General features: G+C 68.2%; 43 protein-coding genes and 2 tRNA genes (2 of these 45 running past the window's edge). 28 read left to right on the top strand and 17 right to left on the bottom strand.

Annotated features, from left to right (window positions below):
- Together EU805_RS04815 and EU805_RS04810 are read left to right on the top strand one after the other, a co-directional pair.
- Positions 1 to 2,212, top strand: partial view of a PqiB family protein gene (locus EU805_RS04815; RefSeq protein ID WP_165351889.1) — the 3' portion only. It extends 578 nt beyond the left edge of the window; only the last 2,212 of its 2,790 coding nucleotides appear in the window; the start codon falls outside the window, past its left edge; it ends in the stop codon at positions 2,210 to 2,212.
- Between the two features lie 3 nt (positions 2,213 to 2,215).
- On the top strand, positions 2,216 to 2,782 hold the full coding sequence (locus EU805_RS04810; protein ID WP_129762830.1) for a membrane integrity-associated transporter subunit PqiC: 567 nt from the start codon (positions 2,216 to 2,218) through the stop codon (positions 2,780 to 2,782).
- Positions 2,783 to 2,833: 51 nt separating this feature from the next.
- Here EU805_RS04810 and EU805_RS04805 read toward each other — a convergent pair whose 3' ends face one another.
- Together EU805_RS04805 and EU805_RS04800 are read right to left on the bottom strand one after the other, a co-directional pair.
- Entirely contained in the window at positions 2,834 to 3,922 is a 1,089-nt protein-coding gene (locus EU805_RS04805) for a Gfo/Idh/MocA family protein (protein WP_129762829.1), read from the bottom strand.
- The gene (locus tag EU805_RS04800; RefSeq protein ID WP_129762828.1) at positions 3,923 to 4,615 is read right to left on the bottom strand and encodes a GntR family transcriptional regulator; all 693 of its coding nucleotides are present in this window, start codon (positions 4,613 to 4,615) and stop codon (positions 3,923 to 3,925) included.
- Positions 4,616 to 4,674: 59 nt separating this feature from the next.
- Here EU805_RS04800 and EU805_RS04795 point away from each other — a divergent pair, with 59 nt between their 5' ends.
- The 7 genes from EU805_RS04795 to EU805_RS04765 all read left to right on the top strand — a co-directional run bounded on the left by EU805_RS04795 (position 4,675) and on the right by EU805_RS04765 (position 14,996).
- Positions 4,675 to 5,835 carry an LLM class flavin-dependent oxidoreductase gene (locus EU805_RS04795; RefSeq protein ID WP_129762827.1) on the top strand — a complete coding sequence of 387 codons (1,161 nt, stop codon included), beginning with the start codon at positions 4,675 to 4,677 and terminating at the stop codon, positions 5,833 to 5,835.
- The gene (locus EU805_RS04790; protein ID WP_129762826.1) at positions 5,836 to 6,729 is read left to right on the top strand and encodes an aldo/keto reductase family oxidoreductase; all 894 of its coding nucleotides are present in this window, start codon (positions 5,836 to 5,838) and stop codon (positions 6,727 to 6,729) included.
- Positions 6,726 to 7,244, top strand: coding sequence for a flavin reductase family protein (locus EU805_RS04785; protein ID WP_207208078.1), 519 nt, complete (start codon positions 6,726 to 6,728; stop codon positions 7,242 to 7,244). The genes EU805_RS04790 and EU805_RS04785 overlap by 4 nt, the downstream gene beginning before the upstream one ends.
- 216 nt (positions 7,245 to 7,460) lie before the next feature.
- Positions 7,461 to 8,111: an ImuA family protein gene (locus EU805_RS04780; protein ID WP_242494058.1), complete on the top strand. Its 651-nt coding sequence runs from the start codon at positions 7,461 to 7,463 to the stop codon at positions 8,109 to 8,111.
- A gap of 10 nt (positions 8,112 to 8,121) precedes the next feature.
- Positions 8,122 to 9,939 carry a DNA polymerase Y family protein gene (locus tag EU805_RS04775; protein ID WP_370318165.1) on the top strand — a complete coding sequence of 606 codons (1,818 nt, stop codon included), beginning with the start codon at positions 8,122 to 8,124 and terminating at the stop codon, positions 9,937 to 9,939.
- A 273-nt stretch (positions 9,940 to 10,212) separates the two neighbouring features.
- Positions 10,213 to 13,653, top strand: a complete 3,441-nt coding sequence (locus EU805_RS04770) for an error-prone DNA polymerase (RefSeq protein ID WP_129762824.1) — start codon at positions 10,213 to 10,215, stop codon at positions 13,651 to 13,653.
- A gap of 98 nt (positions 13,654 to 13,751) precedes the next feature.
- Complete coding sequence (locus EU805_RS04765) at positions 13,752 to 14,996, top strand: multidrug effflux MFS transporter (RefSeq protein WP_129762823.1); 1,245 nt, start codon at positions 13,752 to 13,754, stop codon at positions 14,994 to 14,996.
- Between the two features lie 58 nt (positions 14,997 to 15,054).
- Here the strand turns inward: EU805_RS04765 and EU805_RS04760 are convergent, their stop codons facing one another.
- The 7 genes from EU805_RS04760 to EU805_RS04730 form a co-directional block, all read right to left on the bottom strand.
- Positions 15,055 to 16,311 carry a glycerate kinase gene (locus EU805_RS04760; protein ID WP_129762822.1) on the bottom strand — a complete coding sequence of 419 codons (1,257 nt, stop codon included), beginning with the start codon at positions 16,309 to 16,311 and terminating at the stop codon, positions 15,055 to 15,057.
- A gap of 186 nt (positions 16,312 to 16,497) precedes the next feature.
- A complete protein-coding gene (locus tag EU805_RS04755) occupies positions 16,498 to 17,280 on the bottom strand; it encodes a crotonase/enoyl-CoA hydratase family protein (RefSeq protein ID WP_129762821.1) in 783 nt (260 codons plus the stop codon).
- A complete protein-coding gene (locus EU805_RS04750) occupies positions 17,277 to 18,134 on the bottom strand; it encodes a hydroxymethylglutaryl-CoA lyase (RefSeq protein WP_129762820.1) in 858 nt (285 codons plus the stop codon). The genes EU805_RS04755 and EU805_RS04750 overlap by 4 nt, the downstream gene beginning before the upstream one ends.
- Positions 18,127 to 20,130 (bottom strand): acetyl/propionyl/methylcrotonyl-CoA carboxylase subunit alpha, encoded by a 2,004-nt coding sequence (locus EU805_RS04745; RefSeq protein WP_129762819.1) that lies wholly within the window; start codon positions 20,128 to 20,130, stop codon positions 18,127 to 18,129. Before EU805_RS04745 ends, EU805_RS04750 begins: the two co-directional genes overlap by 8 nt.
- A gap of 2 nt (positions 20,131 to 20,132) precedes the next feature.
- Positions 20,133 to 21,737 (bottom strand): carboxyl transferase domain-containing protein, encoded by a 1,605-nt coding sequence (locus EU805_RS04740; protein ID WP_129762818.1) that lies wholly within the window; start codon positions 21,735 to 21,737, stop codon positions 20,133 to 20,135.
- A complete protein-coding gene (locus EU805_RS04735) occupies positions 21,737 to 22,900 on the bottom strand; it encodes an isovaleryl-CoA dehydrogenase (protein WP_129762817.1) in 1,164 nt (387 codons plus the stop codon). Before EU805_RS04735 ends, EU805_RS04740 begins: the two co-directional genes overlap by 1 nt.
- A 219-nt stretch (positions 22,901 to 23,119) precedes the next feature.
- Positions 23,120 to 23,195, bottom strand: a tRNA-Thr gene (locus EU805_RS04730).
- An 81-nt stretch (positions 23,196 to 23,276) separates the two neighbouring features.
- On the opposite strand from EU805_RS04730, the gene EU805_RS04725 reads away from it, so the two are divergent.
- A complete protein-coding gene (locus EU805_RS04725; protein WP_129762816.1) occupies positions 23,277 to 23,741 on the top strand; it encodes a hypothetical protein in 465 nt (154 codons plus the stop codon).
- Here the strand turns inward: EU805_RS04725 and EU805_RS04720 are convergent.
- On the bottom strand, positions 23,738 to 25,375 hold the full coding sequence (locus EU805_RS04720) for an iron ABC transporter permease (protein WP_129762815.1): 1,638 nt from the start codon (positions 25,373 to 25,375) through the stop codon (positions 23,738 to 23,740). The two genes, EU805_RS04725 and EU805_RS04720, sit on opposite strands and share 4 nt — an antisense overlap.
- Before the next feature lie 82 nt (positions 25,376 to 25,457).
- On the opposite strand from EU805_RS04720, the gene EU805_RS04715 reads away from it, so the two are divergent.
- From EU805_RS04715 to EU805_RS04700, 4 genes are all read left to right on the top strand, one after another.
- Entirely contained in the window at positions 25,458 to 26,333 is an 876-nt protein-coding gene (locus EU805_RS04715; protein WP_129762814.1) for a hypothetical protein, read from the top strand.
- Between the two features lie 139 nt (positions 26,334 to 26,472).
- On the top strand, positions 26,473 to 28,707 hold the full coding sequence (gene katG, locus EU805_RS04710; RefSeq protein WP_129762813.1) for a catalase/peroxidase HPI: 2,235 nt from the start codon (positions 26,473 to 26,475) through the stop codon (positions 28,705 to 28,707).
- Between the two features lie 100 nt (positions 28,708 to 28,807).
- The gene (locus tag EU805_RS04705) at positions 28,808 to 30,235 is read left to right on the top strand and encodes a fused MFS/spermidine synthase (protein ID WP_129762812.1); all 1,428 of its coding nucleotides are present in this window, start codon (positions 28,808 to 28,810) and stop codon (positions 30,233 to 30,235) included.
- Positions 30,236 to 30,759: 524 nt separating this feature from the next.
- Complete coding sequence (locus tag EU805_RS04700; protein WP_129762811.1) at positions 30,760 to 32,709, top strand: bifunctional 2',3'-cyclic-nucleotide 2'-phosphodiesterase/3'-nucleotidase; 1,950 nt, start codon at positions 30,760 to 30,762, stop codon at positions 32,707 to 32,709.
- A 379-nt stretch (positions 32,710 to 33,088) separates the two neighbouring features.
- Here EU805_RS04700 and EU805_RS04695 read toward each other — a convergent pair whose 3' ends face one another.
- The 5 genes from EU805_RS04695 to pdxH form a co-directional block, all read right to left on the bottom strand.
- Positions 33,089 to 36,742 (bottom strand): vitamin B12-dependent ribonucleotide reductase, encoded by a 3,654-nt coding sequence (locus EU805_RS04695; RefSeq protein WP_129762810.1) that lies wholly within the window; start codon positions 36,740 to 36,742, stop codon positions 33,089 to 33,091.
- Between the two features lie 553 nt (positions 36,743 to 37,295).
- Positions 37,296 to 37,372, bottom strand: a tRNA-Pro gene (locus EU805_RS04690).
- A 48-nt stretch (positions 37,373 to 37,420) separates the two neighbouring features.
- The gene (locus EU805_RS04685) at positions 37,421 to 37,885 is read right to left on the bottom strand and encodes a DUF192 domain-containing protein (protein WP_129762809.1); all 465 of its coding nucleotides are present in this window, start codon (positions 37,883 to 37,885) and stop codon (positions 37,421 to 37,423) included.
- Positions 37,882 to 38,415, bottom strand: a complete 534-nt coding sequence (locus tag EU805_RS04680; protein ID WP_129762808.1) for a cold-shock protein — start codon at positions 38,413 to 38,415, stop codon at positions 37,882 to 37,884. Before EU805_RS04680 ends, EU805_RS04685 begins: the two co-directional genes overlap by 4 nt.
- A 46-nt stretch (positions 38,416 to 38,461) precedes the next feature.
- The gene (pdxH, locus tag EU805_RS04675; protein ID WP_129762807.1) at positions 38,462 to 39,067 is read right to left on the bottom strand and encodes a pyridoxamine 5'-phosphate oxidase; all 606 of its coding nucleotides are present in this window, start codon (positions 39,065 to 39,067) and stop codon (positions 38,462 to 38,464) included.
- Positions 39,068 to 39,201: 134 nt separating this feature from the next.
- On the opposite strand from pdxH, the gene fabI reads away from it, so the two are divergent.
- From fabI to trpE, 5 genes are all read left to right on the top strand, one after another.
- On the top strand, positions 39,202 to 40,008 hold the full coding sequence (gene fabI / locus EU805_RS04670; protein WP_129762806.1) for an enoyl-ACP reductase FabI: 807 nt from the start codon (positions 39,202 to 39,204) through the stop codon (positions 40,006 to 40,008).
- A 97-nt stretch (positions 40,009 to 40,105) separates the two neighbouring features.
- Entirely contained in the window at positions 40,106 to 40,627 is a 522-nt protein-coding gene (gene gpt, locus EU805_RS04665) for a xanthine phosphoribosyltransferase (protein WP_129762805.1), read from the top strand.
- A 152-nt stretch (positions 40,628 to 40,779) separates the two neighbouring features.
- On the top strand, positions 40,780 to 41,952 hold the full coding sequence (locus EU805_RS04660) for an aminotransferase (RefSeq protein ID WP_129762804.1): 1,173 nt from the start codon (positions 40,780 to 40,782) through the stop codon (positions 41,950 to 41,952).
- Between the two features lie 62 nt (positions 41,953 to 42,014).
- Positions 42,015 to 43,862, top strand: a complete 1,848-nt coding sequence (locus tag EU805_RS04655; RefSeq protein ID WP_129762803.1) for a peptidyl-prolyl cis-trans isomerase — start codon at positions 42,015 to 42,017, stop codon at positions 43,860 to 43,862.
- Entirely contained in the window at positions 43,862 to 45,373 is a 1,512-nt protein-coding gene (trpE, locus tag EU805_RS04650; protein ID WP_129762802.1) for an anthranilate synthase component I, read from the top strand. Before EU805_RS04655 ends, trpE begins: the two co-directional genes overlap by 1 nt.
- A gap of 121 nt (positions 45,374 to 45,494) precedes the next feature.
- Here trpE and EU805_RS04645 read toward each other — a convergent pair whose 3' ends face one another.
- Positions 45,495 to 47,597 carry a divergent polysaccharide deacetylase family protein gene (locus EU805_RS04645; RefSeq protein ID WP_165351888.1) on the bottom strand — a complete coding sequence of 701 codons (2,103 nt, stop codon included), beginning with the start codon at positions 47,595 to 47,597 and terminating at the stop codon, positions 45,495 to 45,497.
- Positions 47,598 to 47,742: 145 nt separating this feature from the next.
- On the opposite strand from EU805_RS04645, the gene EU805_RS04640 reads away from it, so the two are divergent.
- The 7 genes from EU805_RS04640 (at position 47,743) to lexA (ending at position 53,184) form a co-directional block, all read left to right on the top strand.
- Positions 47,743 to 48,336, top strand: a complete 594-nt coding sequence (locus tag EU805_RS04640) for an aminodeoxychorismate/anthranilate synthase component II (protein ID WP_129762800.1) — start codon at positions 47,743 to 47,745, stop codon at positions 48,334 to 48,336.
- Positions 48,333 to 49,346 carry an anthranilate phosphoribosyltransferase gene (trpD, locus tag EU805_RS04635; protein WP_129762799.1) on the top strand — a complete coding sequence of 338 codons (1,014 nt, stop codon included), beginning with the start codon at positions 48,333 to 48,335 and terminating at the stop codon, positions 49,344 to 49,346. The genes EU805_RS04640 and trpD overlap by 4 nt, the downstream gene beginning before the upstream one ends.
- Positions 49,330 to 49,998 carry a uracil-DNA glycosylase gene (locus EU805_RS04630; protein WP_129762798.1) on the top strand — a complete coding sequence of 223 codons (669 nt, stop codon included), beginning with the start codon at positions 49,330 to 49,332 and terminating at the stop codon, positions 49,996 to 49,998. The genes trpD and EU805_RS04630 overlap by 17 nt, the downstream gene beginning before the upstream one ends.
- Complete coding sequence (gene trpC / locus EU805_RS04625; RefSeq protein ID WP_129762797.1) at positions 49,979 to 50,791, top strand: indole-3-glycerol phosphate synthase TrpC; 813 nt, start codon at positions 49,979 to 49,981, stop codon at positions 50,789 to 50,791. Before EU805_RS04630 ends, trpC begins: the two co-directional genes overlap by 20 nt.
- Positions 50,792 to 50,793: 2 nt before the next feature.
- Entirely contained in the window at positions 50,794 to 51,267 is a 474-nt protein-coding gene (moaC, locus tag EU805_RS04620; protein WP_129762796.1) for a cyclic pyranopterin monophosphate synthase MoaC, read from the top strand.
- Positions 51,264 to 52,430 (top strand): gephyrin-like molybdotransferase Glp, encoded by a 1,167-nt coding sequence (gene glp, locus EU805_RS04615; RefSeq protein ID WP_129762795.1) that lies wholly within the window; start codon positions 51,264 to 51,266, stop codon positions 52,428 to 52,430. Before moaC ends, glp begins: the two co-directional genes overlap by 4 nt.
- A gap of 67 nt (positions 52,431 to 52,497) precedes the next feature.
- On the top strand, positions 52,498 to 53,184 hold the full coding sequence (lexA, locus tag EU805_RS04610) for a transcriptional repressor LexA (protein ID WP_129762794.1): 687 nt from the start codon (positions 52,498 to 52,500) through the stop codon (positions 53,182 to 53,184).
- Here lexA and EU805_RS04605 read toward each other — a convergent pair.
- On the bottom strand, positions 53,178 to 55,313 hold the full coding sequence (locus EU805_RS04605; RefSeq protein ID WP_370318164.1) for a ComEC/Rec2 family competence protein: 2,136 nt from the start codon (positions 55,311 to 55,313) through the stop codon (positions 53,178 to 53,180). The two genes, lexA and EU805_RS04605, sit on opposite strands and share 7 nt — an antisense overlap.
- An 81-nt stretch (positions 55,314 to 55,394) precedes the next feature.
- Between EU805_RS04605 and gltX the strand changes: the two genes are divergently transcribed.
- The gene (gene gltX, locus EU805_RS04600) at positions 55,395 to 56,810 is read left to right on the top strand and encodes a glutamate--tRNA ligase (RefSeq protein WP_207208077.1); all 1,416 of its coding nucleotides are present in this window, start codon (positions 55,395 to 55,397) and stop codon (positions 56,808 to 56,810) included.
- A 57-nt stretch (positions 56,811 to 56,867) separates the two neighbouring features.
- Positions 56,868 to 57,671 carry the 5' portion of a citrate synthase gene (locus EU805_RS04595; protein WP_129762792.1) on the top strand. Its footprint extends 486 nt past the window's final position, so 804 of the gene's 1,290 nt are visible here — the first part of the coding sequence; it begins with the start codon at positions 56,868 to 56,870; its stop codon lies off the right edge, out of view.

Raw genomic sequence — 57,671 nt, 5'->3', positions numbered from 1 at the left:
CCTGTCCGATCCGGTCCTGTCCGATGACGGGCAATCGGTGACCGTGGCCGCCTTCGTGCGCGAACCCTACGACGCGCTCATCACCTCCTCCACCCGGTTCTGGGACACCGCGGGCTTCAGCGTGAGCCTTGGCGCAAGCGGCGTGTCGTTGAACGTCTCGTCCCTGGCCTCTCTGATCGAGGGCGGTGTGGCCTTCGACACCGTCGTCTCGGGCGGGGAGCCGATCGAGGACGGGCAGATCTTCGATCTGTTCACCGACGAGGAAAGCGCCCGGTCGAGCCTCTTCAACGACGCGGGCGCGCCCAAGCTGCAGGTGGCGGTGCTGTTCGACGGGTCGGTCAGCGGCCTGACGGTGGGCTCGGACGTGCGCTACCAGGGCATCCGCATCGGCCAGGTCACCGACCTCGGTGCCACGGTCGTCTCGGGCGAGGCGCCCGAGGACACCCGGATCGACCTGCGCACCATCCTGTCGATCGAACCCGCCCGGCTTGGCCTGGGCGACGAGGCCACGCCGGAGAACGCGCTCGACCTGCTTGCCAGTTTCGTCGACCAGGGCCTGCGGGCGCGGCTGGCGACCGGAAACATCCTGTCCGGCGGGCTGATCGTCGAACTGGTGGAGGTCGCGGATGCGCTGCCCGTGGTGCTCGACACCGAGGCGGAGCCCTACCCGATCATCCCCAGCACCGCGTCACAGATCACCGACGTCGCCGACGAGGCGCAGGGCGTGCTCGCCCGGATCAACGATCTGCCGATCGAGGATCTGCTGGCCTCGGCGATCGACGTGATGGACAGCGCCAACGCGATCCTTCGGTCGGACGGTGTGCTGGACACCCCCGAACAGGTCGCGGGCCTGCTTGCGGACGTGCGCGATTTCGTCGACTCCGAGCCCGTGCAGCAGGTGCCCACGCAGATCGCCGATCTGCTGGCGCAGCTGCAGGACACCGCCGCGGGCCTTCTGGGCGTCGTCCAGAGCGTCGAGGATGCGGACATCGTGGGCCAGACCGGCACCATCCTGAGCAACGTCGAAGGCGGCACGCAGAACCTGTCGCAGATCACCACGGAACTCGAAGCGACGCTGGCCAAGGTCAACGAGCTGGAACTGCAGGCGCTGGTGGCGCAGGCCAATGCCGCGCTGGTCGCGGTGGAGGGGGTCGCCTCGAACGACGACCTTGCGGAAGTGCCGGTCTTCCTGAACCAGCTTCTGGCCGAGGCGCAGGCGCTCGTCGCCTCCGAAGGGGTGCAGGCGGTTCCGGGGCAGGTCAGCGCGCTGCTGGCGCAGGTCCAGGACACCGCGGGCGGCCTGCTGGGCATCGTGCAGAGCATCGAGGACAACAACGTCGTGGGCCAGGCCGGTGCGATCCTCACCAATGTCGAGGACGGCACGGCGAACCTGCCGCAGATCTCCGACCAGCTCGAGGCGACGCTGGCGAAGCTCAACGCGCTGGAGCTCGAGGCGCTGCTGACCCAGGCCGACCAGGCCCTCGCCAGCGTGGAGGCCGTGGCCTCCAACGACGACCTGGCGGAGGTGCCGGTCTTCGTGAACCAGCTGCTGGAAGAGGTCCGGTTGCTGGTCGAATCGGGTGACGTGCAGGCCCTGCCGGGCGAGTTGCGCAGCGTGACGGGGGAAGCGGGCCAGATCCTGTCGGATTTGACCGCGCAGAACATCAGCGGCCAGTTGACCAACGCCATCGCGGCGGCGGCCACCGCGGCGGAGAACATCGAGACCGCTTCGGCCCAGCTGCCCGCGATCACCGAGCAATTGAACCAGCTTTCGGCGGAGGCCGCGCGGATGGACCTCGACGCGCTTTCGGCGGCGGCGACGGGTGTGCTCGACGACATCTCGGCGATCACCGGGACGCCTTCGGCGCAGGCCCTGCCCGCGTCGTTGTCCTCGGCCCTGGACGAGCTGCAGCTGATCCTTGCGGACGTGCGCGAAGGCGGCGCGATCGAGAACGTGAACGCGGCCCTGCAATCGGCGTCGGACGCGGCGGACGCGATCGAGGTGGCCGCCGCCACCCTGCCCGCCTTCACGTCCGAGGCGCGCGGGCTGATCGGCACCGCCAATACCACCATCGGCAGCTACGGCACCGGATCGCGCGTCGATGCGGAACTGCAGCAGACCCTGCGCGACCTTCAGACCGCGGCGGATGCCATCACCACGCTGGCCCGCCAGATCCAGCGCAATCCCAACTCCTTGCTGACGGGGCGATAACCCATGACCAGAACGATCCTTCTCGCGGCCCTCGGCCTGACCGCGCTTGCCGCCTGCGGCAGCACGATCACCCGCCTGGACATGCCGACGCCGGAACCCGCGCTGAACCTGCGCGCGAACGTAGGCTCCGTCGTGGTGCGCGACGTGACGCTGCCCACCTACGCCGCGACCGAGGAGCTGGGGATCGAGACCGCGCCGGGGGTGATCAGCTCCGACGGGGATCTTCTGGCCGCGGACGAGCCGTCCCGGGCGGTCACCCTGTCGCTGTCGCGCCAGATGGACGGGATCCTCAGCGCCATCGTCAGCCCCGATCCCTGGCCCTTCCCGGGGCTTGCGGACGTGGTGGTCGACGTGCGCGTCTCGCAGATGCTGGGCAGCGCCGTGACCGGCAACTTCGTGATGTCGGGGCAGTATTTCATCGGCGGTGACGGGATCGACTATCCCAACAGCGCGGAGAGCTTCAGCTACACGATCCCGATGGCGACCCCCGACATCCCCGGCGCCGTGGCGGCCCAGGGGCTTGCCATCACGCGGCTGGCCGAGGAAATTTCCCGCAGCCTGGCAAGCTGAGCGCGGATCGCGCCTGCGGCGTGGCGCGCCGCAGGGCCCTGCACCCGCGCCTCAGAACGTGACCGACTGCCCCGTCAGGGCCGAGGTCTGCGCCGCCTGACCTATGCGCACCGCCCAGCTTCCGTCGGTGACCGAAACCTCGACCGGCCCTTCGCCGCGCACGGCGGCGGCGAAGCGCTGGTGCTGGTAGAAGGTCGATCCGTTGTGATCGCCCGCCTCCAGCAGGTGCGGGTCGACTGGGATCTCGGCCGTGTAGGGCCCCCGGGGGTTGCGCGGGCTGATGGTCAGCAGCGGCGTCGGCGCGGGGCCGAGGTCCTTGGGCCAGAACCGGCCGGGCCCTGGCACCTGCGCCTCGATCCGGCCATTGGGACCCGTGGCGGTGATCTCCTCCTGGAAGCGCGCGCCTTCGGCGAACATGCACAATTCCAGCATCGCCCGCTGACCGGAGGCGAAATCGACGATGACGTAGGCGTTGTCCCAGATGTCGGGGGCGGCGCCGTCGTAGCGTTCGTCGAGGTGGTTCACGTCCGCCGATCCCGAGGCCATCACCCGCACCGGATCGGACCCCAGTGCGAGGCGCATGAGATCGAAGAAATGGCAGCACTTCTCGACCAGCGTCCCGCCGGAGCGCGCGTTGAAGCGGTTCCAGTTGCCGATCTTGGGCAGGAAGGGGAAACGATGCTCCCGGATCGTGAGCATCCTGATCCCGCCCGTGGCCTCCTGCGCCTGTGCGAGGAAGGCTGCGATGGGCGGCATGTAGCGGTATTCCATCGCGACCCAGATCGGCGCGGGATGCCGCGCGGCCAGGGTCGCGAGCTCGTCCGCGTCGGCGGGATCGATGTAGAGCGGCTTTTCGCACAGCACCGCGACGGGCAGCGCCGTCACCTGCCGCAACTGGTCGGCGTGGCAATCGTTGGGGCTGACCAGCACGACCGCGTCGAGCGCTTCCTCGGCCAGAAGATCGTCGATCGAAGCAGCCACCCGCGCCCCGCCTGCCAGTTCGGCGGCGGACGCGGCCAGCGCCTCTACCGGATCGTAGACGGCCGCGACGCGGGCGTCGTCCAGCAGGGCGATGTTCTGGATGTGCTCGCGGCCCATCATGCCGCAGCCGATCAGGCCGTATTTCAGGGGACGAGGCATTCAGCCGGCTCCTACGCGGGATACATATTTGGCACGGGTGGTATCCACCCATGTGGACGAGATCTCGACGATCTGCCCGGTCGAATCGAAGGCGGTGCGCGCGACGTGACAGCACGGATCGCCCGGCGACAGGGTGGTCCCCTCGGGCATCCAGCCGGGGGCACGGCCGAGGTCGATGCGGTCCTCGACCCGGGCCACGATGATCCCGAAAAGCTCGCGGTAGACACGGTAGAGCGAGGGCCCCAGCGCACGGTCGGGGATCGCATGCGTCGGGCTCAGCCAGATCTCCTCCGCCGCGACGGGGGTGTCGTCGAGCGCGCGGGCACGGCGCAGGCGAAATCCTTCGCCGCCCCAACCCGCCGGTGCGAGAGGGGGTGCTGCGTGAAGCCCGGTCGACAGGATCCGCGCGGATGGCAGCCCCCCGCCGCGCGGCAGTTCCAGCCGGAAGAACCCGTAGATCGAGGTCACGTCGGTGCGGTGCCGCACGTAGTTTCCCGATCCCTGGCGCCGTTCCAGCAGACCCTTTTCGGTCAGGTCCGCCAAGGCCTTGCGCAGGGTGCCGACCGAGGCGCCCAGATCCGCCGCCATCTCGCGCTCTGGCGGCAGGCGGGTGCCGTCGGCCCAGAGACCGGCCGCGATCTCGCGCACCAGCCGCTCGCTGATCGACAGGTATCTGGGAAGGGTTTGCGCCACGGGTCGCCTCGAATTGATACAGGATTGCTACACCCCTGCCCCCGTGCTACGCAAGACCCATGACAGATACAATCGTGCCCATCACCAGCCCCGACCTCGACGCTTCCGAAGTGTCTTGGTTCTCCGCGCTCTGCTCCGACGATTACCGCCTGCTCGGCGTGCCGGAGGGCGATCTGCGCTCGTCCTGGGCGCATTGCCGCGACATCGGCCTGGAGGCGGAGCGCCAAGGCTTCAACAACATCCTGTGCCCCTCGTCCTTCCAGGTGGGCCAGGACACGCTGAGCTACGTGGCCGGCATGGCCCCGCTGACCTCCCGCATGAACTTCCTCGCCGCGATCCGCTGCGGCGAGATGCAGCCGATCATGCTGGCGCGCACCGTCGCCACGCTCGATCACATGCTCGAAGGGCGGCTGACGCTGAACGTGATCTCCTCCGATTTCCCCGGTGAGGTGGCCGAGAGCGCCTTCCGCTACCGGCGCAGCCACGAGGTCGTGCAGATCCTCAAGCAGGCCTGGACGCGGGACGAGATCAACTTCACCGGCGAAGTCTATGACTTCAAAGGCGTATCCACCGATCCCGCCAAGCCCTACCAGACCGGCGGGCCGCTGTTGTACTTCGGCGGCTACTCGCCCGCCGCGCTGGAACTCTGCGGCGCGCATTGCGACGTCTACCTGATGTGGCCCGAACCGATGGACCAGCTCGCGCAGCGGATGCGCGACGTCCATGCCCGCGCCGAAGAGCACGGCCGCACGCTCGAGTACGGGCTGCGGGTGCACATGATCGTCCGCGACACCGAGGCCGAGGCCAAGGAATATGCCGAGCATCTGGCCAGCCAGCTCGACGACGAATACGGCACGCTGATCCGCGACCGGGCGCATGATTCCACCTCTCTCGGCGTGGCCCACCAGGCCCGCGCCCGCGAGTTGGCCGACAAGTTCGGCTATGTGGAGCCGGGTTTGTGGACCGGCATCGGGCGCGCCCGTTCGGGCTGCGGTGCGGCGCTGGTCGGATCCACCGATCAGGTGCTGAGCAAGATCGAGGCCTATCGCAAGATGGGGATCCGTGCCTTCATCTTCTCGGGCTACCCGCATATCGAGGAGGCCCGGCATTTCGGATCGCGGGTCCTGCCGGAGTTGAAAACCTGCTCGCTGCCCCATGTCTACGGACGGGTGCCGTCCGAGCCACCCGCCACCCCCTTGGGCACAGGAGAGCGCCGCTAGATGGACCGCGTATCGATCACCGACGAGCTGGATTTCAGCCGCATCGTCTACGGCATGTGGCGCCTGGGCGATGACGCCGACACCTCGCCCGCCCATGTGCAGTCCAAGATCGAGGCCTGCCTCGATCAGGGCATCACCACCATGGACCAGGCCGACATCTACGGCGGCTACATGGCCGAGGAGATCCTGGGGCAGGCGCTGAAGCAATCCCCCGGGCTGCGCGACCGAATCGAGATCGTCACCAAGTGCGACATCGTCATCGACGCGGGCCGCCATGCGGGGGCACCGGTGAAACATTACGACACCAGCCGCGCGCATATCGAGGCCTCCGTCGACGCCTCGCTGTCGCTGATGGGGCTGGATCGGATCGATCTTCTGCTCATCCACCGTCCCGATCCGCTGATGGATCATTACGAGACGGGCCGCACGCTCGACGACCTCGTGGCCGCAGGCAAGGTGCGCGCGGTGGGCGTGTCGAACTTCCGCCCCTGGGACTGGAACCTGCTCCAATCGGCGATGGAGACCACGCTCGCCACCAACCAGATCGAACTGTCGCTCGCCGCGCGGGAGGCTTTCGTGAACGGCGACCTGGCCCATCTGCAGCGGCTGGACAAACCGGTCATGGCCTGGTCCCCGCTGGGGGGTGGTGCGCTGATGGACGGATCGAATGCCGCCCTCGCGGCAGAGCTGGACCGCATCGCGCAGGACACCGGCACCGACCGCGCCGCCGTGGCGACGGCCTTCCTGCTGGCGCATCCGGCCCGTATCCTGCCGGTGATGGGCACGAACAATCTGAGCCGCATCAAGGCCTTGGGCGACGCTCTTGAGGTTGATCTCAGCCGGACCGACTGGTTCACGCTCTACACCGCCGCGCGCGGGGAAGAGGTGGCATGAGCAGGGACAGCGGCACCATCGCGACCTTCGATCCGGCCAGCGATCCCGACAGCTTTCGCGGCGCGCTGGGGTCCTTCGTGACCGGCGTGACCGTGGTGACCACCGACAGTGCCGAAGGGCCCGTGGGGATCGTGGCCAACAGCTTCGCGTCCGTCAGCCTCGATCCGCCGCTGGTGCTGTGGTCGCCTGCCAAGTCCAGCCGGCGGTTCGAACATTTCGCGGGCGCGCGCCGCTTTGCGGTCCATGTCCTCGCCGCCGACCAGCGCGACGTCTGTGCCGCGATCATCGGCTCCAAGACCGCGATCTCGAAGGTGCCGATGCACCTGTCCCATTGCGGGATGCCGATCATCGAAGGCGCGCTCGCGACCTTCGAATGCACCCTGTCCGCAACCCACGATGCGGGCGATCACGTCATCGTCGTGGGCGAGGTCACGAAGGCCCACCATACCGGCGGCGCCCCCCTCGTCTTCCACGGCGGACGCTACGGCGCGTTCCAGCCCCAGGACGACGCGTAACCGCGGCAAGATCGGGCTTGGGGCTTCTTCTGGCCCGAAATATCCCGGGGGAGCCCGGCACGGGCGGGGGCAGAGCCCCGTTTTTTCGTGTCGAAATTTTCAATCCTTTGCCAGTACCTTACACCGGTTTATCCGGGCAGCAGGCGCGACTCAAATTGACCGAAACCGGGAATCGGATTAGAACATAACAGGAACAAACGGAATCGGATCTGCCCCGTGACACGCCTGTCTGACCCTCTTCCCGACGCGACCGACGCCCCCTCGGGGGCGGAGCCCACCTTGTCGGAACTCTTCGCCACCAGCACGCTGGACGGTGCCGTCACGGGCTTTGCCTGCGCCCAGCTGGCCCGGTTCGCGGAAGATCCCCGCCCCGTGGTCTGGATCCAGGACCGCCTGTCCCGGCGCGAGGCGGGGCGCCCTTGCATCGCGGGCCTGCCGCGCGGTCTGAAGCTGCTTTACGTGCGCGCCAACCGCCCCGTGGACGTGCTCTGGTCGATGGAGGAATCGCTCTACAGCGACGGCATCTGCGCCGTCATCGCGGAGGTCTGGGGCGATCCGGCCGTGCTCGACTTCACCGCCACCAAGCGCATCGCCCTGCGGGCGGAAGCCCGGGCCACCCCCGCCCTGCTGCTGCGCCGGGCCGCGACCGCGAACCTGAGTGCCGCACGCCTGCGCTGGCGTATCGGCGCGCTGCCGGCCCTGCCCGACCCCTACGACGCGCGCGCGCCTGGCGTTCCGCAATGGCAGGCGGAGCTCTTTCGCGCCCGCAGCCGCGCGCCCGGCACCTGGGTCGCCCAGCCGGCGGACGGCGCGCTGAGCCTGACGCACCCCGTCGCCGCACAGGCGCCACAGCGCGCCACCGCCTGAGATGGACGTGGTGGACGAATCCCGCGCCCTTCGATCTGCGCAGGCCTCCTCGGGGGATCAGGGTCCGTCGCCCCGGACAGGTCTGTCCCGGGCGCTGACGGCCCTGCAACAGGTCGAAAGCACCTGGGCCCACCGCGCGCCTTGCGAGACGCCCGGGTCCCGGCAGGACTCCACGCCGCTGTTCCCCGCCGCCCCGATCCAGCACGCGGACCACATCCAGGGCGCCACGGCGGATCCCGATCAGCGCAAGGACGGGCAGGATGTGCCGAGCCGCACCAAGACGGCGCGCGATCCGCTGTCGCGGCGCATCGTCAGCCTCGTCTTCGAGGATCTGCCCATGGCCCGCTGGCTGCGCTGGGCCGAAGGCCGCCAGGATGCCCCGCCCGAGGATCTGCCCGTGGTCCTGGCCACCGAAGGACCGCATGGCCCCGTCGTCCATGCCACCAATCGTGCCGGCGCCCTCCAGGGGATCATTCCCGGAGCACGGGTCGTCGATATCCGTGCGCTCTGCCCGCAGATCCGGGTCGAGCCGGCGGATCCCGAGGGCGACCGCGCCACCCTGCGCCGCCTGAGCTTCTGGGCACGCCGCTGGTGTCCCTGGACGGCGCCCGACGGCGAGGACGGCCTGGTGCTGGACACCACCGGATCCGCCCATCTCTGGGGCGGTGAGGCCGCCATGCTGCGCGAGATCGAAGGCCGGTTCAGCCTGCTGGGCCTGTCCACCCGGCTGGCGATGGCGCCGACCCATGGAGCCGCCTGGGCGCTGGCCCGCTACGGTCCCGTCCGCACCGTGGCGACACCGGACACGCTGGCACAGGCCACGGCCCCGCTGCCGACCCGCGCCTTGCGGCTCGATGCCGAAACGGTACTGCTGCTGCAGCGCCTGGGCCTCAAGACCGTGGGGGACCTCTGCGCCGTGCCCCGCGCCAGCCTGGCCCGGCGTTTCGCCACCACGGCCCTGCCGCAGAACCCGCTCGCCCGGCTCGACCAGTTGCAGGGCCGCCTGCCCGAACCCGTCAGCGCCGAGACCGAACCGCCGTCCTTCGCGGTCCAGGCCCGGCTGGCCGAACCGGTGCAGGACCCGGCGCCGCATTTGCCGGATCTCTGCACGGATCTCTGTGCGGCCCTCGAACAGGCGGGCTTCGGGGCACGGCGCCTGACCATCGCCGTCTACCGCACCGATGGGGAAGTCTCGCGCATAACCGCCGCCACCGCCCGCCCGACCCGCGATCCCGCGCACCTCATGCGGCTGTGGGGCGACCGGCTGGAGCGGATCGACCCCGGCTTCGGCTTCGATCTGATCACGCTGGAAGCGAACGAGGCCGAGGATCTGGCCCGGGTGCAGACCCGTCTCGACGGGCGCGCGGACGAGAGCGCCGCCCGTGCCAAGCTGATCGACCGGCTGGTGGCCCGGCTGGGCCACGCGGCCGTCCAGATCCCCGCCCCGCGGCCACGACACATGCCCGACCGGGCCGAACACTGGCTGCCCGCCATGTCCGGCCTCGCCCCGGACACCGGCACTCTGCCCGCGCCTGCCCGCCCCGTGACCCTTTTCGACAGCCCCGAGGAGATCCGTGTCCTCTACGCCGTTCCCGAAGGCCCGCCTGCACAATTCGTCTGGCGCCGCCAGACCCAGCGCATCACCCGTTTCGCGGGGCCCGAGCGGATCGCGCCGGAATGGTGGACGGACTGCCCCGGCACCCGCCTGCGCGACTACTACCGGATCGAGGCGCAATCCGGCCACCGCCTGTGGATCTACCGTGACGGCGTGCTTGGCGACGACCGCGGTGAGACCCCGCGCTGGTTCGTCCACGGGTGTTTTGCGTGACCTGCGTCGACAGGGGGCTCTGCCCCCGCCCTTCGGGCTCCCCCGGGATATTTTTGGCCAGAAGAAGTAAGGGTTCGTTAACCACTCGGTGCGACGCTTTGCAGGCGGTACAGGCGGGGACGCCGATGACCGCGCCAGGAGAAGGCGTCCCGTCCTTCCACCCGAAGGCGGGACGCTGGATCCGCGGGGGGCTTCTTCTGGCCAAAAATATCCCGGGGGGACGGACCGCAGGTCCGGGGGGGCTGGCCCCCCTTGCGTCGGGGATCACCCGCGATGCCCCAAAATGACCAGATCCCCCGTCGGAGCCTGCCGGAAGACGGCGATTTCACGCCCAATCCGCGCAGTCCCTTCGTCGAGCTGGGAGTCTTCACCTGCTTTTCGTTCCTCCGGGGCGCCTCCGACGCGGTCGATCTGGCGATGGAGGCCTGGGCGCTGGGCTACGATGCGCTGGGCTGCGCGGATCTGAATTCGCTCGCCGGCGTGGTGCGCCTCCATACCGAGGCGAATACGGCGAAGTTGAGACCCGTCATCGGCGCGCGGATCGCGCTTCGCACCGGCGAGACCTTTCTGGCCTACCCGCGCGACCGGGCGGCCTACGGCCGGCTGAGTGCGCTGATTTCCAAGGGGCGGATGCACGATGCGCAAGGCCGCTGGCAGGCCAAGGGGGTCTGCGATCTGACGCTGGGGGATCTGGCGGCGCATGCCGCGGGGGTGCAGCTGATCGTCGTGCCGCCCCCCGACCTCGACGGCTTCGCCCGCGATCTGCCGCGCCTCGTCCGCCGGCTGCCGACGCTGTCCCATATCGCTGCGAGCTATCTCTACCGCGGGGACGACCGGGCGCGAATCAACCGGCTGGATGCCCTGGCCGGGCAGCACGGGATGGGGCTTCTGGCCACGAACGAGGTGCTCTACCACGCGCCCGACCGTCGCCCCCTGCAGGACGTGATGACCTGCATCCGCCACAAGACCACGCTTGCGCGGGCGGGCTACCTGCTGGAGGCCAACGCCGAACGGCACCTCAAGTCACCCGCCGAGATGCAGCGTCTCTTTGCCGAATGGCCGCATGCCATCTCGGCCACGCGTACCGTGGCCGACGCCTGCCGGTTCACGCTGACGGAACTGGCCTACGAATACCCCTCCGAGGTGATCCCGCAGGAGATGTCCGCCCAGGCCTACCTCGAACAACTGACCTGGGACGGGGCTGCGGAGCGCTATCCGGACGGCGTGCCAAAGGCCACCCGCGCCACGCTCGCCAAGGAACTCGCGATGATCGAGAAGCTCGATATCGCGCAGTATTTCCTGACGATCCACGACATCATCCGCTTCGCCCGCGAAGAGGCGGACCCGCCGATCCTGTGCCAGGGACGCGGATCGGCGGCGAATTCGGCCGTGTGCTACGTGCTGGGGATCACCGCCGTGGACCCCGCGCAGCACGCGCTTTTGTTCGAGCGGTTCATCAGCGAGGAGCGCCGCGAGCCGCCCGACATCGACGTCGACTTCGAACACGAACGGCGCGAGGAGGTGATCCAGCATATCTACAACAAATACGGCCGCGACCGCGCGGGGCTTTGTGCCACCGTAATCCACTACCGCCCGCGCTCGGCCATTCGCGAGGTGGGCAAGGTGATGGGCCTCTCCGAGGACGTGACCGGGGCGCTCGCCAAGACCGTCTGGGGCAGTTTCGGGCGCGAGATGGCGCAGAAGAACGCCGACGAGGCGGGCGTCGATCTGACCGACCCGACCGTGCGGCGCGCGCTGATCGTGGCGGGGCAGATGATCGGGATGCCGCGCCACTTGGGCCAGCACGTGGGCGGCTTCATCCTGACCCAGAAGAAACTGACCGAGACGGTGCCCATCGGCAACGGCGCCATGCCCGACCGCACCTTCATCGAATGGGACAAGGACGACATCGACGCGCTGGGGATCCTCAAGGTCGATATCCTGGCGCTGGGGATGCTGACCTGCATCCGCAAGTGCTTTGACCTCGTGCGGGCGCATTACGGGCAGGACTGGTCGCTCGCCACGATCCCGCAGGAGGACCCGCGCGTCTATGACATGGTCTGCCGCGGCGACACGGTGGGCGTCTTCCAGATCGAGAGCCGTGCGCAGATGAACATGCTGCCACGCCTGCAGCCGCGCACGTTCTACGACCTGGTGATCGAGGTCGCCATCGTCCGCCCCGGCCCCATTCAGGGCGACATGGTCCACCCCTACCTGCGCCGCCGCTCGGGGCAGGAACCGGTCAGCTACCCCTCGCCCGGCGCGCCCCATGACCCGTCGGAGCTCAAGAACATCCTCGGGCGCACGCTGGGGGTTCCGATCTTCCAGGAACAGGCGATGAAGATCGCCATCGACGCCGCCGAGTTCAGCCCCGCCGAAGCCAACGAGTTGCGCAAGGCCATGGCCACCTTCCGCAGCCGCGGCCAGATCGAGCTGTTGCAGGAAAAGATGGTCGGCCGGATGGCCCGCCGCGGCTACGATCCGGAGTTCGCGCAGCGTTGTTTCGACCAGATCAAGGGCTTCGGCGAATACGGATTCCCCGAAAGCCACGCGGCCAGTTTCGCGCAGCTGGTCTATGTCTCCTGCTGGCTCAAGCATCATTTTCCGGCGGCCTTCACCGCGGCCTTGCTCAATTCCCAGCCCATGGGTTTCTACGCGCCGGCACAGCTCGTGCGCGACGCCCAGGCCCACGGGGTCGAGGTGCGGGGCGTGGACGTGAACTACTCCGACTGGGACAACACGCTGGAGCCCGTGGCGACGAGCCTCTACGGATCGGGGCTGTCGCCGGCGCGCGCGCGCGACCGCGCGCTGTCGGGTCCGCCAGCGCCCCCGGAGGCGCAGGGGGCGCGCGAAAACGCCTCCTCCGATGTGGTCTGGGACCAGGATGCCCCGCCCCCGCCCCGCTTCGCGATCCGGCTGGGCATGCGCCAGATCGGCGGGCTGCGCCGGGACGCCGCGGATCGGCTGGTGGCGGCCCGCGACACCCCTTACCGGGACGTCAAGGACCTGCACGTCCGTGCGCGCCTGACCGCGCCCATCGTGCGGCGGCTGGCCGAGGCGGATGCGGTCCGCTCGCTCTGGATCGACCGCAGGCAGGCCCTGTGGGAGGCCAAGGGCCTGCGCGACGCCCCCGACCTGCCGCTGTTCCGGGACGGCACCGACGAAGGCACCGAGGTGACCGTGCCGCTTCCCGTCATGCCGGTCTGCGAGCAGGTGGTGGCCGATTACCAGACCCTGCGGCTGTCGCTGAAGGCGCACCCGATCTCGTTCCTGCGCAAGTCCATGACGCGGCAGGGCTACCGCAGCACCGCCGATCTGGCGCGCATGCACCACCGCCAACGCATCAAGATCGCGGGCATCGTGCTGATCCGTCAGCGTCCCGGCAGCGCCAAGGGGGTCTGCTTCATCACGCTGGAAGACGAGTTCGGCGTGGCCAACCTGGTGGTCTGGCCCGCGGTGATGGAGACCTTCCGCAAGGCGGTCATGACCTCGCGCCTGCTGGCGGTCGAAGGTTATATCCAGCGCGACGCGGATGTCGTGCACGTGGTCGCGATGACGCTGACCGACCGGTCGGACGCGCTGCTGCGGCTGGCGCCCGATGCCATGCCCACCACGCTGGCGCGCGCCGATCACGTGCGAAAGCCCCTGCCCGCCTCGGGCCAGAGCCACCCGCGTGATGCGCGGATCGTGCCGAAAAGCCGGGATTTCCACTGATCCCGACCTACTCTGTTCCCGCAGGGCCGCTATGCGCAGCTGCCGGGTTGCACGCCGCGACCAAGAGGCAGAGCATGCGCGGACTGAAAGGATCCCTTATGACCGCCGTGACCGACCCTCGACTGACCCGGGGGACACAGATCCCCTATCTCGAATTCGTCGGTCTGATGGCCCTTCTGATGGCGCTGAACTCGGCGGCCATCGACGTCTACATTCCCGCCCTGCAACAGATCGGATCGGCCTTCGGCATCGCGGACGGCAACGCGCGCCAACTGGTCATCACGTCCTACGTGATGGGCTTCGGCGGGGCGCAGGTGCTCTACGGGCCGCTGTCGGACCGCTTCGGGCGGCGCCCGGTGCTCTTCGCGGGGCTGGGGATCTACCTGGCGGGCGCCCTGGCCGCGGTCGTCGTGCCCAGCTTCGAGGCGCTTCTGGTCACGCGCTTCGTGCAAGGCGTCGGCGCCGCCTCCACCCGGGTGATCGTGACGGCGGCGGTGCGCGACCGGTTCTCTGGCGCGCGGATGGCGAGCGTGATGTCGCTGGTGATGATGGTCTTCATGATCATGCCGGTGCTGGCCCCCAACCTGGGCAGCCTGATCATGCTCTTCGGCAACTGGCGCGAGGTCTCGGGCTTCATGGTCGTCTTCGGCGGCGTGGCGCTGGTCTGGTCCTACTTCCGCCTGGCCGAGACCCTGCACCCCGAGGACCGCCGCGAGCTGCGCCTCAAGCCCGTGGCCGAGGCGTTCCGCATCGTGCTGACGAACCGCACGTCGGTGGGATATCTCTTCGCGATGGGCACCTTCTTTGCCTTCATCTTCGCCTTCATCGCCCAGGCCGAGCAGATCTACACCCAGATCTACGGCATGGGTGCGGAATTCACGCTGTGGTTCTCGGTGGTGGCGGGGTTCATGGCGGTGGCCGCGTTCCTCAACAGCCGACTGGTGGCGCGCTTCGGCGCGCGGCGCTTGTCGCACGGCGGCCTGACGGTCTTCCTGACCGTGGCCACGGTCCACCTGGTGCTGGCGATCGCGATGGGCGGCCATACCCCGTTCTGGCTGTTCTTGGCCCTTTTCACCGTGATGATGTGCTGCGTGGGCATCGTGCCCGCGAACTTCAACGCGCTGGCGATGGAGCCGCTGGGCCGCGTCGCGGGCGTGGGCTCCGCCGTGCTGGGCGCCGCGCAGACGGTGCTGGGCGGCGTGCTGGGCGGCGTCGTGGGCTTCCTCTACGACGGGACGTTGATCCCGCTCCTGGGCGGTGGCGTGACGCTGGCGCTGATGTCGCTCACCGCCGCTTGGTGGGCCGAGGGCGGACGCCTGTTCGGTGAGATGACGCCGGATTGAACCGAAGAGCCCTGTCGACCCCCACCGGACGCCGTGCCGAGGCTGAAGCCCCCCGGTCTCAATCCGGCGGATAGATCAGGATCGCCCTGAAATCGTTGACGTTCGTCAGCGTCGGACCTGTGACGATCCCGTCGCCGAGGGCAGCGAAGAAACTGTGCGCGTCGTTGCGCGCCAGCGCCTCTTCCGCCGCCGCCCGCCCTCCCCGCGCAAGGGTGTCGGGACCGACGAGGGCGCCCGCGATCTCTGCCGCGCCATCGACGCCGTCGGTGTCGCCCGCCGCGAGGTGGATCCGGGGATGGCCGTCCAGCGCAAGCGCCGCGGCCAGTGCGAATTCCGCATTCGGCCCACCGGTCCCGTCGCCGCGCCGGGTGACCGTGACCTCTCCACCCGAAAGCAGGGCCACCGGGGCGTCGCCGGGCGCGAGCCCGGCTGCGATCTCGACCGCCTGCGCCGCCTGCGCCGCGGCCAGATCGCGCGCCTCGCCTTCCAGCGCGTCGCCGAGCAGGCGCACGTCCCAGCCGTCCAGCAAGGCCGCCGCCGCGTCGAGAGACTGGCGCGGTGCCGCGATCACCCGCGCCGTGGTATGCGCGAGCCGGTCGTCTCCTACGCGCAGCGGTGGCGGAGCGTGCCGCAAGGCTGTGCGAATGGGGTCGGGCAAATCGATCCCGTGGCGCTCGATCAGCGCGTCCACGTCCTCAACCGTCCTGGCTCCGACGGTCGGGCCCGAAGCGACCTCCGCCGGGTCGTCGCCCGGCACGTCCGAGATCACCAAAGACAGCACCCGCGCCGGGGCGCAGGCCGCGGCCAGCCGTCCGCCCTTCACCCGGCTGGCGCGCGTGCGGATCGCGTTCATCACGCGGATCGGCGCACCGGAGGCCAGCAGCGCCGCGTTGAGCGCCTGCTTGCCCGCCAGGTCCAGGCCCTCCTGCGGCGCGCACAAGAGCGATGAGCCCCCGCCCGAGATCAGCGCCAGCACCAGATCGTCCGGCCCGAGGTCCGAGACGCGGTCCAGAAGGCGCGCCGTCGCGGCCTCGCCCGCGGCATCGGGGACCGGGTGCGCGGCTTCCACGATCTCGATCCCGCGGGTGGGCCGCGCGTAGCCGTAGCGCGTCAGCACGAGACCCTCGGAAGGGCCCTGGGCGGCCTCCACCGCTTCGGCCATGCGGGCGCTGGCCTTGCCGGCACCGATGACGACCAGACGACCGCGCGGTGCGAGCGGCAGCGCCTCGGCCACAACGCGCATCGGGTCGGCGCGGGCGACGGCGGTGTCGAAGAGCCGGCGCAGTAAGGTGCGTGGATCGATGGCGTCATTCATGTGCCAAGACCTCCAAAATCTCGAGGATCCGAGGACCAATCCATGCTGTGCCTGACGTTGGATCGGTGCATGTCCTGGCCTTGTGTCGCGCGATTTGGGCGCAAGCTATCGCGGCTTTCATCGGTTTGGAATGGCATGCGCGGTCCATGCCTTTCGGGGATGCCGAGGGATATGACCGGCTTGCGGTCAGGCCCAGGGCGGCGATGTCTTGTCAAGGAAGGCCGCGATGCCCTGTCGCGCCTCCTCGCCTTCCCAGGTCTCGGCCAGGCGACGGATCGTGTCGTCGATGACGGCGTCGTCGATCCGCGGTCCGAGACGGCGCGCCAGCCGCTTCGCAGCCCCCACCGCGCCGGGGGCGACGGACAGGTAAGGCGCGACTTCGGCCTCGATTGCGGCGTCCAGATCCTCCGGCGGGACGGCCCGGGCGATCAGGCTAAGGTCCACCGCCTCCGCCGCGTCGAAAAGGCGCGCGGACATGAAGACCCGCCGGGCGCGCGCCTCGCCCATGCGGGCGATCACGTAAGGGCCGATGGTGGCGGGGATCAGGCCGAGACGGGTTTCGGTCAACCCGAAACGCGTGCCCGCCGCTGCGATGGCCACGTCGCAGACGCAGGCCAGCCCCACGCCGCCGCCGAAGGCCCCGCCGTGCAGCCGCCCGATCAGCGGAGTGGGCATCGTGTTCAGCGCCTGCAGCATCTCCGCCAGCTTGCGGGCTTCCCTCATCCGGGTCTGGCGGTCCGCCTCGATCTGGGCCTTCATCCAGCGCAGGTCGCCGCCCGCGCAGAAGGTCTTGCCCGCCCCTTGCAGGACGATGGCGCGCGTCGCGCGGTCCTGGCCCAGGGTCTGCGCCATGTCCGTAAGGTCCGCCAGCATCTGGCCAGAGAGCGCGTTGCGCGTCTCGGGCAGGCCCAGGGTGACGGTTGCGACGCCGCGGGGGTCGGTCTGGATGGCAAGCGTGTCGTAGCTCATCGCGGGCTCCGCAGGTTTTGGGCGAAGGCGCGGGCCCGGTCGAGGGCCTGCGGGTCAAGGCCGGTGTCGAAACCGCGATCGGCCAGCATCGCGGTGACGGCCTCTGTCGCCACGTTGCCTTTCGCGCCGGGGGCGTAGGGACAGCCGCCCAACCCGCCGATGGCGGCGTCGAAGGTGCGCAGGCCGCGGTCGAGGCTGGCGGCGATGTTGTCCAGTGCCCGGCCCCCGGTGTCGTGGAAATGGCCCGCCAACCGGGTCGCGGGGATGTGGTCCAAAAGCCTGTCCAGCAAGCGCTTGGTCGTCTCCGGCGTGGCGGCCCCGATGGTGTCGCCCAGGCTCACCTCGTAGGCGCCGAGGTCGATCAGCGCTTGCGCCACGCGCAGCACCTGCGCCGGGTCGGTCGGGCCGTCGTAAGGGCAGTCGGTCACGCAGGAGACGTAGCCGCGAAGGGGCAGGTCTGCGTCCCGTGCCGCCTGCGCGACCGGCGCGAACCGCGCGAGGCTCTCGTCGATCGAGCAGTTGATGTTGGCCCGGCTGAACCCTTCGGAGGCGGAGGCGAAGATCGCCACCTCGTCCGCCTTCGCGGCCAGCGCCCCATCGAACCCGCGCAGGTTCGGCGTCAGCGCGGCGTAGGACACGCCCGGCGCGCGGGTGATGCCGGCCAGCACCTCGGTCGCGTTGGCCATCTGGGGCACCCAGCGGGGGCTCACGAAGCTGGTCACCTCGATCTTCGTGAAACCGCAGGCCGAGAGGAGGTCCACCAGCGCGATCTTGTCGGCGGTGGCGATCTGCACGGTCTCGTTCTGCAGACCGTCCCGCGGACCCATCTCGAACAGGGTGACGCGGTCAGTCATCCCCGGGTTCCAGCGTAAGCAGAAGCGTCCCGTCGGCGACCTGGTCGCCCTCGCCCACCAGCAGCTCGGCCACCTGGCCGTCTCGTGGCGCGCGCAGGGTATGCTCCATCTTCATCGCCTCGAGCACAATCAGGGCCGTGCCCTTCGTGACCGTGTCGCCGGCCGCGACCGAGACGCCGAGCACCCGCCCCGGCATCGGCGCCGTCAGACCATCGCCACCGGCGCCCGCGTCTTCCGCTTCGGCCAGTGGATCGACGGTGGTGAAGCCATGGCTTCGCGATCCGGAGAAGACGGTGATCCGGGGCCCGGTCCGCAGGACCTTGGCCGTGACGCGGCGATCCTCGCGCTGGATGCGGACGAAAGCCCCCTCCGCCGGGTGGGCGGTCAGGGTCACGGCGTCCTCCGACGTCTCGACCGTGAAACGCCCGGCGCCGTGCAGCGTGACCCGGGCCTCGATCCGGGTGTCCCCGGCGTCGAGATGGACGAGGTGCTGCGCCGCGCCCCAAAGCCGGAAGCCCGTGAACGCGGTGAACAAATCCGTGGAGTCCGGCACATCCAGCAGGCCGAGCGCGCCCAGGGCGGCCAGAGCGACGGCCAGATCGTTTGGGGCCGATGTGTCCGAAAGTGCTGCGATATCGCGAGCGATGAGACCGGTGTCGACCTTGCCCTTGCCGAACCCATCGTGCCGCGCCAGCGCGCCGAGGAAGGCCAGGTTGGTGACCGATCCCGCGACGTGGCAGGCGCCCAGCGCCTGGGCGAGCATGTTCAGCGCAACTTCGCGCGTGGGGCCATGCACGACGACCTTGGCGATCATCGGGTCGTACCAGGGGCTGATTTCGTCCCCCTCGCGCACGCCGCTGTCGATCCGCACGGGCCCGCGCGCGAACCTTGTGCCGTCCGGGAAGGACAAGTGATCGAGCGTGCCGGTCGCGGGCAGGAAGCCTTTCGCGACATCCTCGGCGTAGAGTCGCGCCTCGAAGGCCCAGCCGTCGATGCGCAGATCGTCCTGCGCGATGGGCAGCCGCTCGCCTGCGGCGACGCGCAACTGCAACTCGACAAAATCGAGCCCTGTGATCGCTTCCGAGACCGGGTGTTCGACTTGCAGACGGGTGTTCATCTCCATGAACCAGAAGCCGTCCTCGCGCAGCGGGCCTGAGCCGTCGACGATGAACTCCACCGTGCCCGCCCCGGTGTAGCTGATCGCGCGGGCGGCCTCGACGGCGGCGCGGCCCATGGCGGCGCGGACGGCTTCGGGCATGTCGGGGGCCGGGGCTTCCTCGATCACCTTCTGGTGGCGGCGCTGCAGCGAGCAATCCCGCTCGAACAGGTGGACGACGTTGCCGTGGCCGTCGCCCATGATCTGGATTTCGATGTGGCGCGGCGTGGTGATGTATTTCTCGATCAGGCAGGCGGGATCGCCGAAGCTGGACTGCCCTTCGCGCTGGGCGGCCTTGAGCGCCTCGGCGAAGTCGGCGGGATCCTCGACCAGCCGCATGCCCTTGCCGCCGCCGCCCGCGCGGGCCTTGATGAGGACCGGGTAGCCGATCTTGTCCGCCTCGGCGGCCATGAGGTCCGGGTCCTGATCCGCGCCCTGGTAGCCCGGCACGACCGGCACGCCCGCTTCAATCATCAGGTCCTTGGCGGCGTCCTTCAGGCCCATCGCCCGGATCGCGGAGGCCGGTGGCCCGATGAAGGTAAGCCCCGCGGCCTCGACCGCCTCCACAAAGTCGGGGTTCTCGGACAGGAAGCCGTAGCCGGGGTGGATCGCCTGCGCACCGGTGGAGAGGGCGGCGTCTATGATCCGGTCGCCCAGCAGGTAGCTTTCGGCGACCGGCGCGGGACCGATCCGCACGGCCTCGTCCGCCATCTCGACGTGCAGCGCGCCCGCATCGGCGTCCGAGTAGACGGCCACGGTCGCGATCCCCATGCGGCGGGCAGTGGTGATGACACGGGCGGCGATCTCGCCCCGGTTGGCGATCAGGATCTTGGTGAACATCGTCACATCCGGAACACGCCGAAGCGTGTCTCCTCGATCGGGGCGTTGAAAGCTGCGGCCAGCGACAGGGCCAGCGTCTGCCGCGTCGCCCGGGGGTCGATGATGCCGTCGTCCCACAGCCGCGCGCTGGCGTAGAGCGGGTGCGACTGGCGGTCGAACATCTCGATGGTGGGTCGCTTGAAGGCGGTTTCCTCTTCCTCCGTCCAGGGCTCGCCGCGCCGTTCCATCGCATCGCGCCTGACGGTGGCCAGAACGCCCGCCGCCTGTTCGCCGCCCATCACGGCGATGCGGCTGTTGGGCCATGTCCACAAGAACCGCGGGCCGTAGGCGCGACCGCACATGCCGTAGTTGCCCGCCCCGAAGGAGCCGCCCACCAGCATGGTGATCTTGGGCACGGAGGTCGTCGCCACCGCCGTCACCAGCTTGGCCCCCGCCTTGGCGATGCCGCCCGCCTCGTAGGCCTGGCCGACCATGAAGCCTGTGACGTTCTGCAGGAAGACCAGGGGCACCTTGCGCTGCGAGCAGAGCTGCACGAAGTGCGACCCCTTCACGGCACTTTCGGAAAACAGAACGCCGTTGTTGGCGATGATCCCCACCGGCATGCCCATGACATGGGCGAAGCCGCAGACCAGCGTGGTGCCGTAGCGCGCCTTGAACTCGTCGAAGCGGGAGCCGTCGACGACCCGCGCGATGACCTCGCGGATGTCGTAGGGCGTGCGCAGGTCGGCGGGGACGACGCCGAGGATCTCCTCGGGGTCGTAGAGCGGCGCCTCTATCGGCGCGCGCGCGACCGGTGGCGGCGCAATATTGAGGTTCGCCACAGCTTCCCGCGCGAGGGCCAGCGCGTGGGCGTCGTCCTCCGCCAGGTAATCCGCGACGCCCGAAAGCCGGGTGTGCACGTCACCGCCGCCCAGATCCTCCGCACTGACGACCTCGCCCGTGGCGGCCTTCACCAAGGGCGGGCCGGCGAGGAAGATCGTCCCCTGCGCTTTCACGATGATCGTGACGTCCGACATGGCGGGCACGTAGGCGCCACCTGCGGTGCAGGAGCCCATGACCACGGCGATCTGGGGGATGCCCTGCGCGCTCATCCGCGCCTGGTTGAAGAAGATCCGCCCGAAGTGATCGCGGTCTGGAAAGACCTCGTCCTGGTTCGGCAGGTTCGCCCCGCCTGAGTCGACGAGGTAGAGGCACGGCAGACGGTTTTCCTGCGCGATCTCCTGCGCGCGCAGGTGCTTCTTGACCGTCATCGGGTAGTAGGTTCCGCCCTTCACGGTGGCGTCATTGCAGACGATCATGCAATCGCGGCCAGAGACGCGCCCCACCCCGGCCACGACGCCCGCGCAGGGGCTGTCGCCGTCGTAGAGCCCGTGGGCCGCGAACAGGCCCACCTCCAGGAACGCGCTGCCGGGGTCCAGAAGCTGGTTCACCCGGTCGCGCGGCAGCAGCTTGCCGCGGCCGAGGTGGCGCTCGCGCGACCGCGCGCCGCCGCCTTGCTGGGCCGCTTCCGCCGCCTCCTGCACCGGCGCCATGGCGGCCTCGTGGGCGGCGCGGTTGGCGGCGAAACTTTCGGATCGGGGCGAGATCTGGCTGCGTAAGGTCGCCATCAGCCCATGGCCCCCATCATCTCTCGCCCGATCAGCATGCGGCGAATTTCCGAGGTGCCGGCCCCGATCTCCATCAGCTTGGCGTCGCGGAAGATGCGGGCCACGGGGCTGTTGTTCAGGAACCCCGCCCCGCCCATCGCCTGCACCGCCTGATGCGCGACGGTCATCGCCTCCTCGCTGGCGTAGAGCACGCAGGCCGCCGCGTCCTGCCGCGTGACCCGGCCCGCGTCGCAGGCCTTTGCCACTTCGTAGACGTAGGCCCGGGCGGAGTTCATCTTGGTATACATGTCCGCGATCTTGCCCTGCATCAGCTGGAAATCCCCGATCCGCTGGCCGAATTGGCGGCGCTCGGCCATGTAGGGCATGATCTCGTCCAGGCAGGCCGCCATGATGCCGGTGCCGATGCCGGACAGTACCACCCGCTCGTAATCCAGTCCCGACATCAGGACCCGCACGCCGCGGCCTTCTTCACCCAGCACGTTCTCGAAAGGCACTTCGACATCCTCGAAGACCAGCTCGGCGGTGTTCGACCCGCGCATGCCGAGCTTGTCGAAATGCGGGCTGGTGGAAAACCCTTTCATCGACCTCTCGATCAGGAAGGCGGTGATCCCCTTCGATCCGGCGTCCGCGTCGGTCTTGGCATAGACCACAAGCGTCTGCGCGTCGGGACCGTTGGTGATCCAGTACTTCGTGCCGTTCAGGCGGTAGTGGTCGTTGCGCTTCTCTGCCGAGAGTTTCATCGACACCACGTCAGAGCCCGCCGCCGCTTCCGACATGGCGAGCGCGCCGACGTGCGCACCCGAGATGAGGTCCGGCAGGAACTTCGCCTTCTGCGCGGGCGTGCCGTTGAGGTTGATCTGGTTCACGCAAAGGTTCGAATGCGCCCCGTAGGACAGCGAGACGGAGGCCGAGGCGCGCGCGATCTCCTCCACCGCTACGACGTGGGCAAGATAGCCCATGCCCGCGCCGCCGTCCTCTTCCGGCACGGTGATGCCCAGAAGTCCCAGCTCGCCCATCTCGGTCCAGAGGTCGGGCGGGAAGGCGTTCGAGCTGTCGATCTCTGCGGCGATGGGTTTGACCCGCTCCTGCGCCCAGCGGTGGACCATGTCGCGCAGGGCGTTCACGTCCTCTCCCAGATCGAAGGTCATGGATGCGGTAAACATGCGACTCCTCCCAAAGCCGGCATCCGGACCTGCGCCGGACGCTTGAGGCAAAGGTTGCCACACCGCGGATGCCTTGTCAGGGCCTGCGTGACGGTCGGGCATGGAAATTGTCGAACGCGACCGCAAGGATCGGGGCATTCGGAACAAGGTCGTCTTGTCCCGGTCCGCCCGCGATTCCGGGGGAGGCCTGCGGTTTTCAAAGTGCTGAGAAACTGGTGATGGTGCCCCCACACGGACTCGAACCGCGGACCTACTGATTACAAATCAGTTGCTCTACCAGCTGAGCTATAGGGGCCGACGCCCTTGGCGAGGCGTTCGGGTTCGCTATAGAAAGAGCGCATCCGAAACGCAAGCGGTCGTGACCGGCGAGGGTGTGATGAGAGTGACCTGCGCGATCCTGATGGGCCTCGCCACGACTTCCGCCTGGGCGGAGGGCGCGTGTGCGCCCCGCGATGCGGCCTTCTTCTGCACCTTCAAGGATGGCGCGACGCGGGTCGAGGTCTGCACGCCCCCGGACAACGATACGGTGACCTACCGGTACGGGGCGCGGATGTCGGAGCCGGAGCTGGCGCTCACGGTCGATCTGGCGGGGCTGGTGACGCGGCCCTGGCCGGGAATCGGGCGGTATTACTATCAGACGGTCTCGTTCCTCAACGCCGGCTATACCTACGAGGTCTGGTCGAGCGTGGATCGCCTGGACGAGGCCGCCAGGCTTCAAGGCGGGATCACCGTGATGAAAGAAGAGGCGATCGTGGCGCACCTGGAGTGCGACGACGGATCGGTTCAGGACGATCTGCTGGCGCTTTTCGACCGGATCGAAGCCGCGCGGGCACGGCCTTAGCGGTTCGCCCGCGCCAGGAGCAGCACGGCGCAGAGACCCACGGCACAGATGATCAGCGCCGCGGGGGCGGCGCCGGACAGATCCTCCAGCGAGGCCTTGGCGTAGACCCGCGTCGACAGCGTGTCGTGGCGGTAGAGCATCAGGGTGGCGGGCAATTCCTTGACCGCGTCGACGAAGGTCAGAAGCAGGGCCGAGCCGATGCTGGCGCGGATAAGCGGCACGTGGACACGCGCCAGCGTGCCGCCCGCCGATTGCCCGAGAGAGCGCGCGGCCATCGGCAGGCTGGGCGGGATGCGCCCCAGGGCCGCGTCCGCGGTGCCTTGCGCGATCGCGAAGAACCGCACGACGTAGGCCAGCACGACGACGCCCGCGCTACCGGTCAGCATGAGGCCCGGGTCGGTACCGGTCACCGCCAGCACCAGATCCGCAAGGCGGTTGTCGAAGGCGGCCAGCGGCACGAGGATCCCCAGCGCCAGCACCGCACCGGGCGCGGCATAGCCCAGGGCGGTGACCGGCAGGGCCAGTTGCGGCAGACGGCGGCCCGACAGGCGTGTGCCGTAGACCATGAAGACGCCGCCCATCACGGCCAGGATCGCGGCGGCGGCACAGATCGTCAGCGTACGCCCCATCGCGGCGCCGAGACCCGGGGCGGACCACTCGGCCGCGTTGACGGCGTGGCTGGCGATCACGCTTACCGGCAGCACGAACCCCAGCCCGAGCGGCAGGAGGCAGACGGCGCAGGCCGCCCCTGCCCGCCATCCGCGAAGGGCCTGCGGTTGGACGGGGCGGAGGTTGCGCGCGCCGGAGGCGAACCTGACCCGTGCCCGGCTGCGCTTTTCCAGCGTGACCAGCAGCACGATGACCGTCAGGATCACGCAGGCGATCTGCGCGGCCCCGCCCAGGTTGCCGCCCTGCCGCCAGACCGAGAAGATGCCCGTCGTCAGCGTCTGCACCGCGAAGTAGTCCACCGTGCCGAAGTCGTTCACCGTCTCCATCATCACCACGGCCACGCCCGCCGCGATCGCGGGACGGGCGAGCGGAAGTCCGACCCGCCAGAACCGGCCCCAAGGCCCTACGCCGAGCGCGCGGGCCACCTCGTAGCCGGCGCCCGATTGCTCGCGGAAGGCGGCGCGGGCCAGCAGATAGACGTAAGGATAAAGCGCGGCCGAGATCACCAGCACCGCCGCCCAGCGGCTCCGGATCTGGGGAAACCAGTAGGACCGGGCGTCGGCCCAGCCGAAGGTTTCGCGCAATGCGGTCTGCACGGGGCCCGCGTAATCCAGGAAATCCACCAGCGCATAGGCCCCCACGTAGGCCGGCACGGCGAGCGGCATCAGCAGCGCCCATTGCAGCCAGCGCCGACCGGGGAAGCGGTACATGACCACCAGCCAGGCACAGGCGGTGCCGACGAGTCCCGTCACGACCCCCGTTCCCAGCATCAGCCAGCCCGTGTTGGCCATGTAGCGCGGCAGGGTGGTCGACAGAAGATGCGGCCAGATGTTCTCCGTCGGGTTGAAGGCGAACCAGACCACGGCCACCAGCGGGGCCAGCACGATGCAGGCGATCGCGATCGCCCCCAGCGACCAGGGGTCGACGGGCCGCGAACGCGGGCGGGACAGGGGCGCGTCGGTCATGCCCCCGCGCTAGCCGATAGCGGTTCCCCTGTCCAGAAACTGCGGTATAAGACCCCCAAGACCGCAGACCGGAGCACAGTTCATGGAAATCGCGCTTCATTTCGGCGCAAACTGCACCGATGACGACCGGCTGATCCGCACACTTCTCAAGAACGGCAGCATCATGGAGGCCGAGGGGCTGAAGGCGCCCGGCCCCGCCAAGTACCGCAAGATGCTGCGCCAGACGATCCAGTCGATGGGCGAAGGCGCCCCCAATCCCATGGCCCGGGACAACCTGATCGCGGCCATGGCCGAGGGCGATGCCTGCGACCGTCTGGTGATGAGCAATTCGAACTTCATCTGTGTGCCCAACCGGATCTTCGAGAACGGCGTCTTTTACGAGCAGGCGGAAATCAAGCTGGCGGCCCTGCGCGACATCTTCCGCGAGGACGAGCTGGACCTCTATCTTGCGGTTCGCGATCCCGCGACATTCCTGCCCGATTGCTACGCGAAGGCCAACGCCGAGAGCGTGGCCGACTTCCTGCAAGGCGTCGATCCGCTCGATCTGCGCTGGTCGGACCTCGTGGCGCGGATCCGGGCCACGGTGCCGGAGGCCGCGCTGACGGTCTGGTGCAACGAGGATACGCCGATGATCTGGGACGAGCTGATCTGGGCGCTCTCGGGTCTGAACATCGGGACGGAGATCAATGGCGGCCACGACCTGCTCTCTACCATCATGACGGCCGAGGGCATGCACCGCTTCCTGGCCTATACCAACGCCCACCCGCCGCGGACCATCACCCAGAAGCGCCGGGTCATCGCGGCCTTCCTCGACAAGTACGCACTTGAAGAGGAACTGGTCGAGACGGTGGAACTGCCCGGTTTCGACGCCTCCGACATCGCACAGATGTCCGCCGCCTACGACGCGGACCTGGCCCGGATCGCGGAAATGCCGGGCGTGCGGTTCATCGGTCTTTAGAACGATTCAAAAAAAGCGTGACCTGCGACCTTTCCGCACTGGTATAACGGGGGAAGGCCACTAGGTTCGATGCGATACCACAAGGCAGCGGTCGGTGACCGCGCCCATCTGTTCGAGAGTCGCAAGAAAGGCCAACGTCATGAAAGATACCGTCACCCCTCCCGGCCGCTGCCCGTTCGGCGGAAACCGCGTCGAAGGTGCCTTCGGCGATGGCAAACCGGCCTCCGAATGGTGGCCCGAGCGCCTGCCGGTGGAACTGCTGCACAACAACAGCCCCGAGGCCAACCCCCTGGGGGCCGAATTCGACTACGCCGAGGCGTTCTCGAAGATCGACCTCGACGCGCTGAAGGAAGAGATCCGGACCACCCTGCGCACCAGCCAGGATTGGTGGCCCGCCGACTACGGCCATTACGGCCCGCAGATGGTGCGGATGTCCTGGCACTCCGCCGGGACCTACCGGATCTCCGACGGGCGCGGCGGCAACGGCGGCGCCTACCAGCGCTTCTTCCCGATCGGGTCCTGGATCGACAACGCCAACGTCGACAAGTCGCGCCGCCTGCTGTGGCCGATCAAGCAAAAGTACGGCAAATCGCTGTCCTGGGGCGATCTGATCGCGCTGACGGGTAACGTCTCGATGGAAGAGATGGGCCTGCCGATGGTCGGTTTCGGCGGCGGTCGCATCGACGTCTGGGAAGACGACCTTGGCACCTACTGGGGCCCCGAGCACGAGATGCTGGCCCGTGGTCGCTGGGAAGGCAACCCGTCGACGGACGGTGACGACGCCGACCTCGAAGCGCCGGTCGCCGCGTCCCACATGGCGCTCATCTACGTGAACCCCGAAGGCCCCGCGGGCAACATGGATCCCATGGGTTCGGCCCGCGAGATCCGCGAGACCTTCACCCGCATGGCGATGAACGACGAGGAAACCGTGGCCCTGATCGCCGGCGGGCACGCCTTCGGCAAGTCCCACGGCGCGGTCAGCCCCGATCACATGGGCCCCGGCCCCGACGGTGCGGACATCGAGCACCAGGGCCTGGGCTGGATCAACGACGCTGGCACCGGCAACGCCGAATACACGATCTCCAACGGGATCGAAGGCGCCTGGACCTCCAACCCGCTGCAATGGGACAACGACTACTTCGAGAACCTCTTCCGGTTCGAGTGGGAGCAGACGACCTCCCCCGCGGGATCGCAGCAGTGGACGCCCAAGGACCCCGACGCGCGCAAGACGCCGGATGCGCATATCGAAGGCAAGATGAACCCGCTGATGATGATGACCTCCGACATCGCGCTCATCACCGACCCCGAGTATCGCAAGATCTCCGAGAAGTTCCTGAACGATTTCGACTACTTCACGGAAGCCTTCTCGAAAGCGTGGTTCAAGCTGCTGCACCGCGACATGGGCCCGAAGGACCGTTACGTCGGCAAGGACGTGCCCGAGCAGGACTTCCTGTGGATGGATCCCACGCCCAAGGCCACCGGTCCGCAGATCGACGCAGCGGAGGCCGCTGACCTGAAGTCCGCGATCCTGGCCACCGGCCTGTCGGTGAGCGAGCTGGTCGGCGCGGCCTGGGCCTCGGCCTCGACCTTCCGCCGGGGCGACCTGCGTGGTGGTGCCAACGGTGCGCGTCTGCGTCTTTTCCCGCAGACCGAGTGGGAGGTGAACAAGCCCGATCAACTGGCGCGCGTCCTCTCGACGCTGGAGAGCGTGAAGGCGGAGTTCGACGGCAAGGGCGAGAAGACGGTCTCGATGGCCGACCTGATCGTGCTGGCCGGTGCCGCCGGCATCGAGAAGGCTGCCCGTGATGCCGGTGTCGAGGTGACGGTGCCCTTCACCCCCGGCCGCACCGACGCCACCGACGAGATGACCGACCACGAAAGCTTCAAGTGGCTGGAACCGGTCTCCGACCCGTTCCGCAACTACGTGATGGACGTGAAGGCGAAGTCGGAATCGCTGATGCTCGACAAGGCCGACCAGCTGGGTCTGACCGCGCCCGAGCTGACTGTCCTGCTGGGCGGGATGCGCGTTCTGGGCACCAACTGGGACGATTCCGAACACGGTGTCTTCACCGACCGGCCCGGCGTGCTGAGCAACGACTTCTTCGTCAACCTGCTGGACATGGGGACGAAGTGGACGCCTGTTTCGGAGGCGCGGACGCACTTCGAGGGGTCCGACCGCAAGACCGGCCAGAAGCGCTACACCGCGACGCGGGTGGACCTGGTCTTTGGCCACAACACGCAGCTGCGCTCTGTCTGCGAGGTCTATGCCTCGGACGACGGCCACGCCAAGATGGTCGAGGATTTCGTCGCCGCCTGGGACAAGGTGATGATGTCGGGCCGCTTCGACGTGAAGAAGAACAGCTACAACGTCTGACTTGCAGCCCCGCGCGGAAAGATCCGCGCGGGGCTTTTCTCTTGCATCGGGCCGGAATCGCCCCGATGCAGGGCCGGAACCTGGCCCTTCGAGAGACCCCATGCGCTTCTGGATCATCATCGGCCTGACCCTGGTTCTCTCCGCGGTCGGGCTGACCTACGAGATTGCCGCGGGCCGCGTGCTGGCGCCCTACTTCGGCACATCGCTTCTGACATGGACGGCCGTCATCGCGACGGTGCTCGCGGGCTTCTCGCTGGGCAGCGCGCTGGGCGGTTTCGTGGCGGAACGCCCCGCCCCGCAGGCCGCCGCGCGCGTCCGGGCCGCCCTGCTCGCGACGGCGATCCTGATGGCGGTCTCCCCCACGCTTCTGGGGTTCCTGCACGCTGGCGGCGCGCGCGGGACCGCGGGCATGATGCTCAGCGTCGTGCTGACCTTCTTTCCGGCCTCCGTCTTCGTGACCTTGCCGACCCCCTACCTTGCGAAATGCGCGATCGAGGCGCGTCCGGGCCGCGCGGGGTCCTCGCTGGGAATCGTGCTCGCCGCGGGGTCGGTGGGTGCGATCCTCGGCGCGATCCTGGCGGGTTTCATCGCCTTGCCGCTGATCGGATCGGTCGCCACCTTCGCGGGCTGCGGGCTGGTCACTCTGGCCTGCCTGCCCTTCGTCAAGGGCGGCGACGGACGCATCGGCGCACCGGTCATCGTCGCCGCACTGGGCTTCATCGGGTTCGCGGGCCTGGCGGGCAGCGCGGTCTGCGACTTCGAATCGGGCCAGTCCTGCCTGCACGTCGTGCGGTCCGGGGACCGCATCAGCCTCTATTCCGATCGCACGGTCCAGGCGGCGGAACCCCTGGGCAGCAACGACGGCCTGACCCTGCCCTATACGCAGGTCATCTGGTCCCGGATGGAACGTGACCTGGGCCCCGCCCCGCATGTGCTGTTCATCGGCGGCGGCGGCTATACGCTGCCCACGAAACTCATGGCCGACCGCCCCCGGGCCACCGCCGTCACGGTCGAGATCGATCCGCTGGTCACGCAGGTCGTGCGCCGCCGCCTGCCCCGCGCCGGCGCCATGATCGCGCGGGAAAGCGCGGATGCGGACGGTGCCGACGGGGAGGCCCGGCTTGATCTCGTGCACGCCGACGGCCGGGTCTACCTGAACGAGACGAAGGAAGGCTTCGACGCCGCCGTCATGGACGCCTTTTCGTCGAGCTCGGTGCCGGCGCATCTCGTCACGGTCGAAACCTACGCCCGGCTGCGCGAGATCGTGGACGGTCCGGTCTACGTCAACCTCATCGGACCGCCGGACGGTCCGCTGGTCACGGGTGTGCACGCGATCCTCGCCCAGCTTTACCCGCACGTCAGCGCGGTTCAAGGCCCCTTGAGCGGGCGGGGTTATGCCAACGTGGTTCTCGCGGCCTCGGACAGGCCGCTGGCCGCCCCGGGCGACCTGCCCGACCGCTACACCGCTGCGCGGATCGCATCGGGACGGGCCTTCACGGACGACCGGGGCTGGGTCGGTCACCGTTAGAAGGACGGGCTGCTCCATCGCCACCACGGGCATAAAAAAGGACGCCCCGCAGGGCGCCCTCAGGTTCGTCGGTCGGGCTCGATTGGTTTACCGCTCGGAATGTTTTATGCCTGCGGCCCGACCTACGTCCGCGTCCGGTCGAAACCGAAGCGGATCCCTGCGGCACCGCGCCCAAAATGAGGGGGTGCGGAACCGACGCAAAAACTCAGGTATCAGACTCACAGAGAAGTCCTGCGGGTTCAAGGGGAAGATCTTGCCCCGACCGGGGATCCGCGCAGGATGGAGCGCGGCGTCCGGCGCCCTCTAGCCCGGTCGACGTCCGCGCGATTCACATCCGCATGTTTCAATCCGGCACGAGACGCTGAACATCTGGCATCGCCGCGCGTGCGCGGGATCACGGGCCTGACACTGGCCCATCCGCATCAGCGGCAAAGGCACAGCGGGATCCGCAAGCATCGCAAAACTGTTGCAATGAGACCCTAGGGGCTTAACCTCGGAACCATGCATACATAAGGAAATCCCCCATGATCCTCTCGCGCAGATCGTTTCTTGCAGGCAGCGCCGGACTGATTGCACTGCATCCCTTCTCCGCCCGCGCGCAGGCCAACCAGGCACACCTGCGGATCATGGAGACCACGGATATCCACGTCCACGTCTATCCTTACGACTACTACAGCGACCGCCAGATCGACACGGTGGGGCTGGCGCGCACCGCCAGCCTGATCGACGGCATCCGGGCGGAGGCCACGAACTCCATCGTGCTGGACAACGGCGACTTCCTGCAGGGCAATCCCATGGGCGATTACATCGCCTACGAGCGCGGGATGAAGGACGGCGACATGCACCCGGTGATCGAGGCGCTGAACACGCTGGGCATCGACGCCTCCACCCTGGGCAATCACGAGTTCAACTACGGGCTCGACTTCCTGATGAAATCGCTCGCCGGTTCGGGCTACCCGGTGGTCAGCGCCAATGTCCTCAAGAAACGCGGTGCCACGCCCACGGAGGACGAGACGCTAGTGCCGCCTTACGTCATCCTCGACCGCCAGATCACCGACGGCAGCGGAGAGACGCATCCCATCCGCATCGGCATCATCGGCTTCGTGCCGCCGCAGATCATGAACTGGGACCGCAAGCACCTGGAAGGCAACGTGGAGGTGCGCGACATCGTCGAGGCGGCGCAGGCCTACGTGCCGCAGATCCGGGCCGAGGGCGCGGACCTCGTCATTGCGCTCAGCCACTCCGGCATCGGGGCGGAGGAGCACCAGGACATGATGGAGGATGCCGCGATCCCGCTTGCCCGGGTCGAGGGCATCGACGCGGTGCTGACGGGTCACTCCCACCAGGTCTTCCCCGGCCCCGACTACGCCGACTGGCCGGGCGTCGACGTGGACGCGGGCACCATCGGCGGCAAGCCGGGGGTCATGGCGGGCTTCTGGGGCAGCCACATGGGGCTGATCGACCTGCTGCTGGAACGCGACGGGTCGGGCTGGCGCGTGGCCTCGCACGACGTGGAGGCGCGACCGATCTCCGCCCGCGACGCGGAGGGAACGGTCAGCGCGCTGGTCGAGAGCGACGAGGAGATCCTGCAAAGCGTCGAACAGGAGCACGAGGAGACGCTGGATTACATCCGCCGCGCGGTCGGCAAGACCGATGCGCCGCTCTATTCCTACTTCGCCCTCGTGGCCGACGACCCGTCGGTGCAGATCGTCTCGAACGCACAGACCTGGTACATCGAGCAGATGATGCAGGGCACGCCCCACGAAGGTCTGCCGATCCTGTCGGCGGCGGCGCCGTTCAAGGCCGGTGGCCGTGGCGGCCCGGACTATTACACCGACGTGGCCGCGGGCGACGTGGCGATCAAGAACGTGGCCGACCTCTACCTCTATCCCAACACGGTACGGGCGGTGCGGGTCACCGGCGCGCAGGTGAAGGACTGGCTGGAACGCTCTGCCGGGGCCTTCAACCAGATCGAGGCCGGGGCGCAGGACGCGCCGCTTCTGAACCCCGACTTCCCGTCCTACAATTTCGACGTCATGGACGGTGTCACCTACGCCATCGACCTGAGCCAGCCGTCGAAGTTCGACAGCGACGGCGGGCTCGCGAACCCCGAAGCCATCCGCATCGTGGACCTGCGCTACCAGGGCGAGCCGATCGACCCCGCGCAGGAGTTCATCGTGGCCACCAACAACTACCGTGCCTCGGGCGGCGGAAGTTTCCCCGGCACGGGCGACACCGTCGTCTTCGAGGGGCCGGACACCAACCGCGACGTCATCGTGCGCTACATCGTGGATCAGGGCACGATCAGCCCGTCGGCGGATGCCAACTGGACCTTCGCCCCGATGGACGGCACCACCGCCGTCTTCCAGACCGGGCCCAACGGCGCGCAATACGCCGAGTCGATCGAAAGCGTCGAGGTCGAACCCATCGGCGAAACGGAAGACGGCTTCGCCGAGTTCCGGCTGTACCTCTGAGAAGGTCTTCGGACAGACCCGGGCGGGGAACTGTGTCACCGCAGTCCCAGCCCGGGCTTGATGCGACGCCACTGGCAGATGCGCGATCGGGTTGCCCTCGTCGGTCGCCCGCTTGCGGGTTTCCTTGTGCCGTTTCCCCTTGCCTCCGCCCGAAACCACGACATTTGCGACTGACCGCGTATCCTTGGAACACCGGCAGCCGCTGACCTGATGACACGAAAAAGGACGCCCCGAAGGGCGCCCGCAAAACGACTTGGCAAGCTCTGTTCATCGACCGCTTGCCATGTCTCGTTGCCGCTGTCCGGCCGCGCTGCCGGTCGAAACCGGCGCGAATGGCAAGGATGCCGCGCCCCGGGATCCGGAGCGCGGCACCTGTATCTTAGCTACACCCGGAGGTGCCGCCGCAGGTGTTGCACTTCATGCAGGTGCCGTTGCGCACCAGCGTGTAGTTGCCGCACTCGCCGCAAGGATCGCCCTCGTAGCCCTGCATCTTGGCCTTGTCGCGCGCGGTGATCCCGGTGCTCGCCGCGGCGGGGCTGGTCTGGCCCGCGGCCTTGGCGACCTTGGCCTCCACTTCCGGCACCAGGGTCTGGAGCGCGGCCACGGTTTCCTCGACCGCCTCGGCGCCGCCCTGCAGCACGACGAGGTCCTGCGGCATCCGCTTGCGCAGATACCCGGTGGAGGAGATCTGCTTGAGCACCGCGAGGCTGCGGTTGGCGGCCGTCTCGGTCGGCGTGCGCACGTTGCTCACGCCCTCTTCCTCGCCACGCCCGATGTCGTCGAAGGAGGCGCCTTCGGGTTTGACGTGGGCCAAGTCCGTGCGGTCGAGGTAGCTGACCGCCAGTTCCCGGAAGACGTAATCCAGGATCGAGGTGGCGTTCTTGATGCTGTCGTTGCCTTGCACCATGCCCGCGGGCTCGAACTTGGTGAAGGTAAAGGCGTCGACGAACTCCTCCAGCGGCACGCCGTATTGCAGACCGACCGACACGGCGATGGCGAAGTTGTTCATCATCGCCCGGAAGCCCGCGCCTTCCTTGTGCATGTCGATGAAGATCTCGCCCAGCTGGCCGTCCTCGTATTCGCCGGTGCGCAGGTAGACCTTGTGACCGCCGACGTTCGCCTTCTGGGTGTAGCCCTTGCGGCGCTGGGGCATCTTCTCGCGGTGGGACTTGATCACCTCCTTGATGATGATCTTCTCGACGATCTTCTCGGCCAGGACCGAGGCTTTCTCCTGGTTGGAGCCGGTCTCCAGCACTTCCGCCGCGTCGTCGTCGTCCTCCACCAGGGAGGCCGCGAGCGGCTGGCTCAGCTTGGAGCCGTCGCGGTAGAGCGCGTTGGCCTTGATGCCGAGCGACCAGGACAGCTCGTAGGCGCTCTGGCAGTCCTCGATCGTGGCGTCGTTGGGCATGTTGATCGTCTTCGAGATCGCGCCCGAGATGAACGACTGCGCCGCTGCCATCATGTGGATGTGGCTGTCGACCGAGAGGTAACGCTTGCCGGTCTTGCCGCAGGGGTTGGCGCAATCGAAGACGTGGTAGTGCGCCTCCTTGAGGTGCGGTGCGCCTTCCAGCGTCATGGTCCCGCAGACATGGGCGTTGGCCGCGTCCACGTCCCGCTTCGAGAAGCCCAGGTGCTTGAGCAGGTCGAAGGTCGGATCGTTCAGCTTGGCGTCGGGGATGCCCAGCGTGCCGGTGCAGAAGTCCTCTCCAAGGGTCCACTGGTTGAAGACGAAGCGGATGTCGAAGGCGGCCTTCAGTGCGCCTTCCACCTTGTCGATCTCTTCCTGGCCGAAGCCATGTCCGACGAGCGAGGAATGGTTGATCCCCGGCGCCTGGCCCAGAGAGCCGTGGCCGACGGCATGGGCGATGATCTCCTCGATCTCGCTGGAGCGGTAGCCCAGCTTTTCGAGGGCCGCGGGCACCGACTGGTTGATGATCTTGAAGTAGCCGCCGCCGGCGAGCTTCTTGAACTTCACCAGCGCGAAGTCCGGCTCGATCCCCGTCGTGTCGCAGTCCATCACCAGGCCGATGGTGCCGGTGGGGGCGATCACGCTGACCTGCGCGTTGCGGTAGCCGTGTTTTTCACCCAGCGCCAAAGCGTTGTCCCAGGCCTCCATCGCGAGCTTGGGCAGGCGGTCGTCGGGGCAGGATTTGCGGTCGAGCGGGACCGGCTTGATCTCCAGCCCCTCGTAGCCCACCAGCTTGCCCTTGGCGGCGTTGCGGTGGTTGCGGATGACGCGCAGCATGTGCTGGGCATTCCGCTCGTAGCCCGGGAAGGCCCCCAGCTCGCCGGCCATCTCGGCCGAGGTGGCATAGGATACGCCCGTCAGGATCGCGGTGAGCGAGCCCGCCAGTGCGCGTCCCTCGTCGCTGTCGTAGCCCAGACCCATGTTCATCAGCAGACCGCCGATGTTGGCATAGCCCAGGCCCAGCGTGCGGAAATCAAAGGAGCGTTGCGCGATCTCCTTGGAGGGGAACTGCGCCATCAGAACGCTGATCTCCAGCGTCACGGTCCAGAGCCGGGTCGCGTGGATGTAGTCGTCGGCCTGAAATTCGCCGTTCTCGTAGAACTTCAGCAGGTTCATCGAGGCGAGGTTGCAGGCGGTGTCGTCGAGGAACATGTACTCGGAACAGGGGTTCGAGCCGCGGATCTCGCCGTCCTCGGGGCAGGTGTGCCAGGCGTTGACGGTGTCGTGGTACTGGATGCCGGGATCGGCGCAGGCCCAGGCGGCGTGGCCCACCTGTTCCCAAAGGTCGCGGGCGCGCACGATCTTGGCCACCTCACCGTTGCGGCGGTTGATCAGCTTCCAGTCGGCGTCGTCCTGGACGGCCTTCAGGAAGGCGTCGGTCACCCGGATCGAATTGTTCGAGTTCTGACCCGACACGCTGGAATAGGCTTCCGAATCCCAGTCGGTGTCATAGGTGGGGAAGTGAATGCTGGTATGCCCCTGACGGGCGTAATCCAGCACGCGCTTGATGTAGGTTTCCGGGATCGCAACTTTCTTCGCCGCCTTCACGGCCGTCTGCAGCGCCGGGTTCACCTTGGGGTCATAGGCGTCGGCCTCGGCCCCGTCCCAGGCCTTGATGGCGGCGAAGATCGCGTTGAGCTTCTCTTCGTGCATCTTCGATCCCGCGACGATGCTGGCGACCTTCTGCTCTTCGAGGACCTTCCAGTTGATGAATTGCTCGATGTCGGGGTGGTCTGCATCGACGATGACCATCTTGGCCGCGCGCCGCGTGGTGCCGCCCGACTTGATGGCGCCCGCCGCACGGTCGCCGATCTTGAGAAAGCCCATCAGGCCCGAGGACTTGCCGCCGCCGGACAGGGGCTCGCCCTCGCCGCGCAGGCTGCTGAAGTTGGTGCCGGTGCCCGAACCGTACTTGAACAGGCGCGCCTCGCGGACCCAGAGGTCCATGATCCCACCGTCGTTCACCAGATCGTCGCCGACGGACTGGATGAAGCAGGCGTGCGGTTGCGGATGCTCGTAGGAAGAGGTCGACTTGACCAGTTCCTTGCTTTCGAAATCGACGTAGTAGTGGCCCTGCGCCGGACCGTCGATGCCGTAGGCCCAGTGCAGGCCGGTGTTGAACCATTGCGGGCTGTTGGGGGCCGCGCGCTGGGTCGCCAGCATGTAGCGCATCTCGTCGAAGTAGGTGCGGGCGTCTTCCTCGGTGCTGAAGTAGCCGCCTTTCCAGCCCCAGTAGGTCCAGGCCCCGGCCAGCCGGTCAAAGACCTGCTTGGCGGAGGTCTCGCCACCGAAGGTGGCGCCGTCCGCGGGCTCCGAGCGCCACAGGAAAGAGGGCACGCCCTTCTCCTTCACCTTCTTCACGGCGGAGGGCACGCCCGCCTTGCGGAAGTATTTCTGCGCGATCACGTCGGAGGCGACTTGGCTCCAGTCCTTGGGAATCTCACAGCCTTCGAGCTTGAAGACGACCGTGCCGTCGGGATTGCGAATCTCGGAGGTCGCGCTTCTGAAAGCGATCTCGGCGTAGGCGTCCTGACCGTTGGCGGTGAAGTTGCGGTCGATCTTCATGATGCTCTCCTGTCGGACCCGTGGTCCTATGAATGATGCGACGCCCTGCCCGAGCGACGACGAAGATTGGAACTGGGAAACGGCTCGTGGTCGGTTCGGACCACGCCGCCAAGGTCCGATACACCTTGGTCTGCTCGCGCCCACCGGCAACTACATATTGTGTCGTTCCGCGCCGGTCCCCACTACCTGCCGTAGGCGCAGGCTCCGGGTCAACGAGATTATTTGGTCTCTCCACGCAATATTTACGTTGCAGTCGGGAACTCGATTTCGCGCGCGCAACCTTCCACGATTCCCGCCCGGGTTATCCCCAGACAAGTCCACCGGGAGCGATCGGAAAAGTCCCTTGCGCATCAAGAGCCTGTAAACGGAACGTCAAGACATCCACCGGGATCGCGTCGCTTCGAACGGGTGAGCGGCGTCTAAGCTCACCAGAAATGGTGGAGTGCTTACCTGCAACACACCACCTGTGGTGGTGCCCAAACCATAGGCAGCCCGCTGCCGATCGCGGCAAGACACTGCCCGGCACGACACGAGAAGAGAGCGATGAGGTGGATGGTCGGGGCGGAGAGATTCGAACTCCCGACCCTCTGTTCCCAAAACAGATGCGCTACCAGGCTGCGCTACGCCCCGGACCATGGCCCCGTTTAGGCAAAGCGCGCGCGCTTGGAAAGCCCGAATTCACTCGCAGGGGGCGGCGGGATCGGGTCCGATGGCGGGATGTTGGAGCACGTCGCCGGGTGCGATGCCCAGACGCTCCGCCAGGCCGCCGTTGACTTCCAGCACGTAGGCGATCGCCTCGCCGCCGAAGATCGGTGTCTCGTCGAGGGGAATCGCCTCCGCGTGGATGTTCGCGATGGTGCCGTCCGCCTCGGCGAAGATCATGTCGAGCGGGATCAGCGTATTGCGCATCCAGAAGCTGGCCGGACGCGGCGCGTCGTAGACGAAGAGCATGCCTTCGAAGGTGCCCATCTCCTCGACGTACATCAGACCCTTGGCGCGGGCCGCCTCTGTGTCGGCCACGTCGACGCTGAAGCGCGCCCGTCCGAAGTCGCCCTGCACCGTAACCACGTCCGGCGCGCAGGCGGCCTGAGCCGTGGTCGCCAGCAAAGACGATGTCAGGGTGACGGTCAGCGCGAATTTCATGATATGCCCTCATGGTCCCATGGCAGGATCTGGACCGCGACGCGGCCTCTGGCGCCTTCGACGACGCGGATCACCAATGCCTCACCGGTGGTCATTTCCGCAAGACCCGCGGCGCGCAACACTTCGGCATGAAGGAAGATATCGTCGCGCGCCCCGTAGGCATTGGCGAAGCCGAAGCCCTTTGCGCGATCGAACCACTTGATTCGCGCAGGCAGAGGTTCGAGCCGCTCGAGGTCCCCGGGCGTCAGTTCCGTCTGGTCCTCGAGCGGCACGGCATGGGTGCTCTCGGGGGGATAGATCGCCTCGATCCGGCCAGCCTGGCGGCCGCGCGGTGTTTCGATCGCATGAAGAATGATGCGGCTTCCGTCTGCGACCGAGGTCTGGCCGAAGTTTCGCAGCACGTTGCCATGTAAAAGAACATCCGGACCGCCGTCTTCGCGCAGCACGAAGCCGTAGCCCTTGGATGTGTCGAACCATTTAACGACGCCTTCGACCCGTTCACCGGTTTCGGATGTCGTCCTTTGACTCATTGTAAAGTGTTCCTGTCAGCAGCCTCTAGTTGACCGATCATCCCTCTTATGGCGAAAGACGGGTGATGGTCCACCCTGCCCCCGCGTCGGCGCGGGTCCAACGGAAGCGATCGTGCAGGCGATGGGCCCCATCGGCCCAGAATTCCACTTCCGTGGGCACGATGCGAAATCCGCCCCAGAACGGCGGACGCCGGGGATCGTCGCCCTGCGCGCGGCGTGCGGCTTCGACTTGTTCCATCAGGTCCGCGCGCGACCCCAGCGGGCGCGACTGGGCCGAGGCCCAGGCCCCGATCCGGCTGTCGAGCGCACGGCTGCGATAGTAGGCATCCGCCTGCGGGCCATCCTCGCGGGACACGGTCCCGCGCACGCGGATCTGCCGGCGCAGGGTCTTCCAGTGCAGGACGAATGCGGCCTTGCCGCTGGCCTGCAACTCGGTGCCCTTTGCGCTCTCGTAGTTGGTATAGAACACGAAGGCCGCGGGCTCGATCTCCTTGAGCAGCACGATCCGCACGTTCGGCAGACCGTCCGCGTCCACGCTGGCCAAGGCGATCGCGTTGGGGTCGTTGGGTTCCGTCGCCGAGGCCTCTTCCAGCCACCGCCGGGCGATGTCGAAGGGGTCGTCGCCAGCAAAGATGTCGCCTCGGTCGGGCACGGTCCGTCCTTTCCTCGCACGTATGAACACGCGCGGTCGCGGGGTATTCAAAGCCTGCTTTCGCCACGCTTGTCCAGCCCCGCCGGATCGCTTAGACGGTTCTGAGCGGAATGAGGCATACGAGAGGTCCTACCATGACAGCGCAGTTGATGGCCGGAAAACGCGGGCTGATCATGGGGTTGGCCAACGACAAGTCGATCGCCTGGGGCATCGCGAAGGCGCTGTCGGACGCCGGGGCCGAACTCGCCTTTTCCTACCAGGGCGAGGCGCTGAAGAAGCGCGTGGGCCCGCTGGCAGAGCAATTGGGCTCCGACATCGTGCTGCCCTGCGACGTGGGCGACATGGACAGCGTGGACGCGATGTTCGGCGCATTGCAGGACCGCTGGGACAGCATGGACTTCATCGTCCACGCCATCGGCTTTTCCGACAAGACCGAGCTGCGCGGCCGTTACGTCGACACCAGCCGCCAGAACTTCCTGACCTCGATGGATATCTCGGTCTACTCGTTCACCGCCGTGGTCCAGCGCGCGGAGAAGATGATGACGAACGGCGGCTCGGCCCTGACGCTGACCTATTACGGGGCCGAGAAGGTCATGCCGCATTACAACGTCATGGGCGTGGCCAAGGCGGCGCTGGAGGCCTCCGTGCGTTACCTCGCCGAGGATCTGGGCAAGGACGGCATCCGCGTCAACGCCATCAGCGCGGGCACGATCAAGACGCTGGCTGCCTCCGGCATCGGCGACTTCCGACTGATCATGAAATGGAACGAGTACAATTCGCCCCTGCGCCGCACCGTCACCCAGGAGGAAGTCGGCAAATCCGCGCTCTACCTGCTCTCCGACCTCGGCTCGGCGGTGACCGGGGAGGTGCTGCACGTCGACGCGGGGTACCACGTCGTCGGAATGAAGGCGGTCGACGCCCCCGATATCAGCAAGGAATGACACGCGCGGCGCTTGTCCCGGCCCGGACGATCCACCTCTCGCGCCGCGATCCCGCCGCTCTTTGCCAGCCCCCCGCCCTGACCTGAAAGGACGCTTCATGGCCGACCGCCTTCCCCACGAAAAGGGATTCCACATCAGCTGGGACCAGATCCACCGCGACAGCCGTGCGCTGGCCTGGAGACTGGACGGGCTCGGCCCGGATGGAGAGCAAGGCGACAAGGGCGGCGGCTGGTCGGCCATCGTCGCCATCACCCGCGGCGGCATGGCCCCCGCGATGATCGTGGCGCGAGAGCTCGACATCCGCACCGTCGACACCATCAGCGTGAAATCCTACGACAACCAGGCGCAATCCGAAGCCACCGTCCTGAAGACGCCAGATGCGCAGATGATGGGCGACGGCACCGGCATCCTGATCGTCGACGACCTTGTGGATTCGGGTCGGACCCTGGAGCTCGTGCGCGAGATGTATCCCAAGGCGCATTTCGCCACCGTCTACGCCAAGCCCAAGGGGCGTGCCCAGGTGGACACCTTCATCACCGAAGTAAGCCAGGACACCTGGATCTTCTTCCCCTGGGACATGGCGCTGCAATACGTCGAACCCTACCGCGGACGCGATTGAGAGGACGGGAGCCTCCGGCGGGAGTTTATCCGGCCAGATGAAGCCCGCCCCTCTTCATCTGGCTGGACAAACTCTCAGGGGGTCTTCGGGGGGCAGACAGCCCCCCGGAAATGGAATCGAATGCGGCGCAGCCGCTCCTTTGGGAAAGCTTCATGTCACAGCCGCGCACGATGCAGACCTTCTCGCCACCGGTGATGGAGGCCCGCCGCTGGCTCGACGGGATAAGCCATCCCGCCGATCGCCCGCTTTTGAACGTAAGCCAGGCCGCCCCCGTCGACCCACCGCCCGAGCCCTTGCGCGCCGAGATGGCGCGCATCGTGATGGAGGATGCGGGCGCGCATCTCTACGGGCCGGTCCTGGGCCTGCCCGAGTTGCGCGCGGAAATCGCGGCGCAGTGGTCGCAGGCCTACGGCGGGTCGGTGGAGGCCGCCCAGGTGGCCATCACCTCCGGCTGCAACCAGGCCTTCACGGCCGCGATCGCCACGCTCTGCGCCGACGGGGACGAGGTGATCCTGCCGGTGCCCTATTACTTCAACCACGCCATGTGGCTCGACATCTCCGGCGTGCGTACCGTGCCGCTTCCAGCCGGGCCCGGGCTGATCCCGCGGGCGGAGGACGCCGCCGCGTTGATCACCGACCGCACCCGTGCGATCGCACTCGTCAGCCCCAACAATCCCGGCGGTGTCGAATATCCCGCCCCCACGCTGACCGCTTTCCGCGACCTCTGCCGCGCGCGGGGTATCGCATTGATCGTGGATGAGACCTACCGCGACTTCGACGCGCGCGACGGCGCGCCGCATCGTCTTTTCGAGGACGCCTGGGACGACACGCTGATCCAGCTCTACTCCTTCTCCAAAGCCTACCGCCTGACGGGGCACCGCGTGGGGGCGATCCTCGCCTCTCCCGCGCGGCTGACGGAGGTCGAGAAATTCCTCGACACCGTAGCGATCTGTCCCAACCAGCTGGGCCAGCGCGCCGCGCTTTGGGGCATGCGGAACCTGTCGGACTGGCTGGCCGGCGAACGGTGCGAGATCCTCGACCGCCGCGCGGCCATCGAGGCGCATTTCCCGAAGCTTGCCGCCAAGGGCTGGAAGCTGCTGGGTTGCGGCGCCTATTTCGCCTATCTGCGTCATCCCCACGACATGCCCTCGGACGAGCTTGCGCCCTGGCTGGTGCGCCATGCCTCGATCCTGTGTCTGCCGGGCACCATGTTCCGTCCCGCGGGCGATCCCGCGGGTGCCTCCGAGTTGCGCATCGCCTTCGCCAACGTGGACCGGGCGGCCATCGGGGAATTGTTCGACCGGCTGGCGCGGATCTCCCCCTGACCCTTGCACCCTCGCCCCCGGCCTCATATTGAAGCGCGAAGCGTTTTGCGGGGGATCCGAGCATGGCCGAGACGAAGAAGAAGAGCACCCGGTTTTCCGTCTGGGTCATCCTGATCCTGCTGTTCGTGGGTCTCCTGGGCTTCGGCACCGGGGGCTTCTCCGGGTCGGTCCAGCGCCTCGGCATGGCGGGCGACACCGAGATCCGGCTGAACGCCTATACCGCGGCACTCAACGACCAGTTGCGCAGCCTCGAGGCGCAGACCGGATCGCGGGTGCCGTTCCAGCAGGCGCAGCAGGCCGGTCTTGATCGGCAGGTGCTGGGCCAGGTGGTCACGCAGGCCACGCTCGACAACGAAGCCGCACGCCTCGGGCTGTCCATTGGCGATGCGCGCGTGGCCGACGAGGTCGTGGCCACCCCCACCTTCCAGAACCTCTCCGGCAGCTTCGACCGCGAGACCTATCGCCGGGCGCTGTCCAACGCGGGTTTCACCGAAGCCGACTACGAGGACACCTTGCGCGCCGACATCGCCCGGACCCTGCTGCAGGGGGCCGTGATCGGCGGAGTCGACATGCCGTCCGTCTATACCGACACGCTGGTGTCCTTCCTGGGCGAGACCCGCGACCTGGTGCTGGCCCCCGTCACCGCCGACGACTTGACGGCCCCCGTGCGCGGCCCGTCCGCGAACGATCTGCGCAGCTTCTACGAAGAGAACCCCGATCTCTTCACCGCCCCCGAGATGCGCCAGATCACCTACGTCATGCTGACGCCCGCCATGCTTGCCGACGAGGTCGAGATCGACGACGCGCAGGTCGAAGCGCTCTACGAGCAGCGGATCGAGGAGTTCCAGCAACCCGAGCGGCGCCTGGTCGAACGGCTGGTCCTGTCCGACGCGGAGGCGGCGGAGGCCGCGCGCACCGCCCTCGACGCGGGCGAGACGACCTTCGACGCGCTCGTCGAGGAGCGTGGCTTGACCCTGTCGCAGGTCGACCTGGGCGACGTGGCGATCGACGATCTGGGCCCCGCCGGAGAGACCGTCTTCGCCGCCGAACCCGGCGACGTGGCGGGCCCGGTCGAAACCTCGCTGGGCCCCGCGCTCTTCCGCGTGAACGCCGTTCTGGCCGCCGAGGAGACCCCGCTCGAGGAAGCCGCCCCTGCGTTGCGCCAGGAGTTGGCGACCGATCAGGCGCGCCGGGTCATCAACCAAAGCGCCGAGCAGATCAACGACCTCATCGCCGGCGGGGCCGCGCTGGAGGACCTGGCCGACCGCACGGAGCTGACGCTTGATTCCGCCAGCTTCAGCGTCGACAGCACCGAAGGGCCCGCCGCCTACGAAAACTTCCGCACCGCCATCCAGGAGGCCGAACAGGGCGCCTACCCCGAGCTGATGGAGCTTGAGGACGGCGGCATCTTCGCCCTGCGCCTCGACGCGGTCACCCCGCCCGAACTGCGCCCCATCCCGCAGGTCCGCGAAGAGCTGGGCCAGGCCTGGCGCGCCGAGGCCGAGCGGCAGGCGATCATCGACCGCGCCGAGGAGCTGGCCGGAGAAATTACCGCAGAGACCGACCTCGCCACGCTGGGGCTGGAGCCACTCACGCAGACCGGCCTGACGCGCGGCAGTTTCGTCGAAGGCACGCCGCAGGACTTCATGCAGACCGTCTTCGAGATGCAGCCCGACGAGGTACGCGCCCTGCCGACCTCCGACGGGGCGGTGATCGTGCGGCTGGACCAGGTGACGGAGGCCGACACCGACAGCGAGCGCATGTCCGCGCAGGCGCAGTCCATCACCGAGCAGGTGAACGCGGGCCTCGCGCAGGATCTCTATGCCGCCTACGCCGACCGCGTGCGCGCGCGGACCGACGTGGTGATCGACCAGGCTGCGGTGAACGCGGTCAACGCGCAGATGAACTGATGGCGATGCTGCCCGACTTCGAGAGTTTCGCGGAAGGCTTCGACGCGGGCCGCAACCAGGTGGTCTGGACCCGCCTTGCGGCCGACCTCGACACGCCCGTGTCACTGATGCTGAAGCTGGGGGATGCGGGCCGGAACACCTTCATGCTGGAAAGCGTCACGGGTGGAGAGGTGCGCGGGCGCTATTCCATGGTCGGGATGAACCCCGACCTGATCTGGGAATGCCGCGGCACGACCAGCCGGACCAACCGCGCGGCCCGCTACGACGACGCGGCCTTCGCCCCGGATGCCACCGATCCGCTATCGGCCCTGCGCGCGCTGATCGCGGAAAGCCGCATCGACCTGCCCGCCGACCTGCCGGGGGCCTGCGCGGGGCTGTTCGGCTACCTGGGCTACGACATGATCCGGCTGGTCGAACGCTTGCCGAACGTCAATCCAGACCCGCTTGGCCTGCCCGACGCGGTGATGCTGCGTCCCACGGTCATGGCGGTGCTGGACGGCGTGAAGGGCGACGTGATCCTCGTGGCCCCCGCCTGGGCCGACGGCACGCTCACCGCGCGCGCGGCCTATGCCCAGGCGGCGGAGCGCGTGATGGACGCTGAACGCGCCCTGTCCCGCAGCCTGCCGCACCAGCGCGCCTTGCATGACGCCTCTCCAGCCGCCGCGCCGGTGTCGAACTTCACGCATGATGGCTATCTATCCGCGGTGGCGCGGGCCAAGGACTACATCCGGGCGGGCGACATCTTCCAGGTGGTGCCCTCGCAGCGCTGGCGGCAGGATTTCAACGAACCACCCTTCGCGCTCTACCGCAGTCTGCGTCGCACGAATCCCTCGCCCTACATGTTCTACTTCAACTTCGGCGGCTACCAGGTGGTCGGCGCCAGCCCCGAGATCCTCGTGCAGGTGACGGGCAGCCGCGTCACGATCCGCCCCATCGCGGGCACCCGGCCCCGGGGCGCCACCCCCGAGGAGGACGCCGCGAACGAGGCCTCCCTGATGGCCGACGAGAAGGAGCTGGCAGAGCACCTGATGCTGCTCGATCTGGGCCGCAACGACACCGGCAAGGTCAGCCGCATCGGCACCGTCCGCCCGACGGAAGAGTTCAAGGTCGAATACTACAGCCACGTGATGCACATCGTCTCGAACGTGGTGGGCGAGTTGGCAGAGGACCAGGATGCGCTGTCCGCCTTCTTTGCGGGCATGCCGGCGGGCACCGTGTCCGGCGCGCCGAAGGTGCGCGCGATGGAGATCATCGACGAGCTGGAACCCGAGAAACGCGGCGTCTACGGCGGCGGCGTGGGGTATTTCAGCGCGAACGGCGACATGGACATGTGCATCGCCCTGCGCACGGCGGTGCTGAAGGACCGGTCGCTCTACATCCAGGCGGGCGGCGGCGTGGTCTACGACAGCGACCCAGAGGCCGAGTTCCAGGAAACCGTCCACAAGTCCAACGCGATCCGCAAGGCCGCCGCGGATGCCGCCATGTTCGGCAGCGGCGGCAACAACGGCTGATCCGACGCAGCCATGGCGACGGAGCGGGCATCGAACGGATGGCCCCGCTGGCGAGGGTTCAGGTTTGAGGTCCGACGACAAGGCAGCCGTTTAGACGAAACGGACGCCGGTCACCCGGCGCTCAGTGCCCTTCGGCCTGCAACGTGGCCGAGAGCGGCGCCAGCGACACCTGCTCCGCCCGGTTCGCCGTCCCCCACAGGATCAGGGCGGACAGCACGTCGGGGGTCAGGTCCGCGATCACCACCACCCCGTCTTGCTGTCCGGCCCGGAACGCGGCCTGATCCACGAAACGGCGCAGGGTGCGCGCGTTCTGCTCCACCTCGCGCAGGTCACGGTAGATCGGCAAGGCAGGCACGCCGGTCCCGCGCGCAACCCCGAGCGCGCCGTTCAATCCGTCTTCGAGCGCCAGCAACCCGCGCCCCTCTTCGGCCAGGACCCGTGCCACCCGTTCGGTCGCGGGATCGGATCGGCCCAGTCGCGCACCTTGGGCTGCGACGAGCGCCACGGTTTCGGGCAAGGCGGTAAAGGTCCCCTCCAGCGCCACGGCCACGTCCTGTGCGGTGCCGCCCTCCGGCAGCTTGGCCAGCGCCGCGACCTCGAAGCCCTCGTCGCGGTAGGCCTGCATCCGGGCGCCCGCGTCGGGTGCCGCGGGGTCGAGCGCCACGGTCACCGCGAAGGGGATATCTGCCAGGGCGCGCGGGCCGTCGGGCAGCGATCCGTCGTCGATCAGAACCACCGACATCAGCGGCAGGCCCATCGCGCCGTCATGGAAGGCGGCGTAGGCCTCGATGGCGGGCGGATCCTCGGGCTCGACTGTGGTGACCTGCGAAGCCGCTTCGTCCTCCCTCGTGGAGTCCAGCGCGGGGCGACGAACGATGACACCGGTCTGTGGATCGGCCTGCGTGCCGGACGTCTGAGGTGCGGATCGTTCGGCGGGCCGTGTCACGACCGTCGGCGTCTCCGGCGGGACGATGACGACGGTCTGCTCCGGCGCGGCGGCGCGGGGCGGCCTCGGTGTTTCGGAGTCGGGCGCGGTATCCCTTTCCGACATGTCGGCCGGCGTCGTGTCGGACGCCGCGTCAGAGGAGCTGTCGAACCGCGGCCCCTCATCCTCGTTGGCGGTGCTGGAACGCGGCGCAGGCATCGGTTCCGGCTGGTCCACCACGACGCTGGACGGGGCCTCATCGGAAGCCGTGTCCGCCGGCCGGTCGGCATCGGCGCCGCCTTCGACCGGAGCGGTCATCGGGTCCGGGGTATCGCCTGCGGCGACGTCCGGGGCGTCGAAGGACATGGGGGCGTCCGGGTTCTCTTCGACTTCGCCTTCGCCTTCGGCCTCTTGGCGGACCGGTGATGGATTGGCGAGATCGCTGCGACTGGCGGAAGAGGACATGCCATCGGGCGTATCGGTGGTGGTGCTCTCGTCCGCGCGCTCTGACGGTGCGGCGGCGTCGGGGGGGGCGACGCGCGCATCGGCGGTCCGCGCGGCCGATCCCCGCACGGGCGTATCGATCCGGACCCGTGTCGAGGCCTCGGCGTTCGGCCCCGCGGCGATATCACGCGCGTCCGACGGGACCCGCGGCGCGTCGGACGTCTGCGGGCCGCTCACGGCTGCGCCGGAGGGTGCGGGGCGTTCCGCGGTCGGGTCCGTTTCGGACGCGGTCCCCGCATCAAGTTCGGGCGCCCCTGATGCGACCACGTCGGGACTCTCGTCGGAGGGGACCACGGGCACGGTCTCTATCACGACGATCTCGGCGGTGTCGGGGGTTTCGACCACGACAGGCGCGGGCGGGTCGGTCTGGATCTCGACGTCGCTTTCGTCGGTGGGCACCCGGGGCGCCATGCTTTGCGGGTTGGGCAGCACCGGCGCCTCTGGCCCCGGGGCGACCTGCGTACCGGTGTCGGGCGCAGGCGCGTCGAGACCGTCGTCCAGCACCGTGACCGGCGGCGCATCGGCGGTCTCGGTCACCGCAACGGGCGCATCCCCCGCGGCGGCGGGGGCCGGCATGTCGGGACCTTGCGCCATACCGCCGCCCGCGCTGTCGGTCGCCGGGGCGACCGGCGCACCTTCCGCCTCGACCCGGGGCGCAGATGCTGTGCCGGGCGCGTCGACCTGTGGAGCCGCGGGGGGTGTCCGACCGGCAGGCTGCGGCGCGATCAGCGACGTGATCGCCGCCGTCAGCCCGCCGACCACCAATCCCCAGCCTGCCCCTTTGAGGAATGCCATACCACTCGATCCTTTGCCCGCTTGCCCGTCGTGCGCCGGGCGCAGCACTTGACGGCTGCCCGGGTCCCACCGCATATCGGTAGCGACTATACCGCGCGGCGCAGCCCGGACGGTAGCCCCTAATTGCCTGCCGCCCGGAGCCGCGATGATCCTGCTGATCGATAATTACGACAGTTTCACCTACAATCTCGTGCACTACCTGGGCGATCTCGGCGCCGAGGTCGTGGTGCGGCGCAACGACCAGGTCACCGTGCCCGAGGCTCTGGCCATGGGGGCACAGGCGATCGTCCTGTCGCCGGGTCCCTGCGATCCCGATCGGGCCGGGATCTGCCTCGACATGACGCGTGCCGCCGCCGAGGCGCGCCTGCCCTTGCTGGGGGTCTGTTTGGGACACCAGAGCATCGGCCAGGCCTTCGGCGGGCGGATCGTGCGGGCGGGCGACATCGTGCACGGCAAGATGGGCGTCATGCATCACGACGGCACCGGGATCTTCGCCGGTCTGCCGAACCCGTTCCAGGCGACCCGCTATCACAGCCTGGTGGTCGATCCCGCCACCCTGCCCGACCGCCTGAAGGTCACGGCGCGGCTGGAGGACGGCACGATCATGGGGCTTCAGCATCGCGACCTGCCGATCCACGGGGTGCAGTTCCACCCCGAATCGATCCGCTCTGAGCACGGCCACACGCTGCTGCGCAATTTCCTCGACCTCGCGGGTGTCGCGACGCGGGCCGCGGCATGAGCGACACGCTCAAGCCGCTGATCCACGCCGCGGCGCAAGGCCCCCTGAGCCGCGCTCAGGCCGAGCAGGCCTTCGGCATCCTCTTTGCAGGCGATGCGACCCCCGGCCAGATCGGCGGTCTGCTCATGGCGCTGCGCACGCGTGGCGAGACGGTCGACGAATACGCCGCCGCGGCCACCGTCATGCGCGCGAAATGCCTGCCCGTGCGGGCGCCCGAAGGGGCGATGGACATCGTCGGCACCGGAGGCGACGGCAAGCACACGCTCAACATCTCGACCGCGACGGCCTTCGTCGTGGCGGGGGCCGGCGTGCCGGTCGCAAAGCACGGCAACCGCAACCTGTCGTCGAAGTCCGGCACGGCGGACGTGCAGGGCGCGATGGGGATCAACGTCATGGTGGGGCCGGAGGTGGTGGAACGCGCCCTGCGTGAGGTCGGGATCGGCTTCATGATGGCCCCGATGCATCACCCGGCCATGGCCCACGTGGGCCCGGTCCGCACCGAGCTTGGGACCCGGACGATCTTCAACATCCTCGGTCCCCTGACCAATCCCGCGGGCGTGAAACGCCAGCTGACGGGCACGTTCGACCGCGATCTGATCCGGCCAATGGCCGAGATCCTGAAGGCCCTGGGGTCGGAGGCCGCCTGGCTCTGCCACGGCTCCGACGGGACCGACGAATTGACGATCACCGGCAAGAGCTGGGTCGCGGCGCTCAAGGACGGCGAGATCACCGAGTTCGAGGTCACGCCGCAAGACGCGGGCCTGCCCGCGCATCCTTTCGAGGACATCGTCGGCGGTACGCCAGAAGAAAACGCGGAGGCCTTCCGCCTCTTGCTGAGCGGTACGCCCTCCGCCTATCGCGATGCAGTGCTGCTGAACGCCGCGGCGGCCCTGCTGGTCGCCGGCAAGGCAGAGGATCTGCGTGACGGGGCCGCCATGGCGGCCTTGAGCATCGACAGCGGGGCCGCGCGCGCCTGCGTCAAGGCGCTCGCCCGTGTCACCAACGCCTGAAGGTCTGGACGGCTGGGCAGACCTGCCGTTCTGGCAGGAGGATTGGCCCCGCATCAAGGCCGCCCTCGCCGCCGAGACACGGCCCGTCTTCCCGCCGCCCGCGCGCATGTTCGAGGCCCTGCGCCGCTGCCCTCCGGAGGCGGTCCGCGTCGTGATCCTCGGGCAGGATCCCTACCACACGCCGGGCAAGGCGGATGGGCTTGCCTTCTCGATCCCGCGGGGCTTCGGCGGAAGGCTGGACTCCTTGGGTAACATCTTCAAGGAGTTGCGCGCGGATCTTGAGGTGACGCGTGAAGTGACGTCCCTCGACGACTGGGCCGACCAGGGGGTGTTGTTGCTCAACACGGCGCTCTCCGTGCCGCAAGGGGCCGCCAAGGCGCACGCGCGGCTGGGATGGGACGCGCTCGTGCGGCAAGTCATCGCACGGCTGGAGGATCGGCCCCGCGCCTTTCTTCTGTGGGGTGGACCCGCGCAGAAGTTCGCGCCGCAGGCCGCGCATCACCTCGTGCTGACGGCGGCCCACCCCTCACCCCTCTCGGCACACCGCGGGTTTTTCGGCAGCCGCCCATTTTCAACCGTGAACCGCTGGCTTACAACGCGAGGCATTCTCCCGATTGATTGGACGGACCCCGATGAGCCAGAACATCCTTGACGACATCAAGGCCTACAAGCTGGAGGAAGTCGCCGCCCAGAAAGAGGAGGTCCCGCTGGCCGAGATCGAGCGCCGCGCCCGCGACGCCTCGGCCCCGCGCGGGTTCGCCAAGAGCCTGCATCGCGCCTCGACCGAAGGCTACGCACTCATCGCCGAAATCAAGAAGGCCAGCCCGTCCAAGGGATTGATCCGCGAGGACTTCGACCCCGCGGAGATCGCCCGCGCCTACGAGGCCGGTGGCGCGGCCTGCCTGTCGGTCCTGACCGACACCCCGTCGTTCCAGGGCGCCCCGGAATTCCTGGGTCAGGCCCGCGAGGCCTGCGACCTGCCGGTGCTGCGCAAGGATTTCCTCTACGACCCCTACCAGGTGATCGAGGCCCGCGCCTGGGGGGCCGACTGCATCCTGATCATCCTGGCCAGCGTCGACGACACCCAGGCTGCCGAATTGGAAGCAACGGCTCTCGAGTGGGGCATGGACGTTCTGGTCGAGGTGCACGACCGCGAGGAACTCGATCGCGCGGCCCGGATGGACGCGAAGCTTCTGGGGATCAACAACCGCGACTTGCGCACCTTCGAGACATCGCTCGACGTGACGCGCAAGCTGTCCAAGCACGTGCCCGCCGGGCGCACGATCGTGTCGGAAAGCGGGCTTGCCTCGCCGGAGGATCTGGCCGACCTCGCCCGCTGGGGCGCGCGCAGCTTCCTGATCGGAGAGACGCTGATGCGCCAGCCCGACATCGAGGCCGCGACCCGCGCGCTGCTCGCCAGCCCGCTGACGACGCCGGGCCTCTAGCGGTGGCGCTGTCGCATTTCGACGCGCAGGGCCACGCGCATATGGTCGACGTCTCCGACAAGCAGGTGACCGACCGCATCGCGGTGGCGGAAGGCCGGATCACCATGCGGCCCGACGTGCTGACCCTCGTGATGGAAGGGACCGCGAAGAAGGGCGACGTGCTGGGGACCGCCAGGCTTGCGGGCATCATGGGCGCCAAGCGCTGCGCGGACCTCATTCCGCTGTGCCACCCGCTGCCGATCACCAAGGTGTCCGTCGATCTGACCCCGGACCCCGCCCTGCCCGGCGTGCGGATCGCGGCGACCGTCAAGACCACCGGCCAGACCGGCGTCGAGATGGAGGCGTTGACGGCGGTCTCCGTCGCGGCGCTTACCGTGCATGACATGCTCAAGGCGGTGCAGAAGGACATGGTCATCGACGGCATCCGCGTCACGCTGAAGTACGGCGGCAAGTCCGGCCGGTTCGAGACCGAATGATCCCTGTCGCGCAGGCGCTGGACGCGCTCTTCGCGCTGGTGACGCCGCTTGGGTCCGAGGACGTGCCCTTGCGCGAGGCCGCGGGCCGGGTGCTCAGCCGCGACGTCGCCGCCGCGCGCACGCAGCCGCCCTTTCCGGCGTCTGCGATGGATGGCTACGCGCTGACAGGCGCGCGGCCCCGGGCCCGCTTTCGCGTGATCGGGGAATCCGCCGCGGGCCACCGCTTCACCGGGCCCGTCGCCGCGGGGGAGGCCGTGCGGATCTTCACCGGCGCGCCCGTTCCGGAAGGCTGCGACCGGGTCGTGATCCAGGAGGACACGACGCGCGCTGGCGATACGATCACCCTGCATGACGATCTCGATCCCGGCCCCTACATCCGCCCCGCAGGAACCGATTTTCGCGCAGGCGACACGCTGTCCGGCCCCCGCCAGCTCACCCCCTCCGACATTGCCCTTCTGGCGGCGATGAACGTGGCCCGCGTGCCGGTCGTGCGCCGTCCCGTCGTGGCCCTCATCGCCACCGGTGACGAGCTGGTGCAGCCCGGCGAGGATCCCGGTCCCGACCAGATCATCGCGAGCAACTCCTACGGGCTCGACGCGCTCCTGCGGGCCCAGGGGGCCGAGGTGCGGATGCTTCCCATCGCGCGCGACCGGGTCGAAAGCCTGGCCCTGTGCCTCGACCTTGCACGCGACGCGGACCTGATCGTCACGATCGGCGGGGCGTCGGTGGGGGATCACGACCTCGTGGCGCAGGCGGCCCAAACCGCCGGGATGGAGCGCGTCTTCTACAAGGTCGCGATGCGGCCGGGCAAACCGCTGATGGCCGGGCGCCTGGGCCGCGCCGCGATGATCGGTCTGCCTGGCAACCCCGTTTCGGCCATGGTCTGCGGTCATGTCTTCCTGCGGCCGGTGCTGCGGGCGTTCCTGGGGTTGGGAACCGCAGCTCTGCCACGACGGCCAGTCACCCTCGCGGCCGCCGTGGGCGCAAACGGCGGACGGGAACATTACGCGCGGGCGCAGGTCGAGGGCGACCGGGTCACCGTATTCGAACGCCAGGACTCGGCGCTGCTATCGGTCCTGTCGCAAGCCAACGCCCTCGCGGTCCGACCGCCGGGCGATCGCGCACGGCAGGCGGGGGAGGCGATCGAGGTGATAGACCTGTGACGGGTTGACACAAACCGGGAACGAACCTAGAACGCCGGTGAACAGGATTGTCCCGAAAGGCATTACCATGCTCACCAAGAAACAGCTCGACCTGCTGAATTTCATTCATAAACGCGTCCAGCGCGACGGCGTGCCCCCGTCATTCGACGAGATGAAGGAAGCGCTGGATTTGCGGTCCAAATCCGGTATCCATCGCCTGATCACGGCGTTGGAGGAGCGTGGCTTCATCCGACGTCTCGCTCACCGTGCGCGGGCGCTGGAGATCGTGAAACTTCCCGAGGCGATGCAGGACAAGCCGGGCTTCACGCCGCGGGTGATCGACGGCGACCGTCCCGACAGCATTCCGCCGCAGGCGCAGGCCGTCAGCGTGGCCGCGGTGGAGCTCAACGTCATGGGCCGGATCGCCGCCGGTGTGCCGATCGCCGCCATCTCTGAAGTGTCGCACTCCGTTGCCGTCCCGCAGGGCATGCTCGGCAAGGGTGAGCATTACGCGTTGGAAGTGAAGGGCGATTCGATGATCGACGCCGGGATCAACGATGGCGACGTGGTCGTGATCCGCGAGTCCGGGGCCGCTGACGACGGCGATATCGTGGTCGCTCTGGTCGAGGATCAGGAAGCCACGCTCAAGCGGTTCCGCCGGTCCGACGGCATGATCGCGCTCGAAGCCGCGAACCCGGCCTACCCGACGCGGTTGTTCCGCGACGACCAGGTCAAGGTGCAGGGACGGCTGGTCGGATTGATCCGCACCTACTGAACGCTCTGCGTCCCGGACGGCTTTTCGACATTGGCCGTCCGAGTGTTCGTTTGGGGCCGGTCGAAGGGCTGTATCGCGTGCGGCAACGCCGGCAGCCTGTCGCCTGACACTGCGGATCCACCGGACCAGGGGCGCGTCCCCGTCACCTCGCTCGCCGTCCGCACGCGAAGACTTCCGTCGTCGGCCAGATCAAGGCGGACCGAGCCGGTCTGGCGCAACCGCGTTTGATCGAGAACGAGGCAAGGACGCTCAGCTTCGTCCGGAACGGTCAGCACCAAGATCGTGGCGCCTCCGCAGTCGCCCAGGACGTCACGCGCCGTCTTCCCGCGCACCTGCCGGATCTGCTGGCCGCCCAGCGTTGCAAGTACCCCGCGATCCATCTGGGTGATCCCGGGACGGGACGCGGCTTGCGCCTGCGGAACCGGCAAACCGTCATTCTCCAGCCAGACGCGGGCGACGAAGCCGTTGCCGGTCGCCCGCGACAGGGCGCGCCCCTCCGGCGTCAGAACACCGATCAGACCGCCCGTGTCGGCGATCAGGACGTCGGGCCGTTCGGTCATCGCCCACAGCCCGAAGGCAACCGCCGCGACCGGAATACCCAGCGAGCGCGCCCGTCCCGCCCAGAGGATTAACCACAGCAACCCGAGTGTCAGCACGGGCAGGACGACGGTCTGCGGCGTGGGCACGTAGCTGAGCGCGCCGTCCCAGCTTGAGACGCCGCGCGCGACGAACAGGATCCACGCAAGCCCCTGCCCCATGATCCACAATCCGACCTCCTCCAGCCCGACCGGCGCCAGGCAGGCCGCGAGCACCGCGGCGGGCATGACGAGTGTCCCCATCAGGGGCACGCTGGCGAGATTGGCGATCAGCCCGTAGTGCGAGATCTGGTTGAAATGCGCCGCCGCGAATGGCGCCGTGGCCAGGCCCGCCACCAGCGAGGAGATGAAGACAGAGACCGCGGGCCCCATCCATCGCGGCCCGACCCGGACGCCGCGCAACCGACCGAAGATCACCACGAGCGCCGTGGTTGCCGCAAAGGACATCTGGAACCCCGGGCCGAGCAAGGCGTGCGGTCGCAAGACGAGCACGATGGTCGCCGCCAGGGCTATGGCCCGCAAGGTCAGCGCGCGGCGGTCCAGCAAGACGGCCACCAACATGACCGATACCATGATGAAGGCGCGCTGCGTCGCCACGCTGCCCCCCGACAGCGCGAGGTAGATCGCCCCCGCGATCAGCGCCGCCACCGCCGCGACCTTCTTGACCGGCAGGCGGAGCGCCACGGGCGGCACGGCGCAGATCGCGATCCGCACGCCGGTGAAGACGAAAGCGGTCAGCAGCCCCATGTGCAGCCCCGAAATCGCCAGCAGATGCGCGAGGTTCGAGGCCCGCAACGCCTCCAACGTCGGCTGGTCGATGCCGGAGCGATCACCGGTGACAATGGCCGCCGCCACCCCGCCGATCTCACCGGGCAAGCGGTCGCGGATGGCGTCGCTGATCGCCATGCGTCTGGCGAAGATCCATTGCCCGGGCCCCGGATCGGCGGGGGCGATCCGCAGGACCGGCGTGCGCGTGTAGCCCACCGCCCCGATCCCCTCGAACCAGGCATGACGCCGGAAATCGAACCCACCGGGCTCTGCCGGCCCCGCAGGCGGGGTCAGGTGTCCGGTCAGGATCAGCCGCTCCGCCGGCTTGATGCGCGACAGCGGCTGATCTCCGTGCAGCGAGACCCGAACCCGCGCCGGTGTCCGGCCAGGCGCCAAGCGGTCCAACCGGACCCGGTCCAGCGTCAGCCGCACCGCGTCGGAGGCGGACCGGTCGATCCCCACCACCCGTCCTTCGATTGGTCCGTAGTAGCGAAATCCCAGAACCGGGGCTTCGACCCGCCAGACTTCCAGCTTGGCCAGCCCGGCCCCGCACGCACAGACCGCCAGCGCCCAGACGAGCGGGCGCCAGGCCTCCCGCATGGCGCGCGAGAGCAGGATCAGTGACGGCGCGCAGAGCCCCAGGGCAGCCCAGGTCGCGCGGCCCGGCTCCCACGACAGGGCGTAATACCCGCCTATCCCGAGTCCCAGGAACACCGGCAGCCACAGGACCAGCCGGCCGCGCTGGGACAGCAACGCCTCTTGCACTTGTCCTTGACCTTTCACCGACATATCCCGGCAGGGACGCGGTTGAGCATTGGCCGCAATCGTAAACAACAGGTTAATCTCTTGACCCAGACCACGACCCCGACGCCGCCCGTGACCCGCTTCGCGCCCTCGCCCACCGGTGCGCTGCATATCGGCGGCGCACGCACGGCGCTGTTCAACTGGCTTTACGCCCGCGGCCAGGGCGGAACCTTCCTGCTGCGGATCGAGGATACCGACACCGCGCGCTCGAACCCCGAAAACACGCAAGTCATCCTCGACGGGCTGACGTGGCTGGGCCTCGACTGGGATGGAGAGCCCGTGAGCCAGGCCGCGAATGCCGCGCGCCACCGCGAGGTCGCCTTGCGGATGCTGGAGGCCGGAACGGCCTACAAGTGCTTCAGCACGCCCGAAGAAATCGAGGCTTTCCGCGAACGAGCCCGGGCGGAGCGCAGCTCGACCCTGTTCCGCTCGCCCTGGCGCGACGTGCCCGAGGACCAGCACCCGGACGCGCCTTACGTCGTGCGCCTCAAGGCCCCGCGCGAAGGCGAGACGACGCTGACCGACACCGTGCAGGGCGCCGTTACCTGGTCGAACGACCAGCTCGACGACATGATCCTGCTGCGCTCGGACGGGACGCCGGTCTACATGCTGGCGGTGGTGGTGGACGACCACGACATGGGCGTCACCCACGTGATCCGCGGCGACGACCACTTGGCGAATGCGTTCCGCCAGAACCTGATCTACCAGGCAATGGGCTGGGACGCGCCGGTGCTTGCACATATCCCGCTGATCTTCGGACCCGACGGCAAGAAGCTGTCGAAGCGCCACGGCGCGACCGCGGCGGCGGACTACCGCAAGATGGGCTACCCGGCCGCCGGCATGCGCAACTACCTCGCTCGTCTGGGCTGGAGCCACGGGGACGACGAGTTCTTCACCGACGACCAGGCCAAGGAATGGTTCGACCTGGACGGCATCGGCAAGTCGCCCGCCCGGTTCGACCTCAAGAAGCTGGAACATATCTGCGGCCAACACATCGCCGCCACCGACGACGCCGAGCTGCTGGCCGAAGCGCAGGACTACCTTGCGGCCACCGGCGCCCTGCCCCTGACGGAGGCGCAGGCCGACCGGGTGCTGAGCGCGATGCCGAGCCTCAAGGAACGCTCCAAGACCTTCCCGGAGCTTCTGGACAAGGCCCATTTCGCACTGACCGACCGCCCAATTCACCCGGACGAGAAGTCGGCCAAGGCCATCGATGCTGTGGCGCAGCAATATTTCGTCGAATTGACGCCGCACCTGCAGAATGTTAGTTGGGAACGCGACGCTCTCGAACAGGCGGTCGCCGATTTTGCGGCCGCACGGGAGACCAAGCTGGGCAAACTCGCAGGACCTCTGCGCGCAGCACTCGCGGGTCGCGCGGTATCTCCCAGCGTGTTCGACATGATGCTGGTACTCGGACGCGACGAAAGTATCGCCCGGATCGACGACGCCGCTAGATAAGCGGCGAAGCACCCCCAAGCGGTCGCACTTGCGACCCGGACAAGACAGGAAACGATCATGACCGACAAGACCGCCAAGTTGACCATCGACGGGACAGACTACGATCTGCCGATCTTCACCCCTACCGCCGGTCCCGACGTCATCGACATCCGCAAGCTCTACTCCCAGGCGGGCGTGTTCACCTACGATCCGGGCTTCACCTCCACCGCCTCCACCCCGAGCGAGATCACCTTCATCGACGGCGACAAGGGCGAGTTGCTGCACCGCGGCTACCCGATCGACCAGCTGGCCAGCAAGTCGCACTACCTGGAGGTTTGCTACCTGCTGCTGAACGGCGAATTGCCGAACGCCGAGCAACTGGAGGAGTTCGAATTCATCGTCACCCATCACACGATGCTGCACGAGCAGATGATGAACTTCTTCCGCGGCTTCCGCCGCGACGCTCATCCGATGTCGATCATGGTGGGCGTTGTCGGCGCGATGTCGGCCTTCTACCACGACAGCACCAACATCAACGACCCCCGCGAGCGCGAGATCGCGGCCTTCCGGCTGATCGCCAAGATGCCGACCATTGCGGCGATGGCCTACAAGTACCACGTGGGCCAGCCCTTCGTCTATCCGCGCAACGATCTGGACTACGCCTCGAACTTCCTGAACATGTGCTTCAGCGTCCCGGCGGAACCCTATCACGTCGACCCCGTGCTGGCCCGCGCGATGGACCGGATCTTCACCCTGCATGCCGATCACGAACAGAACGCCTCGACCTCGACGGTGCGGCTGGCGTCCTCTTCGGGGGCCAACCCCTTCGCCTGCATCGCCGCCGGCATCGCCTGCCTCTGGGGCCCGGCGCACGGTGGCGCC

This window comes from Salipiger sp. IMCC34102 (assembly GCF_004145405.1).
Taxonomy (GTDB): Bacteria; Pseudomonadota; Alphaproteobacteria; order Rhodobacterales; family Rhodobacteraceae; genus Loktanella.
The sequence above is the reverse complement of the archived record's forward strand: the minus strand, read 5'-3'. Positions and strand labels throughout refer to the sequence as shown.

Bases quoted from the DNA above. Each gene is read 5' to 3' on its own strand.
- EU805_RS04755 (WP_129762821.1), bottom strand. From the start codon at position 17,280: ATGAGCTACGACACGCTTGCCATCCAGACCGACCCCCGCGGCGTCGCA.
- EU805_RS04705 (WP_129762812.1), top strand. From the start codon at position 28,808: ATGCGCTTCTGGATCATCATCGGCCTGACCCTGGTTCTCTCCGCGGTC.
- EU805_RS04805 (WP_129762829.1), bottom strand. From the start codon at position 3,922: ATGCCTCGTCCCCTGAAATACGGCCTGATCGGCTGCGGCATGATGGGC.
- trpD (WP_129762799.1), top strand. From the start codon at position 48,333: ATGAGCGACACGCTCAAGCCGCTGATCCACGCCGCGGCGCAAGGCCCC.
- EU805_RS04700 (WP_129762811.1), top strand. From the start codon at position 30,760: ATGATCCTCTCGCGCAGATCGTTTCTTGCAGGCAGCGCCGGACTGATT.
- lexA (WP_129762794.1), top strand. From the start codon at position 52,498: ATGCTCACCAAGAAACAGCTCGACCTGCTGAATTTCATTCATAAACGC.
- glp (WP_129762795.1), top strand. From the start codon at position 51,264: ATGATCCCTGTCGCGCAGGCGCTGGACGCGCTCTTCGCGCTGGTGACG.
- fabI (WP_129762806.1), top strand. From the start codon at position 39,202: ATGACAGCGCAGTTGATGGCCGGAAAACGCGGGCTGATCATGGGGTTG.
- EU805_RS04640 (WP_129762800.1), top strand. From the start codon at position 47,743: ATGATCCTGCTGATCGATAATTACGACAGTTTCACCTACAATCTCGTG.
- katG (WP_129762813.1), top strand. From the start codon at position 26,473: ATGAAAGATACCGTCACCCCTCCCGGCCGCTGCCCGTTCGGCGGAAAC.
- EU805_RS04760 (WP_129762822.1), bottom strand. From the start codon at position 16,311: ATGAATGACGCCATCGATCCACGCACCTTACTGCGCCGGCTCTTCGAC.
- EU805_RS04715 (WP_129762814.1), top strand. From the start codon at position 25,458: ATGGAAATCGCGCTTCATTTCGGCGCAAACTGCACCGATGACGACCGG.
- trpC (WP_129762797.1), top strand. From the start codon at position 49,979: ATGAGCCAGAACATCCTTGACGACATCAAGGCCTACAAGCTGGAGGAA.
- EU805_RS04655 (WP_129762803.1), top strand. From the start codon at position 42,015: ATGGCCGAGACGAAGAAGAAGAGCACCCGGTTTTCCGTCTGGGTCATC.
- EU805_RS04720 (WP_129762815.1), bottom strand. From the start codon at position 25,375: ATGACCGACGCGCCCCTGTCCCGCCCGCGTTCGCGGCCCGTCGACCCC.
- EU805_RS04680 (WP_129762808.1), bottom strand. From the start codon at position 38,415: ATGAGTCAAAGGACGACATCCGAAACCGGTGAACGGGTCGAAGGCGTC.
- EU805_RS04685 (WP_129762809.1), bottom strand. From the start codon at position 37,885: ATGAAATTCGCGCTGACCGTCACCCTGACATCGTCTTTGCTGGCGACC.
- EU805_RS04795 (WP_129762827.1), top strand. From the start codon at position 4,675: ATGACAGATACAATCGTGCCCATCACCAGCCCCGACCTCGACGCTTCC.
- EU805_RS04695 (WP_129762810.1), bottom strand. From the start codon at position 36,742: ATGAAGATCGACCGCAACTTCACCGCCAACGGTCAGGACGCCTACGCC.
- EU805_RS04770 (WP_129762824.1), top strand. From the start codon at position 10,213: ATGCCCCAAAATGACCAGATCCCCCGTCGGAGCCTGCCGGAAGACGGC.
- EU805_RS04740 (WP_129762818.1), bottom strand. From the start codon at position 21,737: ATGGCGACCTTACGCAGCCAGATCTCGCCCCGATCCGAAAGTTTCGCC.
- EU805_RS04645 (WP_165351888.1), bottom strand. From the start codon at position 47,597: ATGGCATTCCTCAAAGGGGCAGGCTGGGGATTGGTGGTCGGCGGGCTG.
- gpt (WP_129762805.1), top strand. From the start codon at position 40,106: ATGGCCGACCGCCTTCCCCACGAAAAGGGATTCCACATCAGCTGGGAC.
- EU805_RS04810 (WP_129762830.1), top strand. From the start codon at position 2,216: ATGACCAGAACGATCCTTCTCGCGGCCCTCGGCCTGACCGCGCTTGCC.
- EU805_RS04660 (WP_129762804.1), top strand. From the start codon at position 40,780: ATGTCACAGCCGCGCACGATGCAGACCTTCTCGCCACCGGTGATGGAG.
- EU805_RS04785 (WP_207208078.1), top strand. From the start codon at position 6,726: ATGAGCAGGGACAGCGGCACCATCGCGACCTTCGATCCGGCCAGCGAT.
- EU805_RS04735 (WP_129762817.1), bottom strand. From the start codon at position 22,900: ATGTTTACCGCATCCATGACCTTCGATCTGGGAGAGGACGTGAACGCC.
- EU805_RS04750 (WP_129762820.1), bottom strand. From the start codon at position 18,134: ATGACTGACCGCGTCACCCTGTTCGAGATGGGTCCGCGGGACGGTCTG.
- EU805_RS04790 (WP_129762826.1), top strand. From the start codon at position 5,836: ATGGACCGCGTATCGATCACCGACGAGCTGGATTTCAGCCGCATCGTC.
- EU805_RS04725 (WP_129762816.1), top strand. From the start codon at position 23,277: ATGAGAGTGACCTGCGCGATCCTGATGGGCCTCGCCACGACTTCCGCC.
- EU805_RS04745 (WP_129762819.1), bottom strand. From the start codon at position 20,130: ATGTTCACCAAGATCCTGATCGCCAACCGGGGCGAGATCGCCGCCCGT.
- EU805_RS04765 (WP_129762823.1), top strand. From the start codon at position 13,752: ATGACCGCCGTGACCGACCCTCGACTGACCCGGGGGACACAGATCCCC.
- trpE (WP_129762802.1), top strand. From the start codon at position 43,862: ATGGCGATGCTGCCCGACTTCGAGAGTTTCGCGGAAGGCTTCGACGCG.